General features: G+C 43.7%; 57 protein-coding genes (2 of these 57 running past the window's edge). 29 read left to right on the top strand and 28 right to left on the bottom strand.

Annotation, left to right across the window (positions count from 1 at the left end; genetic code table 11):
- Both OCU38_RS09050 and OCU38_RS09045 read left to right on the top strand, forming a co-directional pair.
- A protein-coding gene (locus OCU38_RS09050) for a LysE family translocator (protein WP_261822836.1) crosses the window boundary here: on the top strand, positions 1-503 show its 3' portion. The gene continues 109 nt to the left of window position 1, outside the view; the window shows 503 of its 612 coding nt (coding positions 110-612); the start codon falls outside the window, past its left edge; its stop codon occupies positions 501-503.
- Positions 504-519: 16 nt separating this feature from the next.
- On the top strand, positions 520-1,320 hold the full coding sequence (locus OCU38_RS09045) for an AraC family transcriptional regulator (protein ID WP_261822835.1): 801 nt from the start codon (positions 520-522) through the stop codon (positions 1,318-1,320).
- A 211-nt stretch (positions 1,321-1,531) separates the two neighbouring features.
- On the opposite strand, the gene OCU38_RS09040 is transcribed toward OCU38_RS09045, so the two are convergent.
- From OCU38_RS09040 to OCU38_RS09025, 4 genes are read right to left on the bottom strand one after another with little or no spacing between them, the layout of a single operon-like run.
- Entirely contained in the window at positions 1,532-1,771 is a 240-nt protein-coding gene (locus OCU38_RS09040; RefSeq protein ID WP_261822834.1) for a DUF2897 family protein, read from the bottom strand.
- Positions 1,772-1,782: 11 nt separating this feature from the next.
- A complete protein-coding gene (locus OCU38_RS09035) occupies positions 1,783-2,478 on the bottom strand; it encodes a M15 family metallopeptidase (protein ID WP_021712019.1) in 696 nt (231 codons plus the stop codon).
- Between the two features lies 1 nt (position 2,479).
- On the bottom strand, positions 2,480-3,616 hold the full coding sequence (gene dapE / locus OCU38_RS09030; protein ID WP_261822833.1) for a succinyl-diaminopimelate desuccinylase: 1,137 nt from the start codon (positions 3,614-3,616) through the stop codon (positions 2,480-2,482).
- A gap of 21 nt (positions 3,617-3,637) precedes the next feature.
- Complete coding sequence (locus OCU38_RS09025) at positions 3,638-3,988, bottom strand: ArsC family reductase (protein WP_261822832.1); 351 nt, start codon at positions 3,986-3,988, stop codon at positions 3,638-3,640.
- A gap of 207 nt (positions 3,989-4,195) precedes the next feature.
- Here OCU38_RS09025 and OCU38_RS09020 point away from each other — a divergent pair, with 207 nt between their 5' ends.
- Entirely contained in the window at positions 4,196-4,474 is a 279-nt protein-coding gene (locus OCU38_RS09020; protein WP_023403422.1) for a winged helix-turn-helix domain-containing protein, read from the top strand.
- A gap of 5 nt (positions 4,475-4,479) precedes the next feature.
- Here the strand turns inward: OCU38_RS09020 and OCU38_RS09015 are convergent, their stop codons facing one another.
- The gene (locus tag OCU38_RS09015; protein WP_261822831.1) at positions 4,480-4,827 is read right to left on the bottom strand and encodes a DUF2956 domain-containing protein; all 348 of its coding nucleotides are present in this window, start codon (positions 4,825-4,827) and stop codon (positions 4,480-4,482) included.
- 77 nt (positions 4,828-4,904) lie between these two features.
- On the opposite strand from OCU38_RS09015, the gene OCU38_RS09010 reads away from it, so the two are divergent.
- A complete protein-coding gene (locus OCU38_RS09010) occupies positions 4,905-5,363 on the top strand; it encodes a DUF2919 domain-containing protein (RefSeq protein ID WP_261822830.1) in 459 nt (152 codons plus the stop codon).
- Between the two features lie 16 nt (positions 5,364-5,379).
- Positions 5,380-6,285 (top strand): Dyp-type peroxidase, encoded by a 906-nt coding sequence (locus tag OCU38_RS09005; RefSeq protein ID WP_261822829.1) that lies wholly within the window; start codon positions 5,380-5,382, stop codon positions 6,283-6,285.
- A 97-nt stretch (positions 6,286-6,382) separates the two neighbouring features.
- Here OCU38_RS09005 and crr read toward each other — a convergent pair whose 3' ends face one another.
- The 5 genes from crr to cysZ form a co-directional block, all read right to left on the bottom strand.
- Positions 6,383-6,892, bottom strand: coding sequence for a PTS glucose transporter subunit IIA (gene crr / locus OCU38_RS09000; protein ID WP_017029253.1), 510 nt, complete (start codon positions 6,890-6,892; stop codon positions 6,383-6,385).
- A 39-nt stretch (positions 6,893-6,931) separates the two neighbouring features.
- The gene (ptsI, locus tag OCU38_RS08995; RefSeq protein WP_261822828.1) at positions 6,932-8,656 is read right to left on the bottom strand and encodes a phosphoenolpyruvate-protein phosphotransferase PtsI; all 1,725 of its coding nucleotides are present in this window, start codon (positions 8,654-8,656) and stop codon (positions 6,932-6,934) included.
- 122 nt (positions 8,657-8,778) lie between these two features.
- Entirely contained in the window at positions 8,779-9,036 is a 258-nt protein-coding gene (locus tag OCU38_RS08990; RefSeq protein ID WP_017029255.1) for an HPr family phosphocarrier protein, read from the bottom strand.
- Between the two features lie 249 nt (positions 9,037-9,285).
- Positions 9,286-10,254, bottom strand: coding sequence for a cysteine synthase A (gene cysK / locus OCU38_RS08985; RefSeq protein ID WP_152819602.1), 969 nt, complete (start codon positions 10,252-10,254; stop codon positions 9,286-9,288).
- A 131-nt stretch (positions 10,255-10,385) separates the two neighbouring features.
- The gene (gene cysZ, locus OCU38_RS08980; protein WP_261822827.1) at positions 10,386-11,141 is read right to left on the bottom strand and encodes a sulfate transporter CysZ; all 756 of its coding nucleotides are present in this window, start codon (positions 11,139-11,141) and stop codon (positions 10,386-10,388) included.
- Positions 11,142-11,323: 182 nt separating this feature from the next.
- On the opposite strand from cysZ, the gene zipA reads away from it, so the two are divergent.
- Positions 11,324-12,373, top strand: a complete 1,050-nt coding sequence (gene zipA, locus OCU38_RS08975; RefSeq protein WP_261822826.1) for a cell division protein ZipA — start codon at positions 11,324-11,326, stop codon at positions 12,371-12,373.
- Between the two features lie 78 nt (positions 12,374-12,451).
- The gene (gene ligA, locus OCU38_RS08970) at positions 12,452-14,479 is read left to right on the top strand and encodes an NAD-dependent DNA ligase LigA (RefSeq protein WP_261822825.1); all 2,028 of its coding nucleotides are present in this window, start codon (positions 12,452-12,454) and stop codon (positions 14,477-14,479) included.
- Positions 14,480-14,546: 67 nt separating this feature from the next.
- On the opposite strand, the gene OCU38_RS08965 is transcribed toward ligA, so the two are convergent.
- The 4 genes from OCU38_RS08965 to OCU38_RS08950 form a co-directional block, all read right to left on the bottom strand.
- The gene (locus OCU38_RS08965; protein ID WP_261822824.1) at positions 14,547-14,999 is read right to left on the bottom strand and encodes an NfeD family protein; all 453 of its coding nucleotides are present in this window, start codon (positions 14,997-14,999) and stop codon (positions 14,547-14,549) included.
- A complete protein-coding gene (locus OCU38_RS08960; protein WP_261822823.1) occupies positions 14,996-15,919 on the bottom strand; it encodes an SPFH domain-containing protein in 924 nt (307 codons plus the stop codon). The genes OCU38_RS08965 and OCU38_RS08960 overlap by 4 nt, the downstream gene beginning before the upstream one ends.
- A 137-nt stretch (positions 15,920-16,056) precedes the next feature.
- Positions 16,057-16,911 carry a co-chaperone YbbN gene (locus tag OCU38_RS08955; RefSeq protein WP_261822822.1) on the bottom strand — a complete coding sequence of 285 codons (855 nt, stop codon included), beginning with the start codon at positions 16,909-16,911 and terminating at the stop codon, positions 16,057-16,059.
- Between the two features lie 540 nt (positions 16,912-17,451).
- Positions 17,452-18,360 carry a TIGR01777 family oxidoreductase gene (locus OCU38_RS08950; RefSeq protein ID WP_261822821.1) on the bottom strand — a complete coding sequence of 303 codons (909 nt, stop codon included), beginning with the start codon at positions 18,358-18,360 and terminating at the stop codon, positions 17,452-17,454.
- 331 nt (positions 18,361-18,691) lie between these two features.
- Here OCU38_RS08950 and OCU38_RS08945 point away from each other — a divergent pair, with 331 nt between their 5' ends.
- The 5 genes from OCU38_RS08945 (at position 18,692) to yfcE (ending at position 21,586) form a co-directional block, all read left to right on the top strand.
- Positions 18,692-19,417 (top strand): DUF1538 domain-containing protein, encoded by a 726-nt coding sequence (locus tag OCU38_RS08945; RefSeq protein ID WP_261822820.1) that lies wholly within the window; start codon positions 18,692-18,694, stop codon positions 19,415-19,417.
- Positions 19,414-20,211: a DUF1538 domain-containing protein gene (locus OCU38_RS08940; RefSeq protein WP_261822819.1), complete on the top strand. Its 798-nt coding sequence runs from the start codon at positions 19,414-19,416 to the stop codon at positions 20,209-20,211. Before OCU38_RS08945 ends, OCU38_RS08940 begins: the two co-directional genes overlap by 4 nt.
- Entirely contained in the window at positions 20,201-20,551 is a 351-nt protein-coding gene (locus tag OCU38_RS08935; RefSeq protein WP_023403437.1) for a P-II family nitrogen regulator, read from the top strand. Before OCU38_RS08940 ends, OCU38_RS08935 begins: the two co-directional genes overlap by 11 nt.
- Complete coding sequence (locus OCU38_RS08930; RefSeq protein ID WP_152819609.1) at positions 20,548-20,958, top strand: CBS domain-containing protein; 411 nt, start codon at positions 20,548-20,550, stop codon at positions 20,956-20,958. Before OCU38_RS08935 ends, OCU38_RS08930 begins: the two co-directional genes overlap by 4 nt.
- Positions 20,959-21,040: 82 nt before the next feature.
- A complete protein-coding gene (gene yfcE / locus OCU38_RS08925; protein ID WP_261822818.1) occupies positions 21,041-21,586 on the top strand; it encodes a phosphodiesterase in 546 nt (181 codons plus the stop codon).
- Between the two features lie 80 nt (positions 21,587-21,666).
- Here the strand turns inward: yfcE and OCU38_RS08920 are convergent, their stop codons facing one another.
- Together OCU38_RS08920 and OCU38_RS08915 are read right to left on the bottom strand one after the other, a co-directional pair.
- Complete coding sequence (locus OCU38_RS08920) at positions 21,667-22,194, bottom strand: regulatory protein ToxS (RefSeq protein ID WP_261822817.1); 528 nt, start codon at positions 22,192-22,194, stop codon at positions 21,667-21,669.
- The gene (locus tag OCU38_RS08915) at positions 22,194-23,036 is read right to left on the bottom strand and encodes a winged helix-turn-helix domain-containing protein (RefSeq protein ID WP_261822816.1); all 843 of its coding nucleotides are present in this window, start codon (positions 23,034-23,036) and stop codon (positions 22,194-22,196) included. The genes OCU38_RS08920 and OCU38_RS08915 overlap by 1 nt, the downstream gene beginning before the upstream one ends.
- Positions 23,037-23,288: 252 nt before the next feature.
- Here OCU38_RS08915 and htpG point away from each other — a divergent pair, with 252 nt between their 5' ends.
- The 4 genes from htpG (at position 23,289) to rfaH (ending at position 27,675) form a co-directional block, all read left to right on the top strand.
- Entirely contained in the window at positions 23,289-25,190 is a 1,902-nt protein-coding gene (gene htpG, locus OCU38_RS08910) for a molecular chaperone HtpG (protein ID WP_152819613.1), read from the top strand.
- Between the two features lie 177 nt (positions 25,191-25,367).
- A complete protein-coding gene (gene adk, locus OCU38_RS08905) occupies positions 25,368-26,012 on the top strand; it encodes an adenylate kinase (RefSeq protein WP_023403443.1) in 645 nt (214 codons plus the stop codon).
- An 82-nt stretch (positions 26,013-26,094) separates the two neighbouring features.
- Positions 26,095-27,069, top strand: a complete 975-nt coding sequence (hemH, locus tag OCU38_RS08900; protein WP_261822815.1) for a ferrochelatase — start codon at positions 26,095-26,097, stop codon at positions 27,067-27,069.
- Positions 27,070-27,183: 114 nt separating this feature from the next.
- On the top strand, positions 27,184-27,675 hold the full coding sequence (rfaH, locus tag OCU38_RS08895) for a transcription/translation regulatory transformer protein RfaH (RefSeq protein WP_261822814.1): 492 nt from the start codon (positions 27,184-27,186) through the stop codon (positions 27,673-27,675).
- Between the two features lie 102 nt (positions 27,676-27,777).
- Here rfaH and asnB read toward each other — a convergent pair whose 3' ends face one another.
- From asnB to nagA, 5 genes are all read right to left on the bottom strand, one after another.
- Complete coding sequence (gene asnB, locus OCU38_RS08890; RefSeq protein ID WP_261822813.1) at positions 27,778-29,442, bottom strand: asparagine synthase B; 1,665 nt, start codon at positions 29,440-29,442, stop codon at positions 27,778-27,780.
- A 169-nt stretch (positions 29,443-29,611) separates the two neighbouring features.
- Positions 29,612-30,649 carry a GGDEF domain-containing protein gene (locus OCU38_RS08885; RefSeq protein ID WP_261822812.1) on the bottom strand — a complete coding sequence of 346 codons (1,038 nt, stop codon included), beginning with the start codon at positions 30,647-30,649 and terminating at the stop codon, positions 29,612-29,614.
- A gap of 382 nt (positions 30,650-31,031) precedes the next feature.
- Positions 31,032-32,633, bottom strand: a complete 1,602-nt coding sequence (locus OCU38_RS08880; protein ID WP_261822811.1) for a cation:proton antiporter family protein — start codon at positions 32,631-32,633, stop codon at positions 31,032-31,034.
- A 64-nt stretch (positions 32,634-32,697) separates the two neighbouring features.
- Positions 32,698-33,918, bottom strand: a complete 1,221-nt coding sequence (gene nagC, locus OCU38_RS08875) for a DNA-binding transcriptional regulator NagC (protein WP_261822810.1) — start codon at positions 33,916-33,918, stop codon at positions 32,698-32,700.
- A 2-nt stretch (positions 33,919-33,920) separates the two neighbouring features.
- Positions 33,921-35,057, bottom strand: a complete 1,137-nt coding sequence (gene nagA / locus OCU38_RS08870; RefSeq protein WP_261822809.1) for an N-acetylglucosamine-6-phosphate deacetylase — start codon at positions 35,055-35,057, stop codon at positions 33,921-33,923.
- 464 nt (positions 35,058-35,521) lie between these two features.
- Here nagA and nagE point away from each other — a divergent pair, with 464 nt between their 5' ends.
- The 3 genes from nagE (at position 35,522) to OCU38_RS08855 (ending at position 39,979) form a co-directional block, all read left to right on the top strand.
- Positions 35,522-37,015 (top strand): N-acetylglucosamine-specific PTS transporter subunit IIBC, encoded by a 1,494-nt coding sequence (gene nagE / locus OCU38_RS08865; protein WP_261822808.1) that lies wholly within the window; start codon positions 35,522-35,524, stop codon positions 37,013-37,015.
- A gap of 151 nt (positions 37,016-37,166) precedes the next feature.
- Positions 37,167-38,831 (top strand): glutamine--tRNA ligase, encoded by a 1,665-nt coding sequence (gene glnS, locus OCU38_RS08860; protein ID WP_261822807.1) that lies wholly within the window; start codon positions 37,167-37,169, stop codon positions 38,829-38,831.
- Positions 38,832-38,917: 86 nt separating this feature from the next.
- The gene (locus OCU38_RS08855) at positions 38,918-39,979 is read left to right on the top strand and encodes an AbrB family transcriptional regulator (RefSeq protein ID WP_261822806.1); all 1,062 of its coding nucleotides are present in this window, start codon (positions 38,918-38,920) and stop codon (positions 39,977-39,979) included.
- A gap of 27 nt (positions 39,980-40,006) precedes the next feature.
- Here the strand turns inward: OCU38_RS08855 and OCU38_RS17075 are convergent, their stop codons facing one another.
- The 5 genes from OCU38_RS17075 to OCU38_RS08830 form a co-directional block, all read right to left on the bottom strand.
- Positions 40,007-40,591, bottom strand: coding sequence for a type II secretion system protein (locus OCU38_RS17075; RefSeq protein ID WP_315972553.1), 585 nt, complete (start codon positions 40,589-40,591; stop codon positions 40,007-40,009).
- Positions 40,592-40,613: 22 nt separating this feature from the next.
- Positions 40,614-41,054 (bottom strand): ferric iron uptake transcriptional regulator, encoded by a 441-nt coding sequence (gene fur, locus OCU38_RS08845; protein WP_261822805.1) that lies wholly within the window; start codon positions 41,052-41,054, stop codon positions 40,614-40,616.
- A 215-nt stretch (positions 41,055-41,269) separates the two neighbouring features.
- Complete coding sequence (fldA, locus tag OCU38_RS08840; RefSeq protein WP_261822804.1) at positions 41,270-41,797, bottom strand: flavodoxin FldA; 528 nt, start codon at positions 41,795-41,797, stop codon at positions 41,270-41,272.
- 54 nt (positions 41,798-41,851) lie between these two features.
- Positions 41,852-42,070, bottom strand: a complete 219-nt coding sequence (locus tag OCU38_RS08835) for a DUF2788 domain-containing protein (RefSeq protein WP_261822803.1) — start codon at positions 42,068-42,070, stop codon at positions 41,852-41,854.
- A gap of 70 nt (positions 42,071-42,140) precedes the next feature.
- Complete coding sequence (locus OCU38_RS08830) at positions 42,141-42,911, bottom strand: alpha/beta fold hydrolase (RefSeq protein WP_261822802.1); 771 nt, start codon at positions 42,909-42,911, stop codon at positions 42,141-42,143.
- A 92-nt stretch (positions 42,912-43,003) separates the two neighbouring features.
- Between OCU38_RS08830 and seqA the strand changes: the two genes are divergently transcribed.
- A complete protein-coding gene (gene seqA / locus OCU38_RS08825) occupies positions 43,004-43,558 on the top strand; it encodes a replication initiation negative regulator SeqA (RefSeq protein ID WP_261822801.1) in 555 nt (184 codons plus the stop codon).
- A gap of 79 nt (positions 43,559-43,637) precedes the next feature.
- Positions 43,638-45,284: a phosphoglucomutase (alpha-D-glucose-1,6-bisphosphate-dependent) gene (pgm, locus tag OCU38_RS08820; RefSeq protein WP_261822800.1), complete on the top strand. Its 1,647-nt coding sequence runs from the start codon at positions 43,638-43,640 to the stop codon at positions 45,282-45,284.
- A gap of 453 nt (positions 45,285-45,737) precedes the next feature.
- Here pgm and OCU38_RS08815 read toward each other — a convergent pair whose 3' ends face one another.
- Positions 45,738-46,514, bottom strand: a complete 777-nt coding sequence (locus OCU38_RS08815; RefSeq protein ID WP_261822799.1) for a DUF1853 family protein — start codon at positions 46,512-46,514, stop codon at positions 45,738-45,740.
- Between the two features lie 88 nt (positions 46,515-46,602).
- Here OCU38_RS08815 and OCU38_RS08810 point away from each other — a divergent pair, with 88 nt between their 5' ends.
- Positions 46,603-47,361 (top strand): Nif3-like dinuclear metal center hexameric protein, encoded by a 759-nt coding sequence (locus OCU38_RS08810; protein WP_261822798.1) that lies wholly within the window; start codon positions 46,603-46,605, stop codon positions 47,359-47,361.
- 135 nt (positions 47,362-47,496) lie between these two features.
- On the opposite strand, the gene OCU38_RS08805 is transcribed toward OCU38_RS08810, so the two are convergent.
- Complete coding sequence (locus tag OCU38_RS08805; RefSeq protein WP_261822797.1) at positions 47,497-48,786, bottom strand: citrate synthase; 1,290 nt, start codon at positions 48,784-48,786, stop codon at positions 47,497-47,499.
- A 400-nt stretch (positions 48,787-49,186) separates the two neighbouring features.
- Between OCU38_RS08805 and sdhC the strand changes: the two genes are divergently transcribed.
- The 7 genes from sdhC to sucC all read left to right on the top strand — a co-directional run.
- Positions 49,187-49,567: a succinate dehydrogenase cytochrome b556 subunit gene (gene sdhC / locus OCU38_RS08800; RefSeq protein ID WP_261822796.1), complete on the top strand. Its 381-nt coding sequence runs from the start codon at positions 49,187-49,189 to the stop codon at positions 49,565-49,567.
- The gene (sdhD, locus tag OCU38_RS08795) at positions 49,561-49,908 is read left to right on the top strand and encodes a succinate dehydrogenase, hydrophobic membrane anchor protein (protein WP_261822795.1); all 348 of its coding nucleotides are present in this window, start codon (positions 49,561-49,563) and stop codon (positions 49,906-49,908) included. The genes sdhC and sdhD overlap by 7 nt, the downstream gene beginning before the upstream one ends.
- The gene (gene sdhA / locus OCU38_RS08790; protein WP_261822794.1) at positions 49,909-51,675 is read left to right on the top strand and encodes a succinate dehydrogenase flavoprotein subunit; all 1,767 of its coding nucleotides are present in this window, start codon (positions 49,909-49,911) and stop codon (positions 51,673-51,675) included.
- Positions 51,676-51,686: 11 nt separating this feature from the next.
- Positions 51,687-52,397, top strand: coding sequence for a succinate dehydrogenase iron-sulfur subunit (locus tag OCU38_RS08785; protein ID WP_261822793.1), 711 nt, complete (start codon positions 51,687-51,689; stop codon positions 52,395-52,397).
- 124 nt (positions 52,398-52,521) lie between these two features.
- On the top strand, positions 52,522-55,347 hold the full coding sequence (gene sucA, locus OCU38_RS08780) for a 2-oxoglutarate dehydrogenase E1 component (RefSeq protein WP_261822792.1): 2,826 nt from the start codon (positions 52,522-52,524) through the stop codon (positions 55,345-55,347).
- Positions 55,348-55,360: 13 nt separating this feature from the next.
- Positions 55,361-56,572 carry a 2-oxoglutarate dehydrogenase complex dihydrolipoyllysine-residue succinyltransferase gene (odhB, locus tag OCU38_RS08775; RefSeq protein WP_261822791.1) on the top strand — a complete coding sequence of 404 codons (1,212 nt, stop codon included), beginning with the start codon at positions 55,361-55,363 and terminating at the stop codon, positions 56,570-56,572.
- 196 nt (positions 56,573-56,768) lie between these two features.
- A protein-coding gene (gene sucC, locus OCU38_RS08770) for an ADP-forming succinate--CoA ligase subunit beta (protein WP_023403469.1) crosses the window boundary here: on the top strand, positions 56,769-57,121 show its start. It continues 814 nt past the right edge of the window; the window shows 353 of its 1,167 coding nt (coding positions 1-353); the start codon lies at positions 56,769-56,771; its stop codon lies beyond the right edge, outside the window.

The raw sequence follows: 57,121 nt of genomic DNA, 5'->3' as shown, positions 1-57,121 counted from the left end.
GCACGATACCTCATATCACGGGTGCAACTTTTGGGTTTGTATCCATTTTGTTTTTGCTAGGTTTTGGATTATCGCAATTTATGACAGAGATTCCTTATTTAGCAAAGGGGATGACGTATATAGGAGGAGGTTTTTTATTATATCTCGCCTATAAAGTGACTACACAAGAATCGACCATTAAAAGTAAAGGGTCAGTAGAAAGCAACGCAGCACCATCACTTTTACAGGGGATGATGTGTCAGTGGCTCAACCCTAAAGCATGGATTGTTTCTCTTGCTGGTATTTCAGTTTTTTATACGGGGCAAAACACAGGACTAGAGGTATTACTTTTATTCTGTGGGATATTCTTTGTTGTTTGCTACCTATCGATTTCAGTGTGGGCACTACTAGGGATTACCATCAGTTCCATGATAGATACGCCTAAGCAGTTCAGACTATTTAATCTCTCTATGGGACTACTACTAGGGATAACCGTTCTATATACTTTCTTTATATCTAGTTGAAATAGTATTAGTTGATATGGCTAAACAGCGATTTTTTCGATCCAATGTAACCCCAATAGAACTGCGTTGTTCCAAAAATACAAACGCATGCTATGGCAAACATACTCATGAAGAGTTTTCTGTTGGATCGGTAGACTGTGGTCAAAGTGATTATTTTAATAACAACATAGAAAGTAAAATTGAAATGGGTTCTCTTGTTATAGTGAATCCATTGGAAGTGCATTCATGTAATCCCACTCCAGATACGAATTGGAGTTATAAAATGTTGTATGTATGCCCGAAGTGGTTAGGTCATATCCAATCTATGGTAGTAGATAATCCGTCAAAAAAATTCATACCATTCTCAATTATCCATACTAACTCCGCAGAACTCTACCAGCAGTTTCAATTATTGGCAGACTCAATTATAAACAATGTTGATCAAATGAAAGTAGAGGAAGAAAGCATTGCATTTTTCTCCAATTTATTTCTCAACTCCAACGCCCTAGATATTGACGAACTGAACCTAACAAAAGTAAATATTACCAAGGCTCACCGCTTTATTAGTGATAATTTTAAAAACAACATCTCAATCAAAGAGATTGCTCAACACTCTGGTTTAAGTGAATACCACTTGATTCATTCATTTCGGAAATCGTATGGGATAACCCCTCATGCCATGCAAATTGCTATGCGGATAAATGAAGCAAAGGTATTACTAAAAAAAGGGCATAATATTGTGTCTGTTGCTACTGAATTGGGGTTCAATGATCAAAGTCACTTTCATCGTAATTTCAAAAAGTTAGTAGCCGTTACTCCTGCTCAATACAAAGGTTGAGTCAGATTAGCTTGCGCCTCTTTTTATGAGAGCTGATTTTTCCGAAATTGATTAAATATAGAATGGTTTTTCAGCGCTTATTGCGTTGAAAGTGTGATGTAACTGATCAGTGCCATATAAACTAGTATCTACTTTTCATTTGGCGAACTAACAATATCTAACCTTATGACTGTAGGCATGTAATCTGTAAATAACCCCATTGTTAACAAAATCACTCATCCCCACTTTCCGAGTCACCATCCACTGAGCTCTTATCTTTCAAGTTCTTATTGGTCTGTTTTTGACGTTCGGCATCGAGCTGTTTTAGCTTTTCTATGTCGTCTTTTTGCTGTTTAGACATAGTGCCTACTTTCATATTGGCGGTGTATTTGAGCGCGGCTATGTTGCCCGCTACGACGCTAACGGCGATGAAAATAATGACCCAAGGGTTAAATAATAGGTCTACGAGCATGAGTGACCGTCCTACGAAGTGGTGATGTTGCTGACATATTGAGTGTAGATCTTATCGAGGTGCATTAATACCTCGTTGTTACCTTCTATGGGATTAAGGCGCAAAATATCAGCAAGCATTTGGCTGTTGAAGGTAGCTAATGCTTTGTCAGAGGTGGCTTGATGGCTTAGGTGCCACGGTTCTACTGCAACGCCGCCTTTGTCTTTGGCGTAGGGGAAAAAGAAGCCGTGCTGTGGAGCGTGAGTGAGTAGCCACTCATAAAAGGGCGCTTGATGCCCTTGTAAGTATTCCCAAGGCTCTAGTTGTAGCTGTATGCCTTCTGGAAGCAGGTTCTTTGCATAGAGGTCAAAGTCACAGCCCCAATGATGACGGCTTGCCCCAGGCAGTGCTGACCACCGTAAAATGGCATGAATGCGTTGCAATGGGGCAAGAGAATGAGCATCGAGAGGATCACCATTAATGTCTAGAATAGGTCGCACGCCTAGGTACTTGTTATTCCAAATCATTTTTTGTCGCTCAAAATCGCGAAAACCACTGGCGATACTCAATTCAAAGCCGTGTTGCGCCGCATGATGAACTAGCGATAAAAGAGCTTCACTAACGGCTTGATGAACCTTTATCTCACGCTTATCAATAGTGATAGCGGTAAGGTGTGACTCATCAATACCGGTTAATTGCTGCTGGGTCCAATCGCTAGTCTCATTCATGTTACTTTCCTAGTAGGTTAACCAATACGTTTTGGTACATATCTGCTAACAGGTCTAAATCTTCGGCTTTTACGCACTCGTTCACTTTATGAATGGTGGCGTTGACTGGCCCCAATTCAATCACTTGCGCGCCCATTTTAGCGATGAAGCGACCGTCAGAGGTGCCGCCAGTGGTCAATAGTTGTGGCGCTTTACCATTTACGGTAGTGACCGCATCAACTACAGCAGTAAGCAGATCGCCCGTATCGGTTAGGAAAGGTTCGCCGTTTAAGGTCCACTTAATATCGTAATCAAAGTCGTATTTATTTAAGACTTCATAGATACGCTCTTTGATTTGTTCGTGGTGGATTTCAGTGCTGTAGCGCAAGTTAAACATGGCGTGTACTTCACCCGGAATCACATTGCTCGCGCCAGTGCCGCCGTTTAGGTTTGGCAGTTGGAAACTCGTTGGCGGGAAAAACTCATTACCGTTGTCCCATTCAATTTGCGTCAGTTCCGTTAGCGCTGGCAGGGCGTGGTGAATCGGGTTTTTGGCAATGTGCGGGTAGGCAACGTGGCCTTGAATGCCTTTTACGGTTAGCTCACCAGTGAAAGAGCCGCGACGGCCGTTTTTCACTACATCACCCACATAATCTGTGCTTGAAGGTTCGCCGACAATACACATATCAATGATTTCGTTGCGCTCAGTTAGCGTGTCGATAACGCGCGTTGTGCCATTGATAAACGGGCCTTCTTCATCAGAGGTGATAAGAAAGGCAATAGAGCCTTTGTGATCAAGATGCTCGGCAATAAAACGCTCTACCGCGACGACCATAGAGGCCAGTGAGCCTTTCATATCGGCTGCGCCACGACCATATAGATAGCCATCAACGACAGTAGGTTCAAACGGTGGCGTGTTCCAGTCGTTTAAGTTACCCGCAGGCACAACGTCTGTGTGTCCAGCAAAGGTAAATAGTGGTGCTTGTGTGCCTCGACGAGCCCAAAGGTTAAGGGTGTCGTCAAAGTGCATAATTTCAATTTCAAAGCCCAGTGCTTTGAGGCGTTCAATCATTAATGGTTGGCATCCTGCATCTTCAGGAGTGACAGACTGACGGCTGATAAGATCGATAGCTAAATCTAAAACGGGACTGGAGTTCATCCTATTTCCTTAATATGGGGATTAAACGTTAAAAATACGGTCATATTGATCGGCTTTGAAGCCAATATGCAGTTGTTCACCAACACGAATGATAGGGCGTTTAATCATCGCAGGATGTTCTACTAGAAGAGTGATGGCAGTGTCATGATTGAGAGATTGTTTTTGCTCATCATCCAGTTGACGATAGGTGGTACCGTGTTTATTTAACACCAACTCCCAGCCTAAATGGTCACAAAACTCGCTAACCATGTCACTGGTGATACTTTGTTTACGGTAGTCATGAAATGTGAATTCGATTTGATGTTCTTGCAGCCATTTCTTGGCTTTTTTTATGGTATCGCAGTTGGGGATACCATACATAATTACGCTCATCGTCTGTCCTTAGTGCGTTTATCGAAAGTAGAATCCTATCAAACAATTCCGGCGCGGTGTATCACTAAGTCAAGTTGAGTTTGTGCAGAACGAGAAACAAGAATAGAAAAACAGATGAATATGGACATAAGTTGCGGTTATTTGATCAGACGCAAGTTCCTATCTTAGATATTCGCAATAATTGTTAAATTATTTTTGGAGGTAGCAATGGAACTCAATCCTGTTTTTGCTCGTCGTTTATATCTTGCGCATTTGGTCGCAAGTATGGAGCGTCCAAATGTCCCTAAATTGGTGGAATATACTGGTTGGCCTCGCCGTACAATCCAAGACGTGTTAAAAGCATTGCCTGGGATCGGGGTATCATTGTGTTTTATCCAAGATGGTCGCCGCCATAATGACGGCTATTATCAGGTTTCAGATTGGGGACCATTGGATGAAGAGTGGGTTGCTGGTAATACAACAACAATTGTTTCACACCTTTCTTAGCGTTATTAGTGCGAGGTGAGTAGGGTATAGGCAATAAATCCTACCCAACTAATGACCAACAAAACCCAAGGCAGTCGGTTCGACTTAGCGGTTGATACGGTATCTTGAGCAGATGGCGTATTGTCTGGCGTTGATAACTGCTGTTGTTTTTTCTTAAGGTTTTGTTTTTTAAGTTTATCGGCGTCTCGTGATTTCTGTTTTTGACGCTTTTTATATTCAGCGATACCCTTTTCGATTCCTTGAGCAATCAGCTTGGTTTGCTCTTTAGTTTGCCCCGGTTTTTGGGTTGCCTTAGCTACTTGCATAGCTTGTTGCTGGGTTTGGGATGATACAGTTGTATTGTTGTTCTTCATAAGCGTTTAGTAAGTAAAGATTTGAGGTTAATTATGCCTTTAAATACAAATAAATGCCTCAATATAAAGTGAGTAGTGTGCGGTACCTGATTGAAGAGTATGATAAAAATGGCTATCTAAAAGCACCGTTTTGGTTGTGGTTATGTTGGCTGTTTTTGGCTCGTGGATGGATAGTGTTTGCTTTGGCTGGAGTAACTAAAGATCGCGGCAGTGATATACTGGCGATGATCTATCCAAATTCATCCAGTTTATACATGATGATGTGTATGGGTATTCCTAGTTTATTACTCATGTGGGTGATAGGGCTCAGAAATCCAGACAGACATTGGTTAAATAAGTTGATTGGATTAGGACGAGCTGTTTCCATTCTGCTTAGCGTTTCGCAACTCGCGTTAGAGTTGCATTATATATCACTACAAGATGGTCAGTTTAGTTGGGGGAGTGCCCTCTCTGTTGTTGGCTTAAGTTGGATAATCATTTATCTATTTAATAGTCGACGAGTAAAAGACTGTTTCCAAAGTATTTCCGATAACTAGTTTGAACGGAGTAATTATGATTCAACCTCAAGCGGCTATAATTCCAGAGCCAAGCCCATTTGCTTTATATGTCCTTATGAAGGTCACGGGCGATAAAAACAAAGTATTAACAGCGCTACAAAAAGTAGATGGTTGGGTTGAGGAAATCAACGCAAACCAACCGGGTGCGACTCTAGCAACCAGCATTGCATTTTCTCATCAGTTTTGGAGTAGCAGCATTTCTGAAGAAGTTCCAAGTGAACTTGTACCATTCCCTGTGCTTGAATGTGATGATCAAATTGCCCCAAGTACCGAGGTAGACGTGCTTTTGCATTGTCACTCTCACCGTCATGACTTGCATTTCTATTTGCTACGCAAACTGATGTCAGAAGTGTCTGAAGAAGTGACGATTGTTGATGAAACTTATTCTTATCGTTACCTTGATTCTCGTGATATGACTGACTTTATTGACGGCACTGAGAACCCAGAAGGCGAAGAAAGAGCAGAAGTAGCTTTGATTCCTGAAGGTACATTTGCTGGTGGCAGTTACATCATGGTGCAGCGCTTTGAGCACAACTTACCGGCATGGAATAAATTGTCAGTTGGACAGCAAGAAAAAATCGTAGGTCGCACCAAAGAAGATTCTGTTGAGCTAGACGATGTGGCGGCGCAATCACACGTTGGCCGAGTAGATATTAAAGAAGAAGGCAAAGGCCTTAAAATCGTTCGTCACAGCCTGCCATACGGCACGGTTTCTGGCCCGCACGGTTTGCTGTTTATCGCTTACTGTAAAACCGTACATAACTTTACTGCAATGCTAGAAAGCATGTATGGCCAAGTAGACGGCAAGACCGATCAGCTGCTTGATTACACTAAAGCGGTAACAGGCGCATACTTCTTTGCTCCTAGCCAAACTATGCTAAAAAACTTAGTGGTGGCTTAAACGAATAAGCACTCTTCCGTTGAGGAGTTGCTGATTTACAAGCATAAAAAAACGCAGCCATTGGCTGCGTTTTTAATCACTTGAATCTAAGTAGAAGTTACTTAGTTACACGTAGTACTGGAGTTTCACCTACAGTTACTGCGCCAGAAAGTTTGTTCAGTTCTTTGATTTCATCCATGTTAGAAATAACAACTGGAGTCAAAGTAGATTTCGCTTTCTCTTCTAGGAATGCAAGATCAAACTCGATGATAGTATCACCAGCTTTAACTTCTTGACCTTCAGAACCGATGCGAGTGAAACCTTCACCTTTAAGTTCAACAGTGTCGATACCAAAGTGAACGAATAGTTCAATACCGTCAGTTGATTCGATAGAGAACGCATGGTTGGTCTCAAAAATTTTACCAATAGTACCATTCACTGGAGCAACAATTTTGTTGCCAGTTGGCTTGATAGCAATACCGTCACCAACAATTTTCTCAGCGAAAACTACATCAGGCACATCTTCAATGTTAACGATTTCGCCAGATAGTGGTGAAATGATTTCGATTGAACCTGCAGCGTTGCCTTCGTCCGATACCAGCTTCTTAAGTTTGTCAAACAGACCCATTACATGCTCCTAAGCAGTTTATTCTATTAAATTATATTATTAGTTTGATTTATCCGCGATAAATTTCGCTACGTGCGCTTCGATTTCTGCGGCCGTTGGCAATTGCAGAGCTTCTTCTGCCATTGCTTTTACTTCCGAGAAGTTTGCATTACGAATCACTTTCTTAACTGCAGGGATAGAGATGCCGCTCATAGAGAACTCATCTAAGCCCATACCCAGCAGAAGAAGTGTTGCGCGTTCGTCGCCCGCTAATTCACCACACATCCCAGTCCACTTACCTTCCTTGTGAGAAGCGTCAATCACCTGTTTAATCACAGTTAATACTGCTGGTGATAGTGGATTGTATAGATGAGAAATAAGCTCATTACCACGGTCTACTGCTAGAGTATACTGAGTTAAGTCATTTGTACCAATACTAAAGAAAGAAACTTCTTTAGCTAAGTGGTGAGCGATTGCTGCAGCTGCTGGTGTTTCTACCATTACGCCGATTTCAATATTTTCATCAAATGCCAAGCCTTCAGAGCGAAGTTCAGCTTTGTATTCTTCAATAGCGGCTTTTAGTTCACGGATTTCCTCAACAGAGATAATCATAGGGAACATGATGCTTAGTTTGCCGTGCGCTGATGCACGTAAAATACCACGAAGTTGGTCGCGTAGAATTTCACGACGATCTAAGCTGATACGAACTGCGCGCCAGCCAAGGAACGGGTTCATTTCTTCTGGAAGATCCATGTATGGAAGGTCTTTATCACCACCGATATCCATAGTACGGATGATCACTGGTTGGCCTGCCATTGCTTCGGCAACTTCTTTATAAGCTTGGTATTGTTCTTCTTCTGTTGGAAGAGAAGTACGGTCCATAAATAGGAACTCTGTACGGTACAAACCAACGCCTTCACCACCGTTACGGATAATACCGTCACAGTCTTTAACAGTACCGATGTTGCCACATACTTCTACGTGACGGTTATCAAGAGTAACTGCTGGAAGGTCTTTTAATTTAGCAAGCTCTGCTTTGTCAGCAAGGAACTTATCACGAATTTGTTTCGCTTCGTTTAGTTCTGCTTCAGTTGGGTTTACGATGATTCGGTTGTTCATCGCATCCATAATTAGAGTATCGCCGTTTTTCACTTGTTTAGTGATGTCGTTAGTACCCACAATCGCAGGAAGCTCAAGAGAGCGTGCCATGATAGAGGTATGAGACGTACGGCCGCCGATGTCACAAGCAAAGCCTAGAACGTAATCTAGGTTGATTTGTGCTGTTTCAGATGGCGTTAGATCGTAAGCAACAAGAATGACTTCTTGGTCAATGTCACTTAGAGAAACAATGTTGATACCGAGTGCGTTTTTAACAAAACGAGTACCGATGTCACGGATATCCGTTGCACGCTCTTTTAGGTATTCATCATCTAGAGACTCAAGCGCAGTCGCTTGTTCTTCGATGATTGAGTAGATTGCGAAATCTGTTGAAAGTTTATCGTTCTTGATAAGAGCAAGGATCTCTTCTTCCAGTTCCTCATCTTCAAGAAGCATAATGTGACCTTCAAAGATCGCTTCTTTTTCTTCACCAAAAGTTTCAAGAGCTTTTTGTTTGATGATTTCAAGTTGAGCGGCTGATTTGTTTCGAGCGTCGTAGAAACGCTGTACTTCAGAGTCAACTTGGTCGGCTGAAATTTTGTTTTTGTTTAGAACGATTTCATCTTCTTGAAGAAGTAGTGCTTTACCAAAAGCAATACCTGGAGACGCTAGAATGCCTGAGATCATAGCTTTACCTTAACTTGGTCTATAGTGGGCGGGTGACTAATTTTTAGCTTTTACAGAGTCTATTTCAATAAAGCCACTTGGCTGATAACAACGAAGTGGCTTTTATAATCGAACGTAGGCTCTTAGTGCAGCTCATCCATTAGAGCTACTAGATGGTCAACAGCTTCAGTAGCTTGTGGACCTTCAGCAGAAATAGTAACCATAGTGCCTTTTACTAGACCTAGAGTTTGAAGCTTAAATAGGCTTTTAGCGCTAGCGCTTTTACCGTTAGAAGTCACAGTGATATCTGCATCAAATGATTTAGCTTCTTTAACAAACTGCGCCGCTGGGCGAGTGTGAAGACCGTTTTCTGCAGTGATTTCTACTTGCTTCTCGTACATGTGATATACCCCGTTGATATTTAGATTATGTTTTGAAGTCCAAGACTCAATTACAAATGTATTGGCTCGTGACCTTGGCTGAGTAAGTTCTTATGACTTTTAATTACAGCCTAAATTATCGCTTCTTTTATTTTGAAGCAAAAAATAAAGCCTAGAAATACTACCAAATGCTGACCACTAATCAATAAAAAAGCCCCAGAAAGGGGCTTTTTTGACTGAAAATTTGATTTGGGCACAGTTTTTTTGTGGCTATTGCTGATTTTCTTTCTCAGTAAATATGCCTGCAAATAAAGCGGTACTTAGGTAACGCTCACCAGAGCTTGGAAGTACGGCTACAATTGTTTTTCCTTTAAATTCAGGAAGTTCCGCAACTTTATTTGCTGCAACAACGGCGGCACCAGAAGAAATACCCGCTAGAATACCTTCTTCTTCCATTAGACGACGAGCCATTTCAATCGCTTCATCAGAAGTTACCGTAATAACTTTGTCGATAAGTTCAAGATCTAAGTTTCCAGGAATAAAGCCGGCACCGATACCTTGAATCTTATGTGGACCTGGTTTTACTTCTTCGCCAGCAAGAACTTGGCTAATGACTGGAGACTCAGCAGGTTCAACCGCTACAGCAGTAATTGCTTTGCCTTTTGTTTTCTTAAGGTAACGAGTAGTACCTGTGATAGTACCGCCAGTACCTACACCAGAAACCAATACGTCGATTTCACCGTCAGTGGCATCCCAAAGCTCAGGGCCAGTGGTTTTTTCGTGAATCTCAGGGTTTGCTGGGTTGTTGAATTGTTGTAGAAGCAATGTAGATTCAGGATTTGCTGCAACGATTTCTTCCGCTTTTGCGATAGCGCCGTTCATGCCTTTTGCCGCTTCTGTTAACACTAGGTTAGCGCCCAATGCTTTAAGAAGTTTACGACGCTCAAGACTCATTGACTCAGGCATAGTTAGAGTCAGTTTATAACCACGAGCTGCTGCTACATAAGCAAGCGCGATACCTGTGTTACCACTGGTTGGCTCAACAAGTTCAATGCCTTCTTTTAGTGCGCCTGATTTCTCTGCTTCCCAAACCATGTTGGCACCGATACGACATTTCACGCTGAAGCTAGGGTTACGAGCTTCAATTTTAGCGAGAACGTTGCCGTTGCTGACGCGGTTTAAACGAACGAGAGGCGTATTGCCAATAGTTTGAGAATTATCATCGTAAATCTTGCTCATGCTTGCTTCCTTGTGGGTTAACACGCTAATTGTATTAGGGTTTCTGTATTATTCGGTAATTTGATTAGTTAAATCATACGCCTTTAGAATAGAGCTGTTCTTGGCTCTAACAAAGGAATAAAACGTTATATCTAATAGCTAACTTTCTGATCTTGTTTGAATTCTGTGACCCACATCAAGGTTGCGCCGCACACGGCAACAGGCATGATTATCAAGTTTAAAAGTGGGATAGAAGTAAATAGGGCCACCATAGCGCCATAGCCATAGGCTTTACTTTGTTTCGCCTTGAGTGCAAAGCGCATCGAATTGAAGTCGACTTTATGGTTATCAAACGGATAGTCACAATATTGAATGGCAAGTATCCAACTGGTAAAAATAAACCACACAAAAGGCGCAACAGTTTGACCAAAGGCAGGAATCAGTAATAGCAGGAACAGGCCGATGGCTTTTGGCAGTAAATAGACCAGTTTTCGCCACTCTCGAGCTAATATTCGAGGCACATCTTTGATTAAGTCGGCGACACTTTGCTCTAACATGCCTTCTGGGCTTAATTTCTGTTCCACTTTTTCGGCTAATAGACCGTTGAAAGGCGCAGCCACAAAGTTGGCTAAAGTGCTGAAGAAGTAGGAAAAGGTGGCTAAAATAGTTAAGGCTAGCAAAGGCCACAGAATGTAGCTCAACCAGCTTAAAAATTCAGGTAATACCCCAATCCATTGTTCTATCCATTGATTGAGGTGGCTAAATAGATAAAATAACGCACTGCCCACTAATAAGATATTGATGAGTAGTGGCATAAAGACATAGCGACGTAAACCTGGTTGCATAGCCAGTTTAAATCCAGAAAAGAAATAACCGAAACCGGACATTGTGTGTAATTTTTGATGCATCTTATTCGTCCCAAATACTGAGTTTTCAGCGGATTAGCTCTAATATAAGAAAAGCGTGCTCAAAATCACAGCATAAAGTACATAGATATTGTTAAAAGGTTCAACTCTACATCAGAGTTTTGTTAAAGTAGTTTAAGTCACCCAATCTCGGTGTCTCACCAGAGTAAAGCAGAGAGCAAAAAATGCAGGAATTGCGAATCGTATTGATAGTCGTAGGTGTCTTAGCCATCGCGGGCCTACTTATCCATGGTTTATGGACGAATAAACGAGAACAAAGTGGTCGATTTTCAGATAAGCCACTGAGCAAACTTGATGATGAGCCATTATCGGGATCAAGTGCACCTCAAGCGAATTCAGTTAAACCTGCACCCGTTGCAGAAGATGATTTTGAAGTGGTGAAGGTAACGTCAAAGAATGACAAAAAAGAGCCAAGTTTCTCAGGTTTTGATGATGATATTGGCGACCCACTGTTAGAAACAGCGCAAGATGATAAATTTAGTAAAGCGCATCAAGCGGCAGAAACCGTTAAACCTACGGTAACGGTGAAGCCTGAAGAGCTACCTACTATTACTATTAGCTCAGACGCTTACTCTAAACACGATGATGAACCATCGTCTGCTTTTATTACCAAAGAGCCTGCTTCTGAAGCGCCAATCACGACGCCGTTTAGTGCAACTGATGAAGCCAATGCTGGCTTTAATAGCAATAGTGCATTTACGGTAACAGAGCCAGAAGTTGAACCAGAAGTGGAAGTGGTTCCTGAAGCTCCTGCTAAGGTTGAAGAGCCTGAGATGGAAGTGCTGGTACTGCACGTTGAAGCGCGTGGCAATGAAGAGTTTGTCGGTAGCGACCTCTTTATCAGCATGGAACAACATGGCTTGCATTATGGCCCTATGGATATCTATCACCGCCATGTAGATAGCGCAGGTACTGGTAAGGTTTTATTTAGCGTGGCGAACATGCTTAAACCGGGCACATTGTCGCATGACGATCCTGCGGAATTTGTCACTAAAGGGATTTCGTTTTTCATGACCTTGCCATGCTATGGCGATCCTGAGCAAAACTTTAAGATCATGCTGCATACCGCGCAGATGATTGCTGATAATTTAAGTGGCAACGTATTAGATGATAAACGCACTCTGATGACTCGTGATCGTATCGACGCGTACAAACGTCAGATCCAAGAGTTTGTTCATCGTCAAGAGCCAAAAGAAACCAGCAACATTATCTAGTTCACTGGTTAACAGTTAAATAGTAAAAAAGGGCTCTGCATAAGAGCCTTTTCTTTTCCCAATTTTTGAGAAACCCTTATGTCCGATTCTATTCAACAACAACACGCTAAGCTCTCCGAATCATTGCATTATCATGCAGTGCGTTATTACGTTGAGGATAGCCCTGAGATCCCCGATGTTGAATATGACCGTTTGATGCGTCAACTGCTTGAATTAGAAGAAAGCAACCCAGAATTAGTTACTTTAGATTCACCTTCACAACGTGTTGGCGGCGCGCCACTGTCAGGCTTTACGCAAGTGAGCCATCAAGTGCCGATGTTATCGCTTGATAATGCATTTGATGATGATGAACTAAAGGCTTTTTATAAGCGTATGCAAGATCGTTTAAATAGTGATGATTTAGGCGTGTTCAGCTGTGAGCCTAAGCTAGATGGTCTAGCGGTGAGCTTAATGTATGAAAACGGGGTTTTGGTACAAGCAGCAACCCGTGGTGATGGCGCAACGGGTGAAAATATTACGCAAAATGTACGCACCATCAGTGCTATTCCATTGAAATTGCAAGGTGAAGGCTTTCCAACGCGCTTAGAAGTGCGCGGTGAAGTCTTTATGCCTAAAGCAGGCTTTGAACGTATCAATGAGCAAGCGCTAGCTAAAGGTGAAAAGCCCTTTGCTAACCCAAGAAATGCCGCCGCAGGCAGTCTGCGTCAGCTGGATTCTCGCATTACCGCAAAACGTCCTTTAGGGTTTTATGCGTATAGCGTAGGGGTGATAGAAGGGGGCGAACTGGTTGAAAGTCATTACCAACGCTTTATTCAACTAAAAGGTTGGGGCTTACCTATGTGTCCTGCGGTGCGTAAGGTGGATACTTTAGACGAAGTGATCGCTTACTACCGACATATTTTAGAAACCCGCGATCAGCTTGATTATGAAATTGATGGTGTGGTGATCAAGTTAGATGATATCGAGCGCCAAGAGCAACTAGGCTTTGTGGCTAGAGCGCCACGCTGGGCGATTGCCTATAAATTCCCAGCTCAAGAAGAGCTGACTCTGCTTAACGATGTCGAGTTTCAAGTTGGGCGCACGGGCGCGATTACTCCTGTGGCTAAACTGCAACCTGTATTTGTCGGCGGGGTAACCGTCAGTAATGCCACTTTGCATAATGCCGATGAAATTCAGCGTTTAGGAGTGCGCATTGGGGATACGGTAATTATTCGTCGTGCTGGTGATGTCATTCCGCAAATTACCGGAGTGGTTCTAGAAAGGCGTCCTGAAAATGCGGTTGATATTATTTACCCTGTAGTGTGCCCAGTGTGTGGCTCAGATGCAGAGCGCACAGAAGGTGAGGCGGTGACTCGCTGTACTGGCGGTTTGGTATGCTCAGCGCAACGTAAGCAAGCGTTAAAGCACTTTGTATCTCGTAAAGCGATGGACGTTGATGGCTTAGGCGACAAAGTGGTTGAGCAATTGGTCGATAAAGAAATGGTGAAAACCCCAGCCGATCTTTTCAAACTCAGCGCAGGCCGTATTACCGTTTTAGAAAGAATGGGACCAAAATCGGCGCAGAACGTTATTGATGCGTTGCAAAAATCCAAACAAACAACCTTAGCGCGCTTTTTGTATTCGCTAGGCATTCGTGAAGTGGGCGAGGCAACCGCGGCGAACTTAGCGCAGCACTTTAAAACGTTACCTAACATCGAAAGCGCCACTATTGAGCAACTACTCGAAGTGCCTGATGTAGGCGCGATTGTGGCAGAGCACATCAAAGCCTTTTTCGCTCAACAGCGAAATCAAGAGGTGATCGCTGAGCTGATTGAAAGTGGTATTCATTGGCCAGAAATAGAAGAAGTGGCGGATGCTGGCGAATTACCGCTTGCAGGTAAAGTGGTGGTATTAACAGGTTCTTTGTCGCAATTAACTCGCTCTGATGCCAAAGCGGCGCTACAAACGCTGGGTGCTAAAGTGACCGGCAGCGTATCAAAGAAAACCGACATTTTATTTGCTGGCGAAGCGGCCGGTTCTAAATTGGCTAAAGCACAAGATTTAGGGGTTGAAGTGCAAGACGAACAAGCCTTGGTAGCCTTGATGCAACAGCACGGTATCGCGTAATAAAAAATGGGGTCTTAGACTTTTAGCCTAAGACCCCATTTCGTTATGTTTGCTCTATATTATCAAGTTACGCTTTTTGTCGAATATAGAGCACAATCCCTTCCACTTTATACACTTCCACCGTGGTGCCAGAGCTAAAGCTCTCGGTGGCGACCGCAGTCCAAGACGTATCTCCTAAGCTAAGACGACCTTTGCCGACAGGAAAATCTTGTTCAAGGGTGGTGAATTGACCTATCAAGCTTTGCGAGCGTTTGTTGAGAGTGGTGGTTTTCTCATCTTGTTTATCTTTGTTTTTCTGGTATCGCCACCATAGCCAAGTAGTGACTAAGCCAAAACTGGCAAAACTCATCCATTGCATCTGCCAACCGAGTGGCAAAACACTCAGCAGAATACCCACTAGTAGCGCAGAGATGCCTAACCACAAGAAGTATCCCGCAGTACCCAGCACTTCAAAACAAAGCAACGCAAGGCCAAACGCTAGCCAATGCCAGTGATTAACATGTTGCAGTAGTTCTATCACGCTTTGTCCTTGTCGCTAGTGGTTTTAAACATTTCAGCCACCCCAGCAATAGAGCCCATAAGCCCAGTTGCTTCAAGCGGTAGCATTATCACTTTACCGTTTTCGGCTTGGCCGATAGATTTCAGTGCGTCAGTGTAGCCTTGCGCGATAAAGTAGTTCACCGCTTGCATGTCACCGGCAGCAATTGCATCCGATACCATTTGCGTTGCTTTTGCTTCCGCTTCTGCTGAACGTTCGCGAGCTTCGGCCTGTAAGATGGCCGCTTGTTTTTCACCTTCGGCTTTTAGAATTTCCGCTTGCTTGTGACCTTCTGCTTTTAAGATCTCAGCTTGTCGTACACCCTCAGCTTCTAGTACGTCGGCACGTTTATTACGTTCCGCTTTCATTTGCGCGTTCATCGCCGCCGTTAGATCGGCTGGCGGTTGCACGTCTTTGATTTCAATACGCGTTACTTTAACGCCCCAAGGGTTAGTTGCTTCATCAACAATCGTGAGTAGTCGGGTATTGATCATATCGCGCTGACTTAACATTTCGTCTAGCTCCATCGAGCCTAAAACAGTACGAATGTTGGTTAATGTTAGGTTGCGAATAGCATGGTCAAGCGCACTTACTTCATAAGCGGCTTTTGAAGCATCGAATACTTGCACGAAACAGACGGCATCTATGCTGACGTTAGCGTTGTCTTTAGAGATGACTTCTTGAGCAGGGATGTCGAGTACTTGCTCCATCATATTGATTTTATTGCCGACAGTGTCAACAAATGGAACGATTAGGTTAAGGCCTGGATGAAGCGTTTTAGTATAGCGACCAAAACGTTCTACGGTCCAGTTGCTTCCTTGGGGAACCGTTTTAATACCGGCCACAAGAACGATAATAACTAAGGCGATAAAAATAACGATAGTAATGAGGGTTGAATCCATGCTGACTTTCCTCTAAATGAAGTAGTTGAAGAATTTACTATACCTTATTTTTGATCACTTCTATGCGCTTAAAGATTAAAAAAAGCGCGAAATATTCGCGCTTTAGGTAACAATCATCCACTGTTTATGCAAGCATTCTAGTAAAGAATGGAATACAGCTGACGGCGATATTGTTTAGCTGTGGTGTTTTCTTGTCCTAGCGCTGATAAGACATCCATAAAGGTTTTTTTCATCTCACCATCAAGTGCGCCAAGATCTTTAGCTATGAATGACCATAACAGCGCGAGTGCTTCGTCACTGCGGTTTACCTCATGGTATTGCAGTGCCAATTCATTGGCGATCTTAGCGTTACTTTCATCGCTTGCCAGTTGCGACTCTAATGCTTGGATCTCAGGGCTGTTTGCCGCTTGAGCGTGCAATTCTAGTTTAGCCAGCAGTCCTTTGTAGTAGTTGTCTTGGTACTCTAACGGAATATGTGCCAGCAGGGCTTCAGCCTCTGTAAACTGCGCGGTTGCCAGTAAACAATCGGCTTTGGCTAATTTGATTTCGCCTTTGTTTTGTAGTTCTTCAGGAAGAGTGCTCAATAAAGCTAAGGCTTCGCTGTGTTTTTGCTCTGAAAGCAAGGTTAGCGCTTGTTGTAGGTTTAATTCATCTTGGCTTGGAAGGTGCTTTTGTAGCATGGCTTCAATAGCTTGAATCGGTTGCGGGCCACCTAATCCATCAACGGCTTGTCCTTGGTTAAATAACGCAATAGTCGGCAGGGCTTGAATACCAAATTGACCTGCAATTTGCTGTTCTTGCTCGCAGTTAAGGGTCGCGAGTGTAAACGCTCCGGCATATTTTTGCGCCAATTGCTGCATTTGAGGAACAAGATCCGCACTTTCTTGGCTCATTGGTGCCCAGAAGTAGACAACAACGGGAGTGCTCATAGAGCCTTCCAAGATTTGTTGGAAGTTTTGCTGGTTCATTTCTACGATGAATTCTGAATGCATGTACGTGTCCCTAGACTAATGATAACCGCTAATAGATTGGGTTAATTTATACGATCTCAAGGTATGTGTGCCAATCATAGTCAGCAAATGTGCAGAAAATGTACCGTCACTGGTGGTTTAGGGAAAAGGCATGCTGTGTGGCTGAGAAATATGGAACGTTAAAAGAAAAAACTCAGGCCAATCACGTTAATTTTATACATTAACGGAGTGGGCCTGAGTCTCTATAAGTTTGGTTTCTATAAGGATTACAAGAGTACTAAAACCAGTACCACAATCCCTACACTTAACCAATTAAGCTTGTTTAAAGACATACTGTTCTCTTCAATCTTTAATAGGATTAATTGCAATAGATGATATTTTGCACACTGTTTATTACAAAATTATGGCTAAATGAAAATTCTATGAAATTAATTTTATAAAGTTTGAAGTTAAGCGCATTGTTGTGGGGTTAATTGTTGCCAACTTGTTGTTTTTGCTTGAGAAGAACACCTTTGGTTATTGATTAACGATTTTCTGTTTAAATTTTCTTAACACGCATGATTAATGTGACAGTAAATGCTGCAATGCGGGTTGTACTCGCGAATAGGTAAAAGTGAAGCCAAGTTCGGTTAAATGCTTAGGCTTAGCCTTTACGCTGTCAAACAATAAACAGCTTGATTCCCCTAGCGCTAACTTGAGCACAAACTTGGGGGTAAATAAAACGTGTGGTCGTGATAGTGTTTTGGCTAATGTTTGACTGAACTCTTTATTGGTTATTGGGTGAGGGGCCACCATGTTAAATACCCCTTGCGCGGTTTGTGTTTCAAGTAAAAATTGAATAGCACGCACCATATCTTCAATGTGAATCCATGGCATGTATTGTTGCCCTGCGCCGATTGGCCCACCAACGCCGAGTTTGTATGGTAAAAGCATTTTATTGAGTGCGCCACCTTGCGTGCCCAACACAATCCCAGTACGGATGGTGATAACCCGAGTCGATGGTGATTGTGCTTGCTTGGCGATTTCTTCCCATTTTTGGCAGACGTAGTTTGGAAACCCTTTTGCTTGGTAGGGGCTATTTTCATCTACGATGAGCTGTTTTTGATCGCCGTAGATGCCGACAGCAGAGCCGCTGATGAACACTTTAGGCGGCGTGCTACTTTGATGGATTAGCTCAACCAGTTGTTGTGTTAAACCCCAACGGCTGTCACAAATGCGCTGCTTTTGCTGTTCAGACCAACGTTTATCAACAATGGGTTCACCCGCGAGGTTTATCACAGCATCAAATTCTGACAGGCAGTTAAATGATTGTAATGAATCGATAAACTGTAAGCAGTTGGGATTGACGTGTTTTAATTGCTCGGCGGCCTTATCACAATCTCGAGTTAAGATAGTCATTTGGTGAGGGATCAGTTGTTTGATCAAAGAGCGACCAATAAATCCTGTACCGCCAGTAATCAAAATACGCATATCCACTCCATCTTCTACTTCACATTTCACTTCCAAACTACAACAGGCTTTTGTATCACATCCAGACGTTGCATTCGCAATCTTGTGCCTAGAATAGTGAACTTATAATTATAGACCTATCATTTCGCGGTGTGTGTCACACCGAGTTGGCGAATAGTTAACCATAGTTAAAGTAGAGCGAGAATGCTGTTTATCTCGGTCAGTAATCAATGCTTTTGTGAGCCGATGGCAAAGAAGGAGTAGGTTGTCGCTTTATTTTCAGCAATAGCATTTACAGCAGTAGCAGAGCTTAGCTACTTAGGGTTTTAGTTACTAGGAGCCAGAATTGCCAATGAATGCCTTTATCCGATCTTTCATTGATAGCGCCAAAGATCTGACGCCAATTGTATTGGTGGTGGCATTTTTCCAGTTAGTGATTTTACAGCAACCGCTGCCGTATTTTTTGAGCATTGTATTTGGCATGTTTCTGGTGGTTTTAGGGCTGACACTGTTTGTGCTTGGCCTCAATATGGGGCTGTTTCCCCTTGGCGAATCTATGGCGCAAGCCTTTGCACGAAAGGGAAGCCTGTTTTGGTTATTGTGCTTTTCGTTTTGTTTAGGGTTTGGCACCACTATTGCGGAGCCTGCTTTGACCGCGGTTGCCACCGAAGCGGCGCAAGTGGCGGCAAAAGAGGGCGTAATAGACGCGGATATTGACAGTATGCAGCAATATGCCGATCGGCTAAGGCTAACGGTGGCGCTATCGGTAGGTTGCGCCTTGTTATTGGGCGTGTACCGAATTATTAAGGGTTGGCCGATTCATATCATGATCATCAGTGGTTACGCGCTGGTGGTGTTGCTGACCTTTGTTGCGCCGCAAAGCATTATTGGTATTGCTTATGATTCTGGAGGCGTGACCACCTCAACTATTACGGTGCCATTGGTAACGGCGCTCGGGGTAGGGCTTGCTTCGGCTATTAAAGGTCGTAACCCTATGTTGGATGGCTTTGGTTTGATTGCTTTTGCTTCCTTGTTACCGATGATTTTTGTTCTGCTGTATGGCATGTGGTTAGCATGATTAGCCTAGCCAATACCATAGATGTATTCGCCTCGACGGTAACGGACGTATTCCCGATTGCCGTTATTTTACTGGCTTTTCAAACGGCGGTGTTGCGCCGACCAATCCGTAATTTATGGTCTGTTATTTTAGGTTTTGTACTGGTCATTATTGGGTTGGCGCTATTTCTGGTGGGGTTAGAAGCGGCGCTCTTTCCATTGGGTGAAACCATGGCAATGCAGTTGACCACGCCGCATTTTTTACAGCAGATGCGCCTCTCTGAAATAGGCGTTTTACAATGGTTTGATTATTACTGGGTCTATTTGTTCGCTTTTTGTATTGGGTTTAGCACCACCATTGCGGAACCTTCGCTGATTGCGGTAGCCATTAAAGCCAATCAAGTTTCAGGCGGAAGTATTAAAGTGAATGGTTTGCGCTTAGCAGTGGCACTTGGCGTGGCAATAGGCATCACTTTAGGGTGTTACCGCATCGTGGCGGGAGACCCGATTCATTACTACATCATCGCAGGCTATGTGGTGGTCATTATCCAAACCTACCTTTCCCCAGCCATGATTATTCCCCTTGCCTATGACAGTGGCGGTGTGACTACCTCTACCGTGACCGTTCCTTTGGTGACAGCGTTAGGATTAGGACTGGCTTCCACTGTGCCAGATAGAAGCCCCTTAATTGATGGCTTTGGCCTTATCGCATTTGCCAGTCTATTTCCTATTATTTCTGTTATGGCTTACGCGCAAATTACCCGCTGGCTTAATCAGCGCCGTCCGATAAAACAGGAGGACTCCAATGAGATTTAAATTGATATTAGCTTTTGTTGAAGATATTCGAACTGACGCGGTGCTCGATGCCGCCAGAGAGGCGGGCGCAACTGGCGCAACGGTTATCAGTAATGCCAGAGGAGAGGGGCTAAATAAAAAGCGCACCTTCTTAGGTTTGACTTTAGAAGTGCAAAAAGACGTGTTGCTGTTTGTGGTTGAAGAGCATCTTAGCCGCCGAATACTGGAAAAAATTAGTGATATTGGCGAGTTTGATCAAGAGTCGGGGCAGGGCATTGCGGTGCAAATTGATGTTGAAGATGCGGTTGGGGTTGCGCATCAGGTGGAAACCCTGACCAAAATAGTCGAGGAGGAAATATGAAAAGCCGAACCAATCGAAGAGTTAAGGATGTGATGTCGGCCACCTACGCTATCGTTGATGGTTTGATGACAGTAGAGGAAGCGATAGGCATTGCACGAGCAAATGAAGTAAAGGCATTAATTGTGAATAAACGCCATGACGATGATGAGTATGGATTGGTGCTGATGAACGATATTGCCAAAAAAGTGCTGGCGCAGAACCGATCTCCGGCGCGTACTAATGTGTATGAAATTATGAGCAAACCGGCTCTGTGTGTATCACCAGAGATGAACGTGAAATATTGTGCACGTCTGTTTGAGCGTTTTGGCATCAGCCGAGCACCTGTGGTGCAAGAAGGTAAAGTGATGGGCATGGTCAGTTACAACAACATCGTTATTAAAGGCATGGTATTAGACCAAGGTGAATAAGCGATAGCGCATTTTGTCTCTGGTGCACAAGCACTGGCATTGTTACACTCTGAGAAAATATAGAATAATAGAGTGATTCACCATGAAACTGTTTTTTGCTTCTGATTTACACGGCTGTCTTGCATCGACAAAAAAGGTTGTAGAAGCCTATCTCGCCTCTGGCGCTGAGCATTTTATTCTACTGGGCGATGTGCTTAATCACGGCCCAAGAAACCCAGTTCCAGAAGCGTATGCTCCTGCGCAAGTAGCTGAGTTATTGAATAACTACAAAGATAATATTATTGCGGTTCGTGGCAACTGCGACAGCGAAGTTGACCAAATGCTGTTGGAGTTTCCGTTAATGAGCGATTTTGCCATGGTGTTACTAGAAAGCGGTCAGCGTTTATTTTTAACTCACGGTCATTTATACAACCAAAATAAACTGCCACCTTTGAAGTCAGGTGATGTACTAGCACACGGTCATACGCACTTACCTGTAGCGCAGTCGATGGGTGAATATATTCTGTTTAATCCAGGCTCTTCGACCATACCGAAAGGTGGCAATGTGGCAAGCTACGGGTTATTAGAGGGCACAGAACTTAGCGTGCTGAGCTTTACGGGTGAAGTGTTGGCTACCACACAGATCTAACCCATGTAGACTGCATCATGGCGAAAAAGAGCCAATAAAAAAGGAGACTTGAGTCTCCTTTTTTGTGCTATCAAAAGATATTAAAGACTTGGCGCAGAGACCAATACTCTAGAGCCATGTCCTAAGCTGGTTAGTAGAATCGAGTTATCGTTGATAATATCCACACGACGACTTTGCTGTGCATCGGTGCGCAGTATCTGCTTGATGATAGTGAGCTGTGACTCTTTAAAGTCTTGGCTACTGATTCCGGTTGATTGCTTAAACTCTTTTAAATCGATCAGTAGGTAGTTGTCGCTAAGTTGCCAAACACCCGATTCATCGATATTAAGGATATGAATTTCTTGGTCATTATCACTTAATAATTGAACGCGCGATGAACGAATATACTCACCATTAGGCAGGTATTTTACATTCGAAGTAATGTGTACTTTTCGTAGCGGGCCAACAAGGCTTTCATCAATTTGGTCGGTGTGCACAAAGGCATCTAAGTTGGTTTGCCATTCACGAGCGGTTAATACTTGCTCGACTTTGACATCACTTCCCCAGAATAGCCAACCACTGATTACCGTAGAAATCGCTAATAGAATTAATGCTACACGTTGGTTCATTATTTACGGTCTCCTGTTGCACAGATCTTGGAGAGTTCTTTCTGGTTTGCCACTAGACGCACTGTGCTGTTTTCAGAAGAAAATTCAGCGCTGTGTATGTAATTTAAAAACAGCTGTTGAGATTGGCTTGCTGTTGCAATGACTTCAACAGGGGCAGACTCATCGGGATACGCTTCCATGTAATAGGTCACGCAACTTTTGATGCTATCAAGCCAAGTGGTGAGCGCAGGATGACCTTCAGTGGTTTTTACTGGTACACCATTAACCACAGTCACAGAGCGAAATTTTGCTGGAGATGAGTGAGGTAACACTAATGCCAATACAGGCAAAAGCAGCGCCACAATCAAAATTACGCGGGTATTGAAATCCCAACGCGACCAAAATGCAGGCTTCTTGGCTGTGACTTCAATTTCAGGTTCTTTTGGTTGTGCTGTAGTCATCGCAGCTAATGCAGGCTCAGCTGTTGGAGCAACCACTTCTTCCGCTTGAAGAGTTGGAGAAGTTGCTTCTACAGTGGAAATTAGCTGATAACCACGCTTTGGTACCGTTTTTACAAACTGAGGTGACTTTGTAGAATCTTTTAGCATTTTTCTCAGCGTAGAAATCGCTTGAGTTAAGCTGGAATCATCGACTTGAAAACCTTGGTCACGCCACACATATTCGTGTAATTGATCACGAGTGACCACTTCGTTAGGATGCTCGCAAAGCAACATAAGAATTCGGCTTTCATTGCTACCAAGGCGCACTAAACTATCGTTATCTGATTGATCAATAAGTGAATTGCTCTTTGGATCAAAAATATACTTTTGGGCTAGTAAGTATTTAATACCGATTTTGCTCATTTAGATCTTCTTTGAATTTTTGTTTGCATGATTGATGAATCGTCACACTCGTTCTCGATGCAGTGTGAGATGAATCGCCGTTTTGAGCGAATAACAGGCATAGCATAATAAAATTTTATCTAAAAAGCAGTTTTTTTGTAGTAATTGACCTTGAAATTGTACTTATGACCCTTATTTATTGCTCATAGTATTAGCATAAAGACATATGCGCCTCAGTGCGCATATGAGTAACATAAAACCCATGGAGTTAAAATGAGCGAAACTGTGTCAGCGAATAAAGAAACACGAGGTTTTCAATCTGAAGTTAAACAACTTCTGCACCTTATGATTCACTCACTTTATTCAAACAAAGAAATTTTCCTGCGTGAGCTTATTTCAAATGCGTCCGATGCATCCGATAAGCTTCGTTTTCAGGCTTTATCTCAACCTGATTTATATCAAGGTGAAGCCGACCTAGGCGTTAAACTCTCTTTCGATGAGAAAACTAACACCATCACAGTATCGGACAACGGTATTGGTATGAGTCGTGACGACGTAATCGAACACTTAGGTACCATTGCTAAATCCGGCACTGCAGAGTTTTTCTCTAAGCTATCAGAAGACCAATCAAAAGATTCTCAACTTATTGGTCAATTCGGTGTTGGTTTTTATTCGGCATTTATCGTGGCAGACGCGGTAACCGTGCGCACTCGCGCTGCAGGTCTTACTGCAGATCAAGGCGTGCAATGGCATTCTGCGGGTGAGGGTGATTACACCATCGAAGACATCACGAAAGAGTCTCGTGGTACTGAAATCATTTTGCACATGCGCGAAGAAGGCAAAGAGTTCTTATCTGAGTGGCGTCTACGTGATGTTATCAGCAAGTATTCTGACCATATCGGTATCCCTGTTTCTATCCTGACTAAAGTGACTGACGACGAAGGCAAGGAAACTGGCGAAACTAAGTGGGAGCAGATCAACAAAGCGCAAGCACTATGGACTCGTGCTAAGTCTGAAATCAAAGACGAAGAATACACTGAGTTTTACAAACATATCTCTAACGATTTTGCCGACCCTCTATTGTGGGGACACAATAAAGTAGAAGGTAAAAACGACTACACTAGTTTGCTATATGTCCCGGCGAAAGCCCCTTGGGATATGATGAATCGCGATCATAAGAGCGGTTTAAAACTGTATGTTCAGCGCGTATTCATCATGGATGACGCAGAGCAGTTTATGCCGTCTTACTTGCGCTTTGTAAAAGGCTTGATTGATTCAAACGATCTGCCATTGAACGTATCGCGTGAAATTCTACAAGACAACAAAGTGACTCAGTCGCTACGCAGTGCTTGTACAAAACGCGTGCTTACTATGCTAGAAAAACTGGCTAAGAAAGACGATGAAAAATACCTGTCTTTCTGGAAAGAGTTTGGCCTAGTGTTAAAAGAAGGCCCTGCTGAAGATTTCGCTAACAAAGAAAAAGTGGCAGGTCTATTGCGCTTTGCTTCAACGGAAGTGGAAAGCAGTGAGCAGTCAGTGAGCCTTGCAAGCTATGTTGAACGCATGAAAGAAGGCCAAGATAAGATTTATTATCTAACGGCTGATAGCTATGCGGCAGCGAAAAACAGCCCACACCTTGAGCAATTTAAAGCAAAAGGCATTGAGGTTGTATTGATGTACGATCGCATCGACGAATGGCTAATGAACTACCTCACTGAGTTTGATGGCAAACAATTCCAATCCATCACTAAAGCCGGTCTAGATTTAAGCCAGTTTGAAGATGAGCAAGAAAAAGAAAAACACAAAGAAACAGAAGAAGAGTTTAAATCTGTTGTTGAGCGTACTAAAGAGTACCTTGGCGATCGTGTGAAAGAAGTTCGCACTACCTTTAAACTGGCCAATACTCCAGCCGTTGTCGTTACTGACGATATGGAAATGGGTACACAGATGGCGAAACTTCTAGAAGCTGCTGGTCAAGCCGCTCCGGAAGTGAAGTACATCCTAGAACTTAACCCAGAGCATGATTTAGTGACACAAATGGCAGACACTGCCGATGACATCGAATTTGGTCGTTGGGTTGAGCTGCTATTAGGTCAAGCAATGCTTGCCGAACGTGGTTCTTTAGAAGATCCAAGCCAGTTCTTGAGTGCTGTGAACAAACTATTGGTTAAATAAGCAATAGGGTCAATAAACTCAAAGCTGAACATTGAGCTCAGAATTGTGATAGTATTCTGGGCTCAATCGTTATTAAAAACAGAGTTATACCGAAACTTACATTAAAATCAGTTAGTTACTGATTGCTGTGTACTTGTGAGCTTCGGTATAAAAGAAGAACATTAAAGAGGAAAAACAATGCGCATCATTCTTTTGGGTGCTCCTGGTGCTGGTAAAGGTACTCAGGCTCAGTTCATCATGGAAAAATACGGTATCCCACAAATTTCTACTGGTGACATGCTACGTGCTGCTATCAAAGCGGGCACTGAGCTAGGCAAAAAAGCTAAAGATGTTATTGATGCTGGTCAATTGGTGTCTGACGACATTATTCTTGGTCTTATCAATGAGCGTATTGCACAAGATGATTGTGAAAAAGGCTTCCTACTTGATGGTTTCCCACGCACTATTCCACAGGCTGATGGCCTAAAAGAAATGGGCGTTGCTGTTGATTACGTTATCGAATTTGATGTTGCTGACGATGTGATCGTTGAGCGTATGGCGGGTCGTCGTGCTCACCTTCCATCAGGTCGTACTTACCACGTTACTTTCAATCCGCCTAAAGAAGAAGGCAAAGATGACGTAACGGGTGAAGCACTAGTCGTTCGTGATGATGACAAAGAAGAAACCGTTCGTGCTCGTTTAGGTGTATACCATTCTCAAACTGCACCACTTGTTCAATACTACGGTAAAGAAGCAGAAGCGGGCAAAACTCAGTACCTTAAATTTGACGGTACTAAGCAAGTTGCAGAAGTGAGTGCTGACATCGAAAAAGCGCTATCTTAATTATTGCTTATTGATACGCGAATTTAGATACTATAAGGACGACCTTGGGTCGTCCTTTTTATTGCTTAAATATCAGGATTTTATGGAACATCAACCTAAAGCAGGTGTGTTATTAGTTAATCTAGGAACACCAGACCAAGCAACGCCTAAAGCTGTAAAGCGCTTCTTAAGTCAATTTTTACATGATAAGCGAGTGGTCGATATGACGCGCTGGTTGTGGTGTCCTTTGCTGCATGGGGTGATACTGCCAGTACGTGCTCCTAAAGTAGCTAAACTCTATCAAAGAGTATGGATGGATGAGGGTTCACCTTTGTTGGTGTACTCAGCAAGGCAAGCTAATAAACTTAAGCAACAGCTGAATATTCCTGTTGAGTTAGGCATGACTTATGGCAACCCAAGCCTATTTGATGGTATGCAGTCGTTAATGCAGCAAGGCGTAGAAAAAGTCATCGTACTGCCTTTGTATCCTCAATATTCGGCGACGACTACAGCGGCGGTAGTGGATGGTTTAGGTAAAGCCTTCAAGCAGATGACGGTAGTGCCTTCTTTTAGCGTGATTGGCGATTATCATGATCATCCGCTGTACATCCAAGCGCTAGCCGATTCGGTTCGCCATGCTTGGCAGCAGCAAGGAAAAAGTGAGTACCTGCTTTGCTCCTATCACGGCATTCCTAAGCGTTACGCGGATAATGGCGATATCTATCCGCAACACTGTCAAGTGACGACCGATTTGCTTGCAAAAGAGTTACAGCTAGATCCCAGCCAGATTGGCATGACCTATCAATCGCGTTTTGGTCGTGAAGAGTGGTTACAACCTTATACGGACAAAACATTGCAAGCCTTGCCTAGTAAAGGGGTTAAAAATTTAACCATCATGGCTCCTGCATTTTCAGTTGATTGTTTAGAAACATTAGAAGAAATTTCAGAAGAGTGCAGCCAGATATTTAACAGTGCAGGGGGGGAACAATTTAACTATGTTCCTTGCCTAAATGACGATGATGCGCACATAAATTTAATGGCGAGCCTAGTTAATGCACAAATATTGCGTGGTGAGTGAGCACTTACGCTTGGTTTGTTTTTAACTTGATGCCTGAGCTGATAGTATCAATAGCGTAATCTGCAACCGAAGAGGATCGGCGCAGAACGGTATTTAGGTTTTGAGGTAACGATCATGAAGCGTTGGTATTTGTTGTATTGTAAGCGTGGTGATCAGCAGCGTGCTCAAGCGCACTTGGAAAATCAAGGTGTCGAGGTGTACTACCCAAAGCTGGTAACAGAAAAATTAGTGCGCGGTAAACGCCAACAAAAGGTTGAGCCTTTGTTCCCAAGCTACATGTTTGTACGCTTTGATTATGAACAAGGTCCTTCATTTACCACAGTGCGTTCAACTCGCGGTGTGGCTGATTTTATCCGTACTGGGGCATACCCAACTGAGCTGCAAGGCGATCTTGTCTATACCTTAAAACAGCAAGAAGAAGTCTCGGATGTGGTGCAATATAATGCGCCAAATGCTGGAGACAAGATTGAAATTACCTCAGGTCAATTTTCAGGAATTGACGCGATTTATCATGAGGCAGATGGTGAAACTCGCTCAATACTATTGATTACTATGATCAATAAGCAAGTCGCGGTGAAAGTTGATAATACCGACCTCAATTTGTAAATCGATTTCCCTACAAGACTGTAATTGAGACAGGCATTAAAAAGGGGGCGCTAATATTAGCGCCCCCTTTTGCATATTATGTGTCTGTGTTTTCAGCCAGAATTAATAGGCTTCGTTGTGAATGGCTTTCACAGCGCGACCTGAAGGATCGGCGTTGTTTTTGAATGATTCATCCCACTCAATTGCTTTTGCTGATGAACAAGCCACAGAGGGGCCACCTGGAACACATTCAGCTGCCGATGGAAGAGGGAATAGCTCTTCAAAGATTTCGCGGTACACATAGCCTTCTTTGGTCGTCGGCGTGTTGTACGGGAAACGGAAGCTTGCTGTTTCCATTTGCTTATCAGTGACTTTCGCTTCTGCTACTTCGCGCAGTGTATCAATCCAGCTGTAACCTACGCCATCAGAGAACTGTTCTTTTTGACGCCAAGCAATAGCTTCTGGCAGGTAATGTTCAAAACACTCACGTAGGATGTGTTTTTCCATTTTGCCGTTGCCACACATTTTATCTTTAGGGTTTAAGCGCATTGCTACGTCAATAAACTCTTTATCTAGGAAAGGTACGCGACCTTCTACGCCCCATGCCGCCAAAGATTTGTTGGCGCGAGCACAGTCAAACATGTTGAGTGCGAGCAGTTTACGTACTGTTTCTTCATGGAATTCTTGAGCATTTGGCGCTTTGTGGAAGTACAAGTAACCGCCAAATATTTCGTCAGCACCTTCACCAGACAGTACCATTTTGATACCCATAGCTTTGATTTTACGACCCATTAGGAACATAGGTGTAGAAGCACGGATAGTGGTGACATCGTAGGTTTCAATGTGATAAATCACGTCACGAATGGCATCTAGGCCTTCTTGAATTGTGTAGGTCATTTCATGGTGAACAGTGCCAATTTGGTCGGCAACTTCACGAGCCGCTTTCAGATCGGGTGCGCCTTCAAGGCCCACGGCAAATGAGTGTAGCTGTGGCCACCATGCTTCTGATTGGCTGTCGTCTTCCACACGCATAGCTGCAAAACGTTTTGCCACTGCTGATGTGATAGATGAGTCTAAACCGCCAGAAAGCAATACACCGTAAGGTACGTCTGTCATTAGCTGACGTTTAACCGCTGCTTCTAACGCTTCTGTTAGCTCTTCTTTGCTGGTGGAGTTGCCTTGCACTGCGGCATATTCGTTCCAGTCACGGATGTAGTAGCGCGTCGCTTCTGCAGCTCCTGATTCTAGGTAGCTACCTGGAGGGAATTCGCTTACTGTTTTACACACAGGAACCAGTGCTTTCATTTCTGAAGCCACGTAGAAGTTACCGTGCTCATCATGACCTTGGTATAGAGGAATAATACCGATATGGTCACGACCGATAAGGTAAGTGTCTTTTTCTTCATCATAAAGAACAAAAGCAAAGATGCCGTTCAGTTCTTCTAGCAGATCAGCACCCATATCTTGGTATAGTGCTAGGATAACTTCACAATCTGAATCTGTTTGAAACTCGTACTTTCCTTCGTAACGAGCTCGGATTTCTTTATGGTTGTAAATCTCACCGTTGACCGCCAGTACCAATTTTTTATCTGGGCTATAGAGAGGCTGTGCACCACTGTTAAGACCAACGATAGCTAAACGTTCGTGTGCCAAAATGGCTTTTTCTGATGAGTAAATACCAGACCAGTCCGGTCCGCGGTGACGAAGTTTCTTCGACATTTCTAACGCCACTGGACGTAGTTTGTCCGCATCACTTTTTATGTCGAGGATACCAAATACCGAGCACATAATTCTTCCTTAAAAATTCACTTTATATAAGTTTAATTTGCCATTGTTTGTGAAAAAAGCAACCCACAAATCGACATTTAGATAGTAAAAGCCACCCTAAGATGGATGGCATTTAATTAATCTTTTAGTTTGATAGATAGATTCTAACTGCTGATGTAAAAAAGACCAGTTAACTAGTATGGATCATAAAGTTGTTACGTCCAGAAGTTTTCACTTGATATAAAGCTTGGTCGGCATTTTCAAAAAATTGGGCACTGTTCATTGTGGCTTCATCAAATTGACAGCCGCCAATACTAATCGTCAATTTAGATTGGTTGGGGTGAGGAATATTGAGTTCAGATACGGCTTGTAGCAATCTGTTGCACAGCAGGGTTAACCCCTTGGTGTCGGTATTAGGCAGCAAAATAACAAACTCTTCCCCGCCAAATCGAGCCACAGTGTCTATTTCTCGGCGGCAGGTTTGGTTTAGGGCGATAGCGACTTTCTTTAAGTACGCATCACCAATTTGATGGCCTAATGCGTCATTGACCATTTTAAAATAATCGATATCTATAATCAGTAGCCCAAGGGGGGACTTGGCACGAGTGGCACGTTGAATTTCTTCTAGAAGTTGTTGGTCAAAGTAACGACGATTATACAACCCGGTCAGAGTATCTCGTCCAAGCAACACTTTAAGCTGTACTTTTTGTGCTTCTAGCTCCATCAATTGCATGGTGATTTGTTTCTTCGCCTTACTTTGTTGCTGATTGTGCACAAAGGTCAGTAATTGCGAAGAGTAGTGATCTTTGCCTAAATACAGCAACCAAGTAATGATGATTAAGTTTGAAACGAGTAAATGTACGCTCAGGATATCCGTGCGCTCTTGATGCCACATAACAAAGGCACAGCCACAGACAATACTACTGCCATAAATAATAGCGATTTCGCGGCTTTTGAGTATGGTCACTTTCACTAAAGCGGTGATCATAATGACGGAAATAGGCGCAAGGGTGTACGAATGGCTAATTAATGCCGCGTGAAAAATGGTTAATATACAAGTGGTTAAAAACAGATATAGTATGTTGTAGCTGTTGCTAAATGGCAGACGAGGGATAAAAAACCAAATTAACAAGCAGGTGAATGGACCTAAAAACAACAGATAATCACGGAAGTGTTGTAAATCGGTTGCAGAATCAAGCAGTGCACTTTTCGGGCTCCACAACGGCATAACGAGCCCAAATGTAAATAAACACAGGGCGATAATAGGGAGCCATATTCTTAACTGTTTACGATTGTAGCTCGTAATAAAGTTTTGAAATTGAACTTGCTGTAAGTTTGAGAGAGTGCTGGTCACTTTGTCCATGTGTTCTCGATAATGGTATTACGACTAGAACTTAGCTCATCTTTAAAGTGTGGAAAACTAAGCTCTAAGCCAATAAGGAAAGCTGGGTATTTTAAGTTATCGAATACCAATAGCTGATTATCCTAACAGTTACAACGTTCGATGGCTGTATTGTAATTTTTGATTATATAATAATGACTTATCAAACATATTACTTTGCTATTGAGCATAAATTACGTGCTATGTTGCATAAATTTCGTGGTTAATATCACTGTTTCAGATTATTTTGAGATGCAAATTGAGGCGATAAAGTGTCACATACATGGCGAGCAAAACCGCTGCCAGCTTCTCGATAGATATTAAACGCCGCGTCTGCGCCTAATTCTATGAATTGATCTACCTGATCTTGATATTCTGCAATCGCCGCAATTTTGCCTGTATAACCTCTTAACCTTAATTGTTCCAATGCGTAACGGTTACCTTTATTGTTCGGAATAGCGAGCAATATCAACTTAACTTGTTCTAAATTCTGCACTTTTTCCCAAAAATCGGAATCGGTCACGTCACCACAGAGAATATTTCGTTGCTGCTTGGCGTGATGCTCAGAGGTATCGTTGCGTATTTCTATGCCAAGACAGATATCGCCGTGACGTTCACTGAGCTCATCATAGGCTCCGGTTCCTATACGCCCCATCCCGAGCACTAAGATTTGCGACTGCCCGATATTGATAGCCTGATCTCGAATATGGATTTTGCTATCACTGTGTTCTTTAAGCCAAGTTGCGCTGCGGCGATAAATCCCATTACTAAAGCGATTTAACGGTGCGGCCAAAACAAAGGAGATAGAGACCGCTAGCGCGATGGAAACCATAATGTCTCCAGAAATCCAACCTTCTTTATACGCCAGTCCACCGACGATTAAACCAAATTCACTGTAGTTGAACAGAGTTAAAGAGGTGAGCAGGGAGGTGCGAATGCGGAATTTGAACCTATCTAAGATGACGTAGTATAAAAGCCCTTTTGCCGGTAGCAGGAGCATAAATACTAGAGCAAGTATTAACCCTGCCATTGTCGGTTGTTCGGAAAGTCCAATGTTTAAGAAAAAACAGACCAAGAACATTTCTTTTAAGTTAAACAGTGACTTAGATAACTCGGATGCTTTTTTATGACCCGCCAACAGCATGCCGATAACCAAGGCGCCTAAGTCACCTTTAACGCCGACAAGCTCAAATAATCCTACGCCAAGCACCAATGCGAAAAAGATGCCGCATAACACCAGTAACTCACCGTGTCCCACTTTATCCAGTACTTTATAAAACAAAGGACGGACTATCGGCAGAGCAAATAAGAAAATGGCGTACCATTCAGGGATTTTTCCCGTGGATACGGTCAGAAATGCCACCGCAAAGATATCTTGCATGACTAAGATACCAATCGCCATGCTTCCGTAGGTGGAGTTGATTTCGCCGTTGTCCTGCAATGCTTTTATGGCAAATACGGTACTAGAGAATGACAGTGCAAAGCCTAAAATGACCAGTTGAGAAAAGGGCATATCAGCAAACAGGCTTACGCCAATTGCTTGCAGTCCAAATAGACATAGGCTGAAGAAAGCAGTTGAGGCCACATTGTGTAGCGTAGCGCCTCCCCAAATTTCTTTAGAGAGCAGGACTTTGACGTCCAGTTTTAAACCGATAGTAAATAGCAGTAAGGTCACGCCAAGATCGGCAATTTCACTAATGGCGTTGTTGCTTTCAAAACCAAAGGCATTGAGAGTAAAGCCCGCCAGTAAAAAGCCGACTAAAGGGGGAAGGTTACATCTTTGGGCGATAAATCCCGCTAAAAAAGCGCCACAGATGAGCATTATGTCCATTTTATGCAGTCTCGAAGTGGTTGAGGGTCAGCAACCGCTCAACCGCAAACGAGTCTGCGAATAGCTAGTGTGCTGAATCCATTAGTTTTTGTAGCAACATACCGTTTAACATCGCACGTTTTACCATTGCAAAAGCACCCATAGTCGGGAACTGATCGAGTTCAGATGAAACAATAGGTAGGTCTTTATGAAACGCTGTTAATGACTGGCTGTTCACATTCCTTTGAATTGCAGGGAATAATAACTCTTTTGCCGCTGTAATATCACCCGCTAAAACGATTTTTTGCGGATTAAATAGGTTTATTACAATTGCAATGGCTTTACCCAGTTGAACACCGACACGAACAATGCTCTGTGTAGCCAGTGCATCACCAAGAAGTGCATGATCACAAATGGTTTTTATCGTAATGTTCGGTTCATCAGAGAGGGTAGAATTATAGCCTCTTGCTAGGCGAGTTTTAACGCCTTTGATGATGGCAGGGTTAGCGGCAACGGTTTCTAAACAACCAAAGTTACCACATTGGCATTGCTCACCCAGTGGATCAATTTGAATATGTCCGATTTCACCGACATTTCGATTTGAACCTAAAAAGACCTGCCCTCCGGCCATAATGCCCGAACCTGTACCTCGGTGCACACTGATCAGCACAGAGTCCATACAATCGCGGGTGGCGCCAAAGTAATGCTCAGCAAGTGCCATGGCGCGAATGTCATTACCGACAAAACATTCTAGTTGGAATTGTTCTTGTAGAATTTTACCTAAAGGTAAGTGGTCGATTTTGGTGTTTGGCATGTACTGCACTTCACCTTCATCGGGGTTAACTAGGCCGGGCAAAGTGACGCCGATGGCAATTAGTTGGTAGTCAGAGCCTTCAAGGCTTGCCTTGAATAGTTTTATTTTATCAATGAGTTGACCAACTAATTGATCTTGGTTGCTGTATTGAATGGAAGATTCTGTTTTGGTTAGAACCTCACCACTCAAATCATGCAAGGACAATTGGATGTAATCCCTACCCACTCGAACCGCGATAGAATGGAATTGAGTCACCTGTGTGGTTAATGAGATCGCCCGCCTGCCACCGGTAGAGGCTTGCTGGGCAACTTCTTGTACGAAGTTGTACTCTAATAATTGTCGAGTGATCTTAGTAACACTTGCTGGTGCTAAATGGCTCAATTCGGCGATCTGAATTCGAGAAATAGGCCCTTGTTGGTCGATTAGACGATAAACAGCTGCACTATTTAGCTGTTTTACAAGGTCAACGTTGCCAATTTGTCCGCCTGTCATAACTATCCTTTTGTAAATTGACCGTTTACTACGGTCCCTTCAACGTTAAAGTTGCGATTAAAAATTGTAAGGTTTGCTATCATACCAGTTTTTACACGTCCTAGCTTATGATCTAGGCCAATTGCTTTGGCAGGATATAGCGTTGCCATACGTAAAGTTTCATCTAAAGCAAATCCAGCGTGTTTCACACAGTTCTCTACCGCTTCAATCATTGTTAGAGCTGAGCCACCTAAAGTGCCATCTGCGCCAACACAGACACCGTCGCGAACATACACGGTATTGCCAACAAAATTAAATTGATCCATATCTGCGCCAGCAGGTGCAGTAGCATCAGTCACCAAGACTAATTTGTCACCTTTAAGCTTTTTCGCCATACGAATATTGGCGTAGTTGACGTGGTGTCCATCAACAATAATGCCAGCGTATACATCAGGCGTATCAAAAATAGCGCCCACCACACCTGGCTCACGAACGGTAACAGGCGTCATTGCATTGAATAGGTGAGTGGCAAAGGTGATGCCTTGCTCAAAGCTATCTCTTGCTTGTTGGTAGGTGGCTGCTGTGTGTCCGATAGAGACCACGATGCCAGCTTCAGTTAGGCGAGTGATATGCTCTGGGTTATTTTGCTCTGGCGCTAAGGTCACTTTTACCACCATATCAGCATGCTGGCAGATGAAATCAATCATCTCATCGTCAGATTGTCGAATGAAAGATTCAGTGTGAATGCCTTTGCGAGCAACGTTTAGGTATGGGCCTTCAAGGTGCAAACCTAAAGATTGATGAGCATTTTTCTCTTGGAATTGTTTTTGAGCTTCAATAGCAGAGCGCATATTTTCATCTGAAGAGGTGATCAAGGTCGGTAAAAAGCTTGTACATCCAGATTTTAGGTTTGCGTTGTGCATTGTTTGTAGCGTTTCAGGAGAGATAGCATCATTAAGCATCACGCCACCACAGCCGTTTAACTGTACGTCGATAAAGCCTGGGCTTAAGTTTGCACCGTTAAGATCAATGCGTTCAATGCTTTGATCAACGTCTTGCTCTGGGCAAACGGCTTTAATACGATCATCTTCGATGACGACGGCGTGGTTGTATAAGATGTCGCTACCGGTATATACGGTACAGTTGGTTAATGCATACATGTTTGCATCTCCTGATAAAAATGTTTGATGTTATGTGCTTCTAATTCGTAAAACGGTTCATAGGCCTTCAATGTGCGTGCTATCGCACTTCTCTAGTCAGAAACTTATAGACAAATTTATACATAGTGTAGGACTAAACTCATTGATTGCATTGACAATATGTTCTCTGCTGTTCAGGTTTAGTCTGACACTTGTTTTTCTCTGATAAGTCTCTAAAGAACACCTAATTGAGATTTAATTTTATTTAATAAAAATGAGTATACTGAAAAAAACAGTTATTTTATATAGTGAAATAAGTTTTATGATCTAGGTAACAAAATCTGTTTAGGTCTTCGTTTTCATATGATACTCATCACACTTTATAGGGTTTTAATTTGCGACGCAAAATTATCTCTTTAAGATGAAGAGGACTAAATTAATTTACTAAAAAAAGTTTTAACAGGTTCCTCAGGAGGAGAAGTAACGTGAACATTCTTGGATATTTACAGAAGGTAGGTAAGGCACTGATGGTGCCAGTTGCTACCCTACCAGCAGCAGCAATATTAATGGGTATTGGTTACTGGATTGACCCAACCGGTTGGGGTGGTAACAGCCCAATGGCTGGCTTCCTAATCAAAGCCGGTGCAGCAATCATTGATAACATGTCGTGGCTATTCGCCGTTGGTGTTGCTTACGGTATGTCAAAAGACAAAGACGGTGCAGCAGCACTTTCTGGCTTAGTTATGATGTATGTTGTAACTACACTATTATCACCTGGAGCAGTGGCGCAGATTCAAGGAATCAGCGGCGATGCAGTTCCAGCAGCATTTGGTAAAATCCAAAACCAGTTTGTCGGTATCCTTGTGGGTATTATCTCTGCTGAAATCTATAACCGCTTCTCTACCGTTGAACTCCACAAAGCGTTGGCGTTCTTCTCTGGTAAGCGTTTAGTTCCTATCTTGACTTCGTTTGCTGGTATTGTAATGGCATTCGTACTTATGTATGTATGGCCTGCAATCTACGGTGGCCTTGTACACTTCGGTGAGTCTATTCAAGACATGGGTTCTGTAGGTGCTGGTATCTACGCGTTCTTTAACCGTCTACTTATTCCAATCGGTCTACACCACGCATTGAACTCAGTATTCTGGTTTGACGTTGCAGGTATTAACGATATCCCTAACTTCCTAGGCGGCGCGAAATCTATTGCTGAAGGTACTGCAACACTAGGTGTTACAGGTATGTACCAAGCAGGTTTCTTCCCAATTATGATGTTCGGTCTACCGGGCGCAGCATTGGCTATCTACCACACTTCTAAGTCTAAGCATAAAGAGAAAGTTGCATCTATCATGATTGCAGCGGGCTTCGCATCTTTCTTCACAGGTGTTACTGAGCCACTAGAATTCTCATTCATGTTCCTAGCACCAGGCCTATACGTTCTGCACGCAGTACTAACAGGTATCTCTGTATTCATCGCAGCACAAATGCAGTGGATTGCAGGCTTTGGTTTCTCGGCAGGTCTTGTGGATATGGTTCTTTCTAGCCGTAACCCACTGGCGAAAGACTGGTACATGCTAATCCTTCAAGGTGTTGCGTTCTTCGGTATTTACTACGCAGTGTTCCGCACAGTTATCGTTAAGTTTGGTCTTAAAACTCCAGGCCGTGAAGATGACGAAGGTGAAGCATCAACAGTAACTGGTTCTTCAAACTCTTCTGAGCTTGCAAAACAGTACCTAAAAGCACTAGGTGGTCATGACAACATTTCATCAATCGACGCATGTATCACTCGTCTACGTCTAACACTGAACGACACAAGTGTTGTAAACGAGAAAATACTGAAAGATTTAGGTGCGATGGGCGTGGTGAAACTAGGTTCAAATAACGTTCAAGTTATCCTAGGTCCTCTAGCTGAAATCGTAGCAGGCGAAATGAAACAAATCCCTGCAGATGCTGATTTAACAGCAGTAGAACTTCCATCTTAATTCAATAACAGTTCATTATTGTCCTTATGCCTCCTTCGGGAGGCATTTTTTTTACTTTTTAGAACATAAACATCTAGATTTCATTAATGAGGCGAATACAATGTAAGGTCATAACAATATATTCGCAAAATTGAACCATGAGGTGCTATAGATGAGTGAAGCTGAGGCTCGACCATCGAATTTTATCCGTCAGATTATCGATAAAGATATCGCGGATGGTAAACACAGCAGCGTGCATACTCGTTTCCCGCCAGAGCCAAACGGCTACCTGCATATCGGGCACGCTAAATCGATCTGTCTAAACTTTGGTATTGCTCAAGATTATCAAGGTCAGTGTAACTTGCGCTTTGATGATACTAACCCTGAAAAAGAAGACATTGAATACGTTGATTCAATCAAAAGTGACGTGCAATGGTTAGGCTTTGATTGGTCTGGTGAAATTTGTTATTCATCTAACTATTTTGATCAGTTGCATGCGTATGCCATTGAACTGATTAATAAAGGCTTAGCGTACGTTGAAGAGCTAAGTGCTGATGAGATTCGTGAATACCGTGGCACTTTGACCGCTCCCGGTAAAGAAAGCCCATACCGTACTCGCTCTGTAGAAGAAAACTTAGCACTATTTGAAAAAATGCGTGCTGGTGGCTTTGCTGAAGGTGCGGCTTGTCTGCGTGCTAAGATTGATATGAGCTCATCATTTATGGTGATGCGCGATCCTGTTTTATATCGTGTACGCTTTGCTCACCATCACCAAACAGGTGATAAATGGTGCATTTACCCAATGTACGACTTCACGCACTGTATTTCGGATGCGCTAGAAGGCATTACTCACTCACTATGTACACTTGAGTTCCAAGACAACCGTCGTCTGTACGATTGGGTGTTGGAAAACATCACTATCGAAACTCAACCACACCAGTATGAGTTCAGCCGCCTTAACCTTGAATACACAGTTATGTCTAAGCGTAAGCTAAGCCAACTTGTGTCTGAAAACTTGGTTAATGGTTGGGATGATCCACGTATGCCGACTATTTCTGGTCTGCGTCGTCGTGGCTTTACTCCGGCTTCTATTCGTGAGTTTTGTAAACGTATCGGCGTAACAAAACAAGAGAACATGATTGAATTTGGTTCTTTAGAGTCTTGTGTTCGTGACGATCTTAACGAAAATGCACCTCGTGCAATGGCGGTGCTAGAGCCGGTTAAGATTGTGATTGAAAACTTCCCTGAAGATCAGGTCGAAACACTGACAGTGGCAAATCATCCAAATAAACCTGAAATGGGTAATCGTGAAGTACCATTTACTCGCGAAGTATGGATTGAAGCCGATGATTTCCGCGAAGAAGCTAACAAAAAATATAAGCGTTTAGTGCTTGGTAAAGAAGTTCGTCTACGCGGCGCGTATGTGATTAAAGCTGAGCGCATCGAAAAAGATGAGCAAGGCAACATCACCACTATCTACTGTACTTACGATGATGAGACATTAGGTAAAAACCCAGCTGATGGCCGTAAAGTAAAAGGCGTTATTCATTGGGTTTCAGCAAGTAAAGGTGTGCCTGCTGAGATTCGTTTATACGACCGTTTATTTACTGTGCCAAACCCTGCGGCAGCAGAAGACTTTAAAGCGGTAATTAACCCTGAGTCTTTAACCACAAAACAAGGTGTTGTTGAGCCAAGCCTCGTGAGCGCGGCTGCAGATGCAGGTTATCAGTTTGAACGTACTGGTTACTTCTGTATTGATAGCAAAGACAGCACCGCTGAGGCATTGGTATTTAACCGCACCGTTGGTTTACGTGATACTTGGGCTAAAGTGAGCTAGTTACAAAATTACATTGCGTTAATATTTAACCATTCGCGATAAGCAATAGGTAAAATGCCAGTCAGTTTCTCTGACTGGCATTTTTTATGTTTTCATTTCGAGCTTTATTTGTGTATAGCGCATGCTTATTAGCGGGTGTCTTGTTTGATAGCGTGCATATCCCTGCCGCAACCTTACTTGGGCCTATGTTAGCCGCTATTGTGTTTAGCTTTTATAAATGCTCAGTGAAAACGCCAAAATCGGCTATTTACCTGATTCAATCTGTGATTGGATTGATGGCAGGACGGGTGCTGGATTTAAGTATCTTAAAACCGTTTTTGTCCATCTGGTGGATCTTTGTTGGGGTGGCGCTGGTGGTGCTATTAGCCTGTCAGATAATGGGCTATAGCCTTGCTAAGTTGCGCATTTTGCCGGGCAGCACCGCGATATGGGGTTGTGCACCGGGCGGTGCATCCGCCATGGTAGTGATGGCGGAGTCTTATGGTAATGACCCTAGCTTAGTGGCATTCATGCAGTATCTGCGTGTGGTTATGGTTAGCTTACTGGCCGCTACCGTTGCGCATTTCCTAGCGATTGACGCCGCTCAATCCACGCAATTACATATACAGCACTGGCTAGATCCACATCCATTGCTGGCTGTACTAGAAACGCTGTTTATTATTGTGGCGACCTCTTATCTAGGGGTGAAATCACGCTTGCCTGCCGGCTGTTTTCTGGTGTCTATATTTGCCAGTGCCTTTTGTGTTAACTCCGGCGTTGCAGTACTTGAAGTGCCTGAATGGGTACTGGATATCGCGTATTTAGTGCTTGGCGTGAGTATCGGCATGAGATTTAGCCCACAGATAGTAAAACAAGCCTTGTTTGCGCTACCTAAAATTCTATTGTCTATTCTGGGGCTTATTTCATTGTGTGGTTTGGTAGCTATGCTGTTGGTGCTGGTGTTTCATGTGAGCCCTTTAACCGCTTATTTGGCGACGACTCCCGGAGGGTTAGATGCGGTTACTGCGATAGCATTGTCAAGCCACACCCAAGTTAATCTAGGCTTTGTAATGAGTATGCAGATTGTACGTTTATTGATGGTGGTGTTGTTAGCTCCGCACATGGCGCAATTTGCTTCTAAGCGGTTTATGCGTGTTAGCCAAGCTTGAGTGTAAAAATAGGGTAGGGAGTGTGTTTTATCCGTTGTTCACGTAATACACATTGCCAGTGCGAGAGTTATACCAAATTACATGCGTGGCAACTTCAGGATCTCTATCAAAACCATCTTTGGTATAAATGTAATGACATTTAGTTTGATAGGGGCCGGCATTTTCACCGGTGAGATCGGTACTGGTTCGGCGGGCAACAAAGTCAAAGTTATCGGCCTGATTATAGTTTCGGGTAGCGGTGAGGGAGGTGACCAGAATGGCATCAAACAATAGTGAACATGCTACTTCGCCACTACCTATGTTATAAGGTGCTCTAAATACTGCCTGTTTGGTAGTACCAATAGGAAAGCCCACATCATTGAAATCCACCTCGCCATTAGCGTAGTTTGGAAGATCAACTTGTGGTTGATTAGCTCTACCTTCAATCGCCCACTTTTGGTGTCCGAAATTGATGGCTTGTTGCATCTCAGCAGCAACACCACGTAGCATTGATTCTCTAGCATCAGCATTGAGATTGAGAAATCGCGGCGCTGCTATAACAGTCAGCACCGCAAGAATAACAATAACGACGGCTAGCTCAATCAGCGTAAATCCATTTTTGCTGAATGACATAAAACCCTTTTTTTATACGAGATTAATTGTGTGCGTTAGGATCTGTCTTGCAATCACCTGAAGCACAGCGACCGTATAAGTATAAGCTATGATTGGTTAGGTTGATGTTGTATTTTTTAGCAATTTCATGCTGACGCTGTTCAATAACTTCGTCGTTAAACTCGATAACCGCACCACAGTCAAGACAAACAAGGTGGTCATGGTGGTGTTGAGTCGCAAGCTCAAATACAGATTTTCCGCCTTCAAAATGATGGCGAGTCACAATACCTGCGTCATCAAATTGGTTTAATACTCGGTAAACGGTTGCTAGCCCAATTTCCTCACCGATATCGATAAGTTTTTTATACAGCTCTTCTGCACTGATGTGCTGACAACCCGGTTGTTGCAGGAGCTCTAAAATTTTTAAGCGGGGTAAAGTGACTTTTAATCCAGCTTCTTTTAGGGCTTTGTTGTTATCTGGCATGTATATTCCTTTAAAAATTTGAGCAGCTTGTTAATTGTTCATTATATGGAAAGAATAGCCAACAATAAACAATGCGTTAATTGTGGTTATTCTTTTTCTTCATAAAATGGAAGACCATCACGAACAGTATGTGCCATTCATGAGGTTATTGTAAGTGATTGTCGCGCAAAACGAAAAAAGGGGGCTCAAAGCCCCCCTTAAAAAATGGAGACGATTTAGTCTTCTAGTTCGGCAAGACACATCTCAGAATGAATCTGCTCAACCCAAGTTTTAACGCGCTCTTCGGTTAATTCAGGTTGACGATCTTCGTCAATACACAAGCCGATGAAGTTATCATCATCAACCAATGCTTTAGAGGCTTCAAACTCGTAGCCTTCGGTAGGCCAGTAACCGACAATAGTGCCGCCTTTCGCTTCTACGATATCGCGAACAGTGCCCATCGCATCACAGAAGTACTCAGCGTAATCCTCTTGGTCACCACAACCGAAAATAGCCACAAGTTTAGTGCTGAAATCAATTGCTTCTAGTTCTGGGAAAAAGTCATCCCAATCACATTGAGACTCACCGTAATACCAAGTAGGGATACCGAGTAGTAGCAGATCGAAGTTATCAATGTCTTCTTTACTACTTTTCGCTATATCTTGAACATGAACCAGTTGTTTACCTAGTTGTTTTTGAATCATCTTTGCAACAGCTTCTGTATTACCAGTATCACTGCCGAAGAAGAGACCTACACTTGCCATAGAATCAGTACCTATATTGGATGTAATGGGATGCGTTTATATCGGCGTTATAGATTATAAACCCGAGCCTTCCCAAGAGAGTTGTATAACCCCCTTAGTGACAAAGCCGGCACAACCTAGAAACAGCACTAACCATACGATACGACGCCCAAATGGAGGAACATTGCCCTGCTTTAGAACATCTTTGATTGCTAACCCGATGAGTAAAAATACGGAAGCAAACAGCAAATCGAGCCCGATGGATTCAATTTGATTAATGTAATCGTACAGCATGGCATCCCTTTATGCTTAATCAATCGCGGAACTATACCATAACCTAGTTGCTTCTGTTTACCCTTGAATCTCAATTTTGTGTAATAAACTTGCGAATCACTCTCAATACCATGTCAGGTTTTTCTGCGTGCAACCAGTGCCCAGTATTGGCGATGATGTGCGCTTTAGCATTGGGGAATTGCTGCATAATACTACTTTGATGTTCGGCTTGAATGTAGTCAGAATTGGCGCCTTTCATAAATAGGGTAGCGACGGGATTTGGCGCTAGAGTTTCCCAAGTCATGATTTGCTGGTATTGATTTTGTAAGGCGATGTAATTGAAACGCCAGCTTAATGTGTCTCCCTCTTTATAAAGAGACTTACTTAAAAACTGACTCACGCCTTCCATCTCTATATGTTGCGCCAGCAGTGACATCGCTTCTGAGCGGAGTTTAGGTTTCTGTTTTGCCACTTCTTGAATACCAGCAAATACATTGCTGTGACGGTCAACATGGTAAGCCACAGGAGCCATGTCTAATACGATCAATTGCTTAATGAGCTCAGGCCTTAGTGAGGCTAACTTCATCGCGACTTTGCCGCCCATGGAGTGCCCAACTAGCGTGACGTAGGTAAGCTCAAGTTCGTCAATAAGAGAGAGAATATCGGCCGCTTGTGAGGTATAAGTATGCTCTGGATAATGAGGAGATCGTCCATGGTTTCGCAGGTCGACACTGATCACTTGATGATCTTGACTGAGATCGCGCGCAAGCAACCCAAGGTTATCTAAACTGCCAAATAAACCATGAATGAGAAGCATAGGTTTACCGTTACCTTGGATTTTATAGTGCAGCTGGCTCGACATTTTATCCATTTCCTTTTTTCTTTCCGTAGAGACTTGCTCAATAACTGGGTATAATCTGAAGCAGTTTAAACTAATAAGATTGTGAAAAGCGAATGAAAACCATCGAAGTTGACGAAGAACTGTATAGATTTATCGCGAGCCGAACCCAACGTATTGGAGAGAGTGCATCCGATATTCTACGACGTTTACTCGATGTGAATGGTGCTGTAGAACAAGAAGTCGAGGCCACTCCAGAAGTGACTGAAGTGGAACCTAAAGGCCCTGCAACACCGATCACCGTTGGTAAACCGACACAGTCGATTGATCCTATCAAGCAAATCCGTAGCGAGTTGATTTCAGATGAATTTGCCTCTCTTGATAAGGCGATTGATAGATTTATGTTTATGCTGTCTGCGCTTCATAGAATTGATAAAGACGGATTCGCCGAAGCGACCCAAGTAAAAGGGCGCAAGCGAGTCTACTTTGCGGACAACGAAGCGGTACTCTTGGCAAGTGGCACTACGACCAAACCAAGAGCCATTCCCGGATCACCGTTTTGGGTGATCACCAATAACAATACCAGCCGTAAACGTCAGATGGTTGAACAGTTAATGGTGCGAATGTCCTTCCCCGCCGAATTAATTGAACGTGTCACACGTTCGATATAATCCTAAGGAATAATACCCACAGAATCCCCCCAGGTTCGTGGGTATTTTTGATTTTAAGAACTATAAAAGGAACAACTCAATGGCTATGCATCCTCGCGCTGGGCAAAAGGCTCAGCAAGAAGATCTACACAACATCCCTCAGTTGGTGGCTAACTACTATTTGTTGCAACCTGAAGCTGGCAATGCGGCACAAAAAGTTGCATTTGGTACTTCGGGCCATCGTGGTAGTGCTGACAAGGTAACCTTTAACGAAAATCATATTTTAGCTATCGCGCAAGCGGTCGTTGAAGTTCGCGCGAGTCACGGAGTGACCGGGCCGTTATTCGTGGGTAAAGACACACACGCACTTTCTGAACCGGCATTTTCTACTGTGGTAGACGTGTTGGTGGCAAATGGTGTGCAGGTTATCTGTCAAGAGCATGAAGGCTATACCCCAACTCCGGGTATCTCCCATGCAATCCTGACTCATAACTTAGTCAACGATGCTAAAGCTGACGGCATCGTCATCACTCCTTCGCATAACCCGCCGCAAGATGGTGGCATCAAGTACAACCCAGTACATGGTGGCCCAGCGGAAGGTGAGTTGACTAAAGCAATTGAAGATCGCGCTAATGAAATCATTGCAGCGGGTCTAGTGGATGTAAAACGTGTAGGCATTGCGGATGCAAAAGCGAGCGAGTTGTTTGTTGAAAAAGATCTCGTAGCTCCTTATGTGGCTGATCTGGTCAACGTTGTTGACATGCAAGCGATTCAAAAAGCCAACTTAAAAATCGGTGTTGATCCACTAGGTGGTTCAGGCATTGATTACTGGCGTCAAATTCAAAAAGCGTACAACCTAGACCTTACTCTAGTGAGTGAAGCGATTGACCCTAGCTTCCAGTTCATGTCTTTAGATAAAGACGGTGTGGTACGTATGGATTGTTCTTCGCCTTACGCGATGGCAGGTCTACTGGCACTAAAAGACGATTACGACCTAGCATTTGGTAACGACCCTGACTATGACCGTCACGGCATTGTAACGCCAGCAGGTTTGATGAATCCAAACCATTTCCTAGCCGTGTGTATCGATTACCTATATCGTCACCGTGAAGGTTGGGGCGCAGAAGTTGCCGTGGGTAAAACACTGGTTTCTAGTGCTATTATCGATCGCGTTGTGGCTGATCTTGGTCGCGAGCTATGTGAAGTGCCTGTTGGCTTCAAATGGTTTGTAGACGGTCTGTACGAAGGCAAGTTTGGCTTCGGCGGTGAAGAGAGCGCAGGTGCGTCTTTCTTACGTAAAGACGGTACGCCTTGGGCAACGGATAAAGATGGCATCATCTTATGTTTGCTAGCGGCTGAAATTACCGCAGTAACGGGTAAAAACCCTCAGCAATACTACAACGAGTTAGCGGCGAAACACGGTGAGTCTAGCTACAACCGTATTCAAGCGGTAGCAAACGGCCCACAAAAAGACGTACTGACTAAGCTGTCTGCTGAAATGGTATCTGCGGATACTCTAGCGGGTGATGCGATTACCGCTCGTCTAACGCATGCTCCAGGCAATGGCGCTGCAATTGGTGGTCTGAAAGTGACTACTGCGAATGGTTGGTTTGCGGCTCGTCCATCTGGCACAGAAGAAATCTACAAGATTTACTGTGAGAGCTTCAAAGGTGCAGAGCATCTAAAACTGATTGAAACTGAAGCGCAAGAGATTGTGAATCAAGTATTCAAGGCGGCAGGTTTATAACAGCAATTGCCTAAATAACGATTAAGCTATTCGCTCAAATCATAAAAACCCATTGCCGAACGGTAAATGGGTTTTTTTATGTTTGAATCGATCGCGCTACAGAGTTTTTTGTTCAGAAGTTGCTTAGCGTGATAAGCGTCGCGCGGCTTTTTTATCGTTTTTTCGCTGAAACAGAATAACGATTGAGATAGGAATACAGACCATCAGCATAAAAACGAACAATGCTTCTACTAATTGTGCCATGTGAATTTCTAGATAAACTAGCCAGTGCTTTGAATGTAGCCCGACTTTATTCCTATGCATTGACAGGTTCAATATGCGCACTGAGACATGCGTGAATGCCAGTGCCGAAAGTATATTGAGTTTATTTATCTAACACTTTGTTTTTATTAGTTTTAACTTTATGTTTAATCGCTGTTTGCTAGAAAGTGCAATCACTGTTTGAATAATTAACTAGCAGTTATTCGGCCAATCGTTTGGCACTACAAACCAAAATCGACCTGATTCACTTTGACAATGTAAAATGCCTTGTGACGCTTCTGTTACCCGAGGTGACGATGGGTTTTTGCCGATAGCCCAACGTGCTTTGTCCAGTTGATAGAGCGGTTCATCAATTTGTGCAAACTGCTTTTGATAGCACCAAAAACCATTAATTTGACTTGGGTTTATCTCTTTGTCTTCACAATGGCTAGGAATGGTCTGTTGCTGGAAAGGGTTAATATACAAACGGCCTTGCATTAACAGGTGCTGCGACAGATATTGCCATTGCGGGTATTGCTCTACAAAGTACGGCATATGCGTATGTTGCAACTGGTGAGTCAACATATGACGCAACTTTTTATCTAAGCGGTCTCTCGCATTAGGCCCGTACCACTTATCTTGATGCAACAAGTAAAACTTAATCGCTACTTCCCAGTGCTGTGCCGTATTTTGGTGTGGTTGGCGCAAAATAAAATCCAGTTCGCCTATGGTTCGCCCAGCATCATTTAGCTGCAATTCAGTTTGTTCAACAGCTAAGTCAGAGCATTGCACAAACAGTTCCTGACAAAGGTGTTGATAAATAAAGCCAAGCCGTGAGTTTTTGTAGTAGTCAGTAAACTGTACCTCGTCTGTATTACGAAAGGGCAATTGCTGCACAATGATCTCATCTTCTCGAAATAGCGGCGCAGTTGTTGCAATCCACTGGGCAAATTGAGTTAAAATTGAAGCATTGACCGTATAGTTAGGCATAGATAAACCGTTAGAGATACAAACCTGTCAAGGATGGTCTATTTAACTTGCTACATATCCGAAGCATTTTCAAATATTTGGAATAGAAATGAACAATTTAAAATTGCAAACGCTGCTAAACGACAAACTCAGCGCCTTACAGATCAAAGATTACGCACCGAATGGATTGCAAGTAGAGGGTACTGAAAATATCAAAAAAATAGTCACTGGAGTGACTGCATCCCAAGCGTTAATTGATGAAGCTATTCGACTCAAAGCGGATGCATTACTGGTACATCATGGCTATTTTTGGAAAGGTGAGCCTGAGCCGATAGTGGGCATGAAAGGGCGTCGTATTCGTGCGCTGATCAAAAATGATATTAACCTGTATGGTTACCACTTACCTTTAGATATTCATCCTGAGCTAGGCAATAACGCAAAATTAGCCGAGCTGTTGGATATTGAGATTGAGGGTGGTCTTGAGGGGCATGCCCAATCTATTGCGCTGTATGGACGTTTAGCGTCGCCTGTCACAGGGGCGGAGTTTGCGCAGCGCATTGCACAAGTGCTTAATCGTGAATCTTTGCATATCGCGCCTGACTTTGCCGATAAAATGATTGAAAGCGTAGGCTGGTGTACCGGTGGCGGTCAGGATTACATTCAACTTGCCGCAGACCATCAATTGGATGCGTTTATCTCGGGCGAAATTTCAGAGCGTACGACATTTGTGGCGCGTGAACAGGGCATTCATTATTTTTCGGCGGGGCATCATGCCACTGAGCGATACGGCATCAAAGCGTTAGGTGAGTGGTTGGCGCAAGAGCACGGCTTTGAGGTGACGTTTGTCGATATTAATAACCCAGTATAAGACACTTAAATAGCGTAATAAAAAGAAAGGCTTGAACGTAATGTTCAAGCCTTTTCTATTAGAGTTTGTTCTACTAGCGCCTAGCGTTAGCTACCTTGTTTAAGTGGAACTATTAGCAAAAACAGTTAGCAAAAACTATTCACGTTCGTGAAGTGGTTTAAACTCACGCTTAGTTTCACCTGTGTACAGCTGACGAGGTCGACCGATACGGTTGTTAGGATCGTTGTGCATTTCACTCCAATGCGCAATCCAACCCACAGTTCGTGAGATAGCAAAAATAACGGTAAACATAGACACAGGAATACCGATCGCTTTAAGAATAATGCCTGAGTAGAAATCGACGTTCGGGTAGAGTTTCTTCTCAACAAAATATTCGTCAGAAAGGGCAATACGTTCCAGTTCCATTGCAACATCTAGCAGAGGATCTTTAATGTTTAGCTCTTTAAGCACGTCATGACACGCTTCACGCATTACCGTTGCGCGAGGATCGTAGTTCTTGTAAACGCGGTGACCAAAGCCCATCAAACGGAATGGGTCATCTTTGTCTTTTGCTCGTGCAACATATTCTTCAATCTTATCTACGCTACCGATTTCCTCAAGCATATGTAGACAAGCTTCATTTGCGCCGCCGTGTGCTGGTCCCCAAAGAGAGGCGATACCTGCTGCAATACACGCAAATGGGTTAGCGCCAGAAGAGCCCGCTAAACGCACTGTTGATGTCGAAGCATTTTGTTCATGGTCTGCGTGCAGAGTGAAAATCTTGTCCATTGCGCGAGCAACCACAGGATTGACTTCGTATTCTTCACATGGATTTGCAAACATCATGTGTAAGAAGTTTTCTGCATAAGTAAGGTCATTTCGTGGGTAAATAAACGGTTGACCTATGCTGTATTTGTAACACATTGCCGCAAGAGTTGGCATTTTGGATAGTAGTCTAAATGCCGCAATTTCACGGTGTTCATCATTGTTAATATCAAGTGAATCATGATAGAAGGCCGCTAAAGCACCAACTACCCCACACATTACTGCCATCGGGTGGGCATCGCGACGGAAACCATGGAAGAAGCTGGCGATTTGTTCGTGCACCATAGTATGGCGTCCAACAACCTTCTTAAAGTTATCGTATTTTTCGCGAGTGGGTGCTTCTCCGTAGAGCAAAATATAACAAACTTCTAAATAATCTGCGTTGTTTGCTAATTCATCGATTGGGTAACCACGGTGTAATAAAATACCAGCGTCGCCATCAATGTAGGTGATTTGGGATTCACAAGATGCGGTGGCAAGAAAACCAGGGTCAAAGGTGAAATACCCTTGGCTTCCTAATGTACGAACATCGATCACGTCTGGGCCATCTGTTCCCTTCATAATCGGCAACTCGATAGGCGCTTGACCCTCAATAGTCAGAGTCGCTTGCTTATCTGCCATAACATTCTCCTTTGTTATTTATTTTCCATCTTGATTCAATGGTGCACCAAATTTGTACTGGTGTTCGCACTAGAAGTCAATTTATATAGCTTTTTGTGTGCACTTGTCTCGATTTCTATAAGTAGAATTACTAAAAATCAGGCCTATGTAACAAAAATTGTTAATAATATTGTGTGTCATTGTTAACAAACGTTATAGTGGCCGTGAATTAAAAGCTATATCATTGATTTATCTCTACCGCGAACTTTGGTTAGCGAGAGATAGTTCTAAGTTATAGAGGATTAAAGTGACAAAATAATTAGGTTTAACCCTAACTTATGTAAGCTTTTGTTAAGTTTTTGCTAAGAAAGCGCAATTGTTTACGATTTGTAACTGTTCAAAGGAGCTGAGAGAGCACGCCGTGGACAAGAAAAAAACAAGACCCGTCAATTTGGATCTGCAAACGATTCATTTCCCAATCACTGCCATTGCTTCGATTCTGCACAGGGTATCTGGTGTTATTACCTTTGTCGCTGTAGGGATTTTGCTTTGGTTACTTTCTATTTCTCTGTCATCACCAAAAGGATTTATGGAGGCGGCCAGCTACGTGGATGGTTTCTTCGTTAAATTTATTTTGTGGGGAATACTGACTGCGCTTTTTTATCATATCGTGGGCGGTATTCGACATCTTTGCCAAGACCTAGGTTACTTTGAAGAACTAGAGAGCGGCGCAAAAAGTGCGCAAATCTCCTTTATTGTGACAGCTGTACTAGCAATCATTGCGGGGGTAATTGTATGGTAAATTCTATTTCTTCCGTAGGACGTAATGGCGTCCATGATTTCCTGTTGATTCGTGCAACGGCAATCATTTTAACCCTATACACCATTTATCTATGTGGCTTCTTCTTATTTACCGGTGACATAGGTTATATGCAGTGGACTCACTTCTTCGGTGGACTGTTCACCAAGGTGTTTACCATGCTTGCCCTGTTTTGCATTCTTATTCATGCGTGGATTGGAGTGTGGCAGGTATTGACCGATTACATTAAACCAGCGCTGCTACGCGGCAGCCTGCAACTGGTTCTGGTTGCGGTGCTATTTGGTTATTTTTTCTCTGGCCTATTTATTCTTTGGGGGGCATAAATGACAATTCCAGTTCGCGAATTTGACGCTGTTGTCATTGGTGCTGGTGGTGCAGGTATGCGCGCAGCACTACAAATCTCTGAGCAAGGGTTAACTTGCGCATTACTATCAAAAGTATTTCCGACTCGTTCTCACACCGTATCAGCGCAAGGTGGTATCACTGTTGCACTTGGTAACTCTCACGAAGACAACTGGCAATGGCACATGTACGACACGGTAAAAGGGTCGGACTACATTGGTGACCAAGACGCCATCGAATATATGTGTAAGAACGGTCCAGAATCTGTCATCGAGCTAGAAAAAATGGGTTTGCCATTTTCTCGCTTTGAAGACGGCTCTATTTATCAACGTCCGTTTGGCGGCCAATCCAAACAGTTTGGTGGTGAGCAAGCTGCGCGTACTGCCGCTGCTGCTGACCGTACAGGTCACGCCTTGTTGCACACGCTTTACCAACAAAACATCAAATACAAAACCACCATCTTTAGTGAGTGGTACGCCCTTGATTTGGTGAAAAACCAAGACGGCGTAGTCATGGGTTGTACGGCTATCTGCATGGAAACTGGCGAGATGTGTTACTTCAAATCGAAGGCCACTATTTTAGCCACTGGTGGCGCAGGTCGTATTTACTCTTCTACTACTAACGCACACATCAACACTGGTGATGGCGTAGGTATGGCGCTGCGCGCTGGCGTGCCGATGCAAGACATGGAAATGTGGCAATTCCACCCAACCGGTATCGCAGGTGCAGGTGTACTTGTGACTGAAGGTTGTCGTGGTGAGGGTGGTTATCTTCTTAATAAAGATGGTGAACGCTTTATGGAGCGTTATGCACCGAATGCCAAAGACTTGGCGGGCCGTGATGTTGTGGCGCGTTCCATGATGATTGAGATTCGTGAAGGGCGCGGCTGTGATGGTCCGTGGGGCCCGCACATTAAGCTGAAGATGGATCACTTAGGTAAAGACGTACTTGAATCTCGCCTGCCAGGTATTTGTGAACTATCACGTACCTTTGCCCACGTTGACCCAGTTAAAGAGCCTATTCCGGTTATCCCAACCTGTCACTACATGATGGGCGGCGTTCCGACTCAAGTTTCCGGTCAAGCAATCAAGCTTGATGACAAAGGACAAGATGTGGAAGTGCAAGGTCTGTTTGCTTGTGGTGAAATCGCCTCAGTATCGGTACACGGTGCCAATCGACTTGGCGGAAACTCATTACTTGATTTAGTGGTGTTTGGTCGCGCAACAGGCTTACACCTAGGCGATACCTTGGATGCACAATCTGAAGCTCGCCCAGTATCTGAGTCCGATCTTGAAGCTTCTCTTGCGCGCACAATGCGCTGGGAGAACAGCACCCGCGGTGAAGACCCTGCGCAAATCCGTAAAGATATGCAAAGCTGCATGCAAAACAGTTTCTCGGTATTCCGTGAAGGTGAAGCGATGGCAACGGGGCTTACTGAGCTGCGTGAAATTCGTGAACGTCTGCAAGATGCGCACCTTAGCGATAAATCCACAGAGTTCAATACACAACGTATTGAGTGTCTCGAACTTGATAACTTGATGGAAACCGCTGTAGCAACCGCGGTTGCTGCTAACTACCGTACAGAAAGCCGCGGCGCACACGCCCGCTTTGATTATCCAGACCGCGATGATTCGCAGTGGTTATGCCACTCAATTTACAATCCAGAAACGGAAAGTATGTCTAAGCGTGATGTGAATATGGAACCTGTACATCGTGAAGCGTTTCCACCGAAAGCTAGAACCTATTAAGGGAGCGAGATATGAACCTGAATTTTTCTGTCTATCGCTATAACCCAGATGTGGACAGCAAACCTTACATGAAACAGTACGCCCTAGAGGTGGAAGAAGGCTCGGACATGATGGTGCTTGATGCGCTGATCTTGTTGAAAGAACAAGACCCTTCGCTTTCCTTCCGCCGCTCTTGTCGTGAGGGTGTGTGTGGCAGTGACGGTTTAAACATGAATGGTAAAAATGGTCTTGCGTGTATCACGCCACTTTCTGCATTGAAAGGGGATACGTTAACCATTCGTCCATTACCTGGATTACCAGTGGTACGTGATCTGATTGTCGACATGACACAGTTTTACGACAACTACGCCAAAGTGAAGCCGTTTTTGATTTCTGATGGCGAATTACCTCCGTCGCGTGAGCACAAACAGTTGCCAGAAGAGCGTGCACATTTGGATGGATTATATGAATGTATTATGTGTGCGTGTTGTACCACATCGTGCCCATCTTTCTGGTGGAACCCAGACAAGTTCATCGGTCCTGCGGGCCTCCTAGCGGCTTATCGCTGGTTAATTGATAGCCGAGATACGGCAACTGATGAGCGACTGAACAGTTTAGACGATGCATTCAGTGTTTTCCGTTGTCATGGCATCATGAATTGTGTCAGTGTATGTCCTAAGGGGTTAAACCCGACCAAAGCGATTGGGCATATCAAAACGATGTTAGTCAATCGTTCGGTTTAGATTATTGAAATTACGGGCTTTTCGAGGTTTACTGTTAAGCCTGTTGTAACCAACCTTTTTAGGTTGAAGATAAGTTCGGCAAAGACCGAAACAACAAGTATTAATCTACAGATTAAGGGAATATATGCATAACAGTGTGATGAAGGCATGGCTCGAGTCTTCACACTTGGCTGGCGCCAATGCAACGTACGTAGAAGAACTCTACGAACTTTATCTCAGTGATCCAGACTTGGTGAGTGAGGAATGGAAACGCGTATTTGATGAATTGCCTGTGCAAGCATCAGAACAAGGGGAGCAATCCCATACTCGCGTCCGTGACTACTTTCGCCGACTTGCACAAGAGACGAAGCATTACAGTGTCCAAGTAAGTGATCCTGATGTCGATGCGAAACAAGTAAGGGTTTTGCAACTTATTAACGCCTATCGATTTAGAGGCCACCAAGCGGCTAACCTAGATCCATTAGGTTTATGGCAACGCCCAGTTCAGCCTGAACTGGACCCTGCGTTCCACAATCTCACACAAGATGATCTCAACGAAAATTTCAACGTCGGTTCTTTTGCGGTCGCGCAAGAAACCATGCAGTTGAAAGACCTCTATAAAGCGCTCAACAAGACTTACTGTGGCTCAGTCGGTGCAGAATACATGCACATGACCAACACAGAGCAAAAGCGTTGGGTTCAGCAGCGTCTTGAATCGGTTCAATCTCAGCCGGAATTCTCATTAGAAGAGAAAATCACCTATCTTGACGAGCTCACAGCGGCAGAAGGTTTAGAACGCTATCTTGGTGCTAAATTCCCCGGTGCAAAACGCTTCTCTCTAGAAGGTGGTGATGCGCTGATTCCTATGACCAAAGAGTTAATTCGTCATGCAGGCCGTAGTGGCATGCGTGAGGTGGTTGTAGGCATGGCTCACCGTGGCCGCTTGAATATGCTGGTCAACGTGCTAGGTAAAAAACCGCAAGACTTGTTTGATGAGTTTGCCGGTAAGCACGATGAGACTTGGGGTACGGGTGATGTGAAATATCACCAAGGTTTCTCTGCAGACTTTGCCACTCCCGGTGGTAACGTTCACTTAGCGCTAGCCTTTAACCCATCGCACTTAGAGATTGTAAACCCAGTAGTTATCGGCTCAGTACGTGCTCGTCAAGACCGTCTGGCAGATAAAGACGGTTCAAAAGTATTACCTATCACCATTCACGGTGATTCGGCGATTGCTGGACAAGGGGTGGTACAAGAGACATTTAACATGTCTCAAGCGCGTGGTTTCCAAGTGGGTGGTACGGTGCGAATCGTAGTGAACAACCAAATTGGTTTTACTACGTCGAACCCTAGAGATACTCGCTCTACTATGTACTGTACCGATATCGCGAAGATGGTACAGGCACCGATATTCCACGTGAATGCCGATGATCCAGAAGCGGTGGCTTTTGTCACTCGTATCGCACTTGATTACCGCAACACCTTTAAGCGTGATGTAGTGATTGACTTGGTATGTTACCGCCGCCACGGTCACAACGAAGCCGATGAGCCAAACGCAACTCAGCCATTGATGTATCAAAAAATTAAAAAGCACCCAACACCACGTAAGCTATACGCTGATGTGATGATGGAGCGTGATGAGATTGGCATTGATACCGCTACGCAACTGGTGAATGAATATCGTGATGCTCTCGACCACGGTGAAGTGGTGGTGAAAGAGTGGCGTCCAATGGCTCTACATTCTGTGGATTGGTCTCCTTATATTGGCCATGAATGGGATATTGAGTGGGACAGCAAATTAGAGCTGACTCGTCTCAAAGAGCTAGGCAAAAAAGTGTGCGATTATCCTGATAGCCACCAATTGCAAAGCCGCGTTAACAAGCTATATAACGACCGTAAAGCCATGGTTGAAGGCGAAAAAGCCATTGACTGGGGTATGGCAGAAACATTGGCGTATGCCACTATCGTTGACGATGGCAAGCGTATCCGCATCTCAGGGCAAGACTCGGGTCGTGGTACTTTCTTCCACCGTCACGCAGTATTGCACAACCAAGGTGATGCAAGTACGTACGTGCCATTATCGAACATTCATGACAAACAAGGGCCATTCCAAGTCTTTGACTCTGTATTGTCTGAAGAAGCGGTATTGGCATTTGAATACGGCTACACCACCGCAGAGCCGGGCGGCCTGACTATCTGGGAAGCGCAGTTTGGTGACTTTGCCAACGGTGCGCAGGTAGTGATTGACCAATTTATTTCCTCGGGTGAGCAAAAGTGGAACCGCTTATGTGGTATCACCTTATTGCTACCACACGGTTATGAAGGCCAAGGTCCTGAGCACTCCTCAGCACGTCTAGAGCGTTATCTACAGCTGTGTGCGGAACAAAACATGCAAGTGGTTGTGCCATCAACCCCTGCGCAGGTGTATCACATGTTGCGCCGCCAAGTGGTTCGCCCAATGCGCCGTCCTTTGATTGTGATGTCTCCGAAGTCTCTACTGCGCCACCCATTGTGTGTGTCGTCACTAGAAGATTTAGCGGAAGGTACTTTCCAACCTTGTATTCCTGAAGTGGATGATCTTGAACCGTCTAAAGTACGCCGCGTGGTGTTCTGTTCGGGTAAAGTGTATTTCGACCTTCTGGATGAGCGACGTAAACGTGAAATTGATGATGTGGCGATTGTTCGTATTGAGCAGTTATACCCATTCCCAATTGCGGATGTGCGTGAGGTAATCTCTATTTACCCACAAGTGACCGATTACGTTTGGTGTCAGGAAGAGCCTCAAAACCAAGGTGCTTGGTATTCAAGCCAACACAACTTCCGCGCAGCAACGCCATTTAACACCACTTTGAATTATGCTGGTCGCCCAGCGTCAGCATCACCAGCGGTGGGTTACATGTCAGTGCACTTGAAACAACAGAAAGCGTTAATCGATGACGCTCTTACAATTGATAAAGAACTAGAAGAATAAGGAAGCCCAACAAATGACAATTGAAATTCTGGTTCCTGATTTACCTGAATCAGTTGCAGATGCTACCGTTGCAACCTGGCACAAAAAGCCTGGCGATAGAGTAGAGCGTGATGACGTATTAGTGGATATTGAAACTGATAAAGTTGTCCTTGAAGTGCCAGCTCCAGAAGCGGGCGTGCTTGAAGAAGTCCTAGAAGAAGAAGGTGCAACGGTACTTGCCAAGCAGCTTCTTGCCAAAATCAAACCGGGCGCGGTAGCCGGTGAGCCAACTAAAGACTCAACCGAAGCCACTGAAGCCTCTCCAGACAAACGCCACAAAGCGACATTGACTGAAGAAAGCAATGAAGCATTGAGCCCAGCAGTAAGACGCTTACTTGCAGAGCACAGCTTGAACCCTTCCGATGTGAAAGGTACAGGTGTTGGCGGTCGTATCACTCGTGAAGATGTGGACGCGCATTTAGCTAACGCTAAGAAAGCGGCTCCAGAAGCACCAGCGGCTGCGCCAATTGAAGCGCCAGCGGCGGCTCGCAGTCAAAAACGTGTGCCAATGACACGCCTGCGTAAGACAGTAGCAAAACGCCTACTGGAAGCGAAAAACAGCACGGCAATGTTAACCACGTTCAACGAAGTGAACATGAAGCCAATCATGGATTTGCGAGCGCAGTACAAAGACTCTTTTGAGAAGCGCCATGATACCCGTTTAGGCTTTATGTCTTTCTACGTGAAAGCCGTGACTGAAGCGCTAAAACGCTACCCAGAAGTGAACGCTTCTATTGATGGTGATGACATTGTTTACCACAACTACTTTGATATTAGCATGGCGGTATCAACTCCGCGCGGCCTAGTGACCCCAGTTCTAAAAGACTGTGACACGTTAGGTTTTGCTGATATCGAGAAGGGCATCAAAGATCTTGCTATCAAAGGTCGTGACGGTAAATTGACAGTCGACGAGTTGATGGGTGGTAACTTTACTATCACCAACGGCGGCGTATTTGGTTCATTGATGTCAACACCGATCATCAACCCACCGCAAGCTGCTATTTTGGGCATGCACAAAATCCAAGACCGCCCAATGGCAGTCAATGGCAAAGTTGAAATCTTGCCAATGATGTATTTGGCACTGTCTTATGACCATCGCTTAATTGATGGCCGTGAGTCGGTCGGTTTCTTGGTCACAATCAAGGAACTGCTAGAAGATCCAGCACGTCTTCTACTTGATGTTTAATTAGAATTAAGGGTGCCAGTTGGCGCCCTTATTTTGACCTTATGTTAATTGTGTTAAGCATCGTATTTATCGCAATTAGCATTTGAGTTATATAAAAAGAAGTACCCCTACACACCTGCTAAAGCTCTCCTTTAGCATGAGGAAATAATGAAGGTGATGACCTTGTTATCACTGAATAATTAAATGGAAGATACTAATGAATTTGCATGAATATCAGGCTAAGCAATTATTTGCTGAATTTGGGTTACCTGTACCTGAGGGGTATGCCTGCAATACAGCACAAGAAGCATTTGAAGCGGCTGGGCGCATTAGCACAGCTAAAAAAGTAGTGAAATGCCAAGTACATGCTGGTGGTCGCGGTAAAGCGGGCGGCGTTGAGTTGCATGATACTAAAGAAGGCGTAAAAGAGTTTGCACAAAAGTGGCTAGGTCAAAACCTAGTGACTTATCAGACAGACGCAAACGGTCAACCTGTCACTAAAATCTTAGTCGAAGAAGCATCGAATATTGCCAACGAATTGTACTTAGGTGCTGTTGTTGATCGCGCTTC

The organism is Vibrio neonatus (assembly GCF_024346975.1).
Taxonomy (GTDB): domain Bacteria; phylum Pseudomonadota; class Gammaproteobacteria; order Enterobacterales; family Vibrionaceae; genus Vibrio; species Vibrio neonatus.
The sequence above is the reverse complement of the archived record's forward strand: the minus strand, read 5'-3'. Positions and strand labels throughout refer to the sequence as shown.

What these genes read in the sequence shown, in the direction of transcription:
- sucA (WP_261822792.1), top strand. Translation starts at nt 52,522, where the DNA reads ATGCATAACAGTGTGATGAAGGCATGGCTCGAGTCTTCACACTTGGCT.
- OCU38_RS09025 (WP_261822832.1), bottom strand. Translation starts at nt 3,988, where the DNA reads ATGAGCGTAATTATGTATGGTATCCCCAACTGCGATACCATAAAAAAA.
- zipA (WP_261822826.1), top strand. Translation starts at nt 11,324, where the DNA reads ATGCAGGAATTGCGAATCGTATTGATAGTCGTAGGTGTCTTAGCCATC.
- OCU38_RS09020 (WP_023403422.1), top strand. Translation starts at nt 4,196, where the DNA reads ATGGAACTCAATCCTGTTTTTGCTCGTCGTTTATATCTTGCGCATTTG.
- OCU38_RS09035 (WP_021712019.1), bottom strand. Translation starts at nt 2,478, where the DNA reads ATGAATGAGACTAGCGATTGGACCCAGCAGCAATTAACCGGTATTGAT.
- OCU38_RS08835 (WP_261822803.1), bottom strand. Translation starts at nt 42,070, where the DNA reads ATGCTGTACGATTACATTAATCAAATTGAATCCATCGGGCTCGATTTG.
- seqA (WP_261822801.1), top strand. Translation starts at nt 43,004, where the DNA reads ATGAAAACCATCGAAGTTGACGAAGAACTGTATAGATTTATCGCGAGC.
- htpG (WP_152819613.1), top strand. Translation starts at nt 23,289, where the DNA reads ATGAGCGAAACTGTGTCAGCGAATAAAGAAACACGAGGTTTTCAATCT.
- OCU38_RS08990 (WP_017029255.1), bottom strand. Translation starts at nt 9,036, where the DNA reads ATGTACGAGAAGCAAGTAGAAATCACTGCAGAAAACGGTCTTCACACT.
- OCU38_RS09045 (WP_261822835.1), top strand. Translation starts at nt 520, where the DNA reads ATGGCTAAACAGCGATTTTTTCGATCCAATGTAACCCCAATAGAACTG.
- OCU38_RS08945 (WP_261822820.1), top strand. Translation starts at nt 18,692, where the DNA reads ATGAATGCCTTTATCCGATCTTTCATTGATAGCGCCAAAGATCTGACG.
- OCU38_RS08785 (WP_261822793.1), top strand. Translation starts at nt 51,687, where the DNA reads ATGAACCTGAATTTTTCTGTCTATCGCTATAACCCAGATGTGGACAGC.
- nagA (WP_261822809.1), bottom strand. Translation starts at nt 35,057, where the DNA reads ATGTATGCATTAACCAACTGTACCGTATATACCGGTAGCGACATCTTA.
- pgm (WP_261822800.1), top strand. Translation starts at nt 43,638, where the DNA reads ATGGCTATGCATCCTCGCGCTGGGCAAAAGGCTCAGCAAGAAGATCTA.
- OCU38_RS17075 (WP_315972553.1), bottom strand. Translation starts at nt 40,591, where the DNA reads ATGTCATTCAGCAAAAATGGATTTACGCTGATTGAGCTAGCCGTCGTT.
- rfaH (WP_261822814.1), top strand. Translation starts at nt 27,184, where the DNA reads ATGAAGCGTTGGTATTTGTTGTATTGTAAGCGTGGTGATCAGCAGCGT.
- OCU38_RS08940 (WP_261822819.1), top strand. Translation starts at nt 19,414, where the DNA reads ATGATTAGCCTAGCCAATACCATAGATGTATTCGCCTCGACGGTAACG.
- yfcE (WP_261822818.1), top strand. Translation starts at nt 21,041, where the DNA reads ATGAAACTGTTTTTTGCTTCTGATTTACACGGCTGTCTTGCATCGACA.
- asnB (WP_261822813.1), bottom strand. Translation starts at nt 29,442, where the DNA reads ATGTGCTCGGTATTTGGTATCCTCGACATAAAAAGTGATGCGGACAAA.
- OCU38_RS08885 (WP_261822812.1), bottom strand. Translation starts at nt 30,649, where the DNA reads ATGCCGTTGTGGAGCCCGAAAAGTGCACTGCTTGATTCTGCAACCGAT.
- OCU38_RS08920 (WP_261822817.1), bottom strand. Translation starts at nt 22,194, where the DNA reads ATGAACCAACGTGTAGCATTAATTCTATTAGCGATTTCTACGGTAATC.
- adk (WP_023403443.1), top strand. Translation starts at nt 25,368, where the DNA reads ATGCGCATCATTCTTTTGGGTGCTCCTGGTGCTGGTAAAGGTACTCAG.
- ligA (WP_261822825.1), top strand. Translation starts at nt 12,452, where the DNA reads ATGTCCGATTCTATTCAACAACAACACGCTAAGCTCTCCGAATCATTG.
- OCU38_RS08880 (WP_261822811.1), bottom strand. Translation starts at nt 32,633, where the DNA reads ATGGACATAATGCTCATCTGTGGCGCTTTTTTAGCGGGATTTATCGCC.
- hemH (WP_261822815.1), top strand. Translation starts at nt 26,095, where the DNA reads ATGGAACATCAACCTAAAGCAGGTGTGTTATTAGTTAATCTAGGAACA.
- sdhA (WP_261822794.1), top strand. Translation starts at nt 49,909, where the DNA reads ATGACAATTCCAGTTCGCGAATTTGACGCTGTTGTCATTGGTGCTGGT.
- cysZ (WP_261822827.1), bottom strand. Translation starts at nt 11,141, where the DNA reads ATGCATCAAAAATTACACACAATGTCCGGTTTCGGTTATTTCTTTTCT.
- OCU38_RS08810 (WP_261822798.1), top strand. Translation starts at nt 46,603, where the DNA reads ATGAACAATTTAAAATTGCAAACGCTGCTAAACGACAAACTCAGCGCC.
- fur (WP_261822805.1), bottom strand. Translation starts at nt 41,054, where the DNA reads ATGCCAGATAACAACAAAGCCCTAAAAGAAGCTGGATTAAAAGTCACT.
- sdhD (WP_261822795.1), top strand. Translation starts at nt 49,561, where the DNA reads ATGGTAAATTCTATTTCTTCCGTAGGACGTAATGGCGTCCATGATTTC.
- OCU38_RS08930 (WP_152819609.1), top strand. Translation starts at nt 20,548, where the DNA reads ATGAAAAGCCGAACCAATCGAAGAGTTAAGGATGTGATGTCGGCCACC.
- OCU38_RS08935 (WP_023403437.1), top strand. Translation starts at nt 20,201, where the DNA reads ATGAGATTTAAATTGATATTAGCTTTTGTTGAAGATATTCGAACTGAC.
- dapE (WP_261822833.1), bottom strand. Translation starts at nt 3,616, where the DNA reads ATGAACTCCAGTCCCGTTTTAGATTTAGCTATCGATCTTATCAGCCGT.
- crr (WP_017029253.1), bottom strand. Translation starts at nt 6,892, where the DNA reads ATGGGTCTGTTTGACAAACTTAAGAAGCTGGTATCGGACGAAGGCAAC.
- OCU38_RS09005 (WP_261822829.1), top strand. Translation starts at nt 5,380, where the DNA reads ATGATTCAACCTCAAGCGGCTATAATTCCAGAGCCAAGCCCATTTGCT.
- cysK (WP_152819602.1), bottom strand. Translation starts at nt 10,254, where the DNA reads ATGAGCAAGATTTACGATGATAATTCTCAAACTATTGGCAATACGCCT.
- OCU38_RS08960 (WP_261822823.1), bottom strand. Translation starts at nt 15,919, where the DNA reads ATGGATTCAACCCTCATTACTATCGTTATTTTTATCGCCTTAGTTATT.
- OCU38_RS08950 (WP_261822821.1), bottom strand. Translation starts at nt 18,360, where the DNA reads ATGCGTATTTTGATTACTGGCGGTACAGGATTTATTGGTCGCTCTTTG.
- OCU38_RS08830 (WP_261822802.1), bottom strand. Translation starts at nt 42,911, where the DNA reads ATGTCGAGCCAGCTGCACTATAAAATCCAAGGTAACGGTAAACCTATG.
- OCU38_RS08855 (WP_261822806.1), top strand. Translation starts at nt 38,918, where the DNA reads ATGTTTTCATTTCGAGCTTTATTTGTGTATAGCGCATGCTTATTAGCG.
- odhB (WP_261822791.1), top strand. Translation starts at nt 55,361, where the DNA reads ATGACAATTGAAATTCTGGTTCCTGATTTACCTGAATCAGTTGCAGAT.
- OCU38_RS08815 (WP_261822799.1), bottom strand. Translation starts at nt 46,514, where the DNA reads ATGCCTAACTATACGGTCAATGCTTCAATTTTAACTCAATTTGCCCAG.
- OCU38_RS08805 (WP_261822797.1), bottom strand. Translation starts at nt 48,786, where the DNA reads ATGGCAGATAAGCAAGCGACTCTGACTATTGAGGGTCAAGCGCCTATC.
- OCU38_RS08915 (WP_261822816.1), bottom strand. Translation starts at nt 23,036, where the DNA reads ATGAGCAAAATCGGTATTAAATACTTACTAGCCCAAAAGTATATTTTT.
- OCU38_RS08955 (WP_261822822.1), bottom strand. Translation starts at nt 16,911, where the DNA reads ATGCATTCAGAATTCATCGTAGAAATGAACCAGCAAAACTTCCAACAA.
- OCU38_RS09015 (WP_261822831.1), bottom strand. Translation starts at nt 4,827, where the DNA reads ATGAAGAACAACAATACAACTGTATCATCCCAAACCCAGCAACAAGCT.
- nagC (WP_261822810.1), bottom strand. Translation starts at nt 33,918, where the DNA reads ATGACAGGCGGACAAATTGGCAACGTTGACCTTGTAAAACAGCTAAAT.
- ptsI (WP_261822828.1), bottom strand. Translation starts at nt 8,656, where the DNA reads ATGATCTCAGGCATTCTAGCGTCTCCAGGTATTGCTTTTGGTAAAGCA.
- fldA (WP_261822804.1), bottom strand. Translation starts at nt 41,797, where the DNA reads ATGGCAAGTGTAGGTCTCTTCTTCGGCAGTGATACTGGTAATACAGAA.
- OCU38_RS09040 (WP_261822834.1), bottom strand. Translation starts at nt 1,771, where the DNA reads ATGCTCGTAGACCTATTATTTAACCCTTGGGTCATTATTTTCATCGCC.
- glnS (WP_261822807.1), top strand. Translation starts at nt 37,167, where the DNA reads ATGAGTGAAGCTGAGGCTCGACCATCGAATTTTATCCGTCAGATTATC.